This window comes from Amycolatopsis sp., from assembly GCF_025464955.1.
Classification (GTDB): domain Bacteria; phylum Actinomycetota; class Actinomycetes; order Mycobacteriales; family Pseudonocardiaceae; genus Amycolatopsis.
The window spans coordinates 1-41,815 of sequence record NZ_JAODNM010000120.1 but is presented as its reverse complement, the minus strand read 5'-3'; the positions used below and the strand labels follow the sequence as shown (position 1 = coordinate 41,815).

The 41,815-nt window shown below is 67.6% G+C and carries 42 protein-coding genes and 1 tRNA gene; 18 read left to right on the top strand and 25 right to left on the bottom strand.

Going from position 1 to position 41,815, the window contains the following annotated elements; genetic code table 11:
* Positions 1 to 706: 706 nt before the first annotated feature.
* Entirely contained in the window at positions 707 to 1,534 is an 828-nt protein-coding gene (locus JWQ81_RS29745) for a DUF1295 domain-containing protein (protein ID WP_297546786.1), read from the bottom strand.
* A 61-nt stretch (positions 1,535 to 1,595) separates the two neighbouring features.
* On the opposite strand from JWQ81_RS29745, the gene JWQ81_RS29740 reads away from it, so the two are divergent.
* The 4 genes from JWQ81_RS29740 (at position 1,596) to JWQ81_RS29725 (ending at position 5,205) form a co-directional block, all read left to right on the top strand.
* Positions 1,596 to 2,102, top strand: a complete 507-nt coding sequence (locus tag JWQ81_RS29740) for an emopamil-binding family protein (RefSeq protein ID WP_297546785.1) — start codon at positions 1,596 to 1,598, stop codon at positions 2,100 to 2,102.
* Positions 2,103 to 2,196: 94 nt separating this feature from the next.
* Positions 2,197 to 2,772, top strand: coding sequence for a hypothetical protein (locus JWQ81_RS29735; RefSeq protein WP_297546784.1), 576 nt, complete (start codon positions 2,197 to 2,199; stop codon positions 2,770 to 2,772).
* Between the two features lie 83 nt (positions 2,773 to 2,855).
* The gene (locus JWQ81_RS29730) at positions 2,856 to 3,251 is read left to right on the top strand and encodes a DUF1761 domain-containing protein (protein WP_297546783.1); all 396 of its coding nucleotides are present in this window, start codon (positions 2,856 to 2,858) and stop codon (positions 3,249 to 3,251) included.
* Between the two features lie 763 nt (positions 3,252 to 4,014).
* On the top strand, positions 4,015 to 5,205 hold the full coding sequence (locus tag JWQ81_RS29725) for an ROK family transcriptional regulator (RefSeq protein WP_297546782.1): 1,191 nt from the start codon (positions 4,015 to 4,017) through the stop codon (positions 5,203 to 5,205).
* Positions 5,206 to 5,232: 27 nt separating this feature from the next.
* Here JWQ81_RS29725 and JWQ81_RS29720 read toward each other — a convergent pair whose 3' ends face one another.
* The 5 genes from JWQ81_RS29720 to JWQ81_RS29700 form a co-directional block, all read right to left on the bottom strand.
* Complete coding sequence (locus tag JWQ81_RS29720) at positions 5,233 to 5,655, bottom strand: hypothetical protein (RefSeq protein ID WP_297546781.1); 423 nt, start codon at positions 5,653 to 5,655, stop codon at positions 5,233 to 5,235.
* Positions 5,656 to 5,741: 86 nt separating this feature from the next.
* Positions 5,742 to 6,284 carry a DoxX family membrane protein gene (locus tag JWQ81_RS29715; RefSeq protein ID WP_297546780.1) on the bottom strand — a complete coding sequence of 181 codons (543 nt, stop codon included), beginning with the start codon at positions 6,282 to 6,284 and terminating at the stop codon, positions 5,742 to 5,744.
* A gap of 140 nt (positions 6,285 to 6,424) precedes the next feature.
* Positions 6,425 to 6,625 (bottom strand): hypothetical protein, encoded by a 201-nt coding sequence (locus JWQ81_RS29710; RefSeq protein ID WP_297546779.1) that lies wholly within the window; start codon positions 6,623 to 6,625, stop codon positions 6,425 to 6,427.
* Between the two features lie 148 nt (positions 6,626 to 6,773).
* Positions 6,774 to 8,420, bottom strand: a complete 1,647-nt coding sequence (locus tag JWQ81_RS29705; protein WP_297546778.1) for an NAD-dependent malic enzyme — start codon at positions 8,418 to 8,420, stop codon at positions 6,774 to 6,776.
* A gap of 215 nt (positions 8,421 to 8,635) precedes the next feature.
* A complete protein-coding gene (locus JWQ81_RS29700; protein ID WP_297546777.1) occupies positions 8,636 to 9,229 on the bottom strand; it encodes a hypothetical protein in 594 nt (197 codons plus the stop codon).
* A 234-nt stretch (positions 9,230 to 9,463) separates the two neighbouring features.
* On the opposite strand from JWQ81_RS29700, the gene JWQ81_RS29695 reads away from it, so the two are divergent.
* From JWQ81_RS29695 to JWQ81_RS29685, 3 genes are all read left to right on the top strand, one after another.
* On the top strand, positions 9,464 to 10,153 hold the full coding sequence (locus JWQ81_RS29695; RefSeq protein WP_297546775.1) for a LuxR C-terminal-related transcriptional regulator: 690 nt from the start codon (positions 9,464 to 9,466) through the stop codon (positions 10,151 to 10,153).
* 187 nt (positions 10,154 to 10,340) lie between these two features.
* Positions 10,341 to 13,148, top strand: coding sequence for a BTAD domain-containing putative transcriptional regulator (locus JWQ81_RS29690; RefSeq protein WP_297546774.1), 2,808 nt, complete (start codon positions 10,341 to 10,343; stop codon positions 13,146 to 13,148).
* A gap of 203 nt (positions 13,149 to 13,351) precedes the next feature.
* Positions 13,352 to 13,750 carry a nuclear transport factor 2 family protein gene (locus JWQ81_RS29685; RefSeq protein WP_297546772.1) on the top strand — a complete coding sequence of 133 codons (399 nt, stop codon included), beginning with the start codon at positions 13,352 to 13,354 and terminating at the stop codon, positions 13,748 to 13,750.
* Positions 13,751 to 13,861: 111 nt separating this feature from the next.
* Here the strand turns inward: JWQ81_RS29685 and JWQ81_RS29680 are convergent, their stop codons facing one another.
* The 5 genes from JWQ81_RS29680 to orn form a co-directional block, all read right to left on the bottom strand.
* Positions 13,862 to 15,010, bottom strand: a complete 1,149-nt coding sequence (locus JWQ81_RS29680) for an AI-2E family transporter (protein WP_297546770.1) — start codon at positions 15,008 to 15,010, stop codon at positions 13,862 to 13,864.
* A 2-nt stretch (positions 15,011 to 15,012) separates the two neighbouring features.
* The gene (locus JWQ81_RS29675; protein WP_297546769.1) at positions 15,013 to 15,375 is read right to left on the bottom strand and encodes an STAS domain-containing protein; all 363 of its coding nucleotides are present in this window, start codon (positions 15,373 to 15,375) and stop codon (positions 15,013 to 15,015) included.
* Positions 15,376 to 15,446: 71 nt separating this feature from the next.
* Positions 15,447 to 15,569: a hypothetical protein gene (locus tag JWQ81_RS29670; protein ID WP_297546767.1), complete on the bottom strand. Its 123-nt coding sequence runs from the start codon at positions 15,567 to 15,569 to the stop codon at positions 15,447 to 15,449.
* Positions 15,570 to 16,049: 480 nt separating this feature from the next.
* A tRNA-His gene (locus tag JWQ81_RS29665) sits at positions 16,050 to 16,125 on the bottom strand.
* A gap of 85 nt (positions 16,126 to 16,210) precedes the next feature.
* Positions 16,211 to 16,819, bottom strand: a complete 609-nt coding sequence (gene orn / locus JWQ81_RS29660; protein ID WP_297546766.1) for an oligoribonuclease — start codon at positions 16,817 to 16,819, stop codon at positions 16,211 to 16,213.
* 114 nt (positions 16,820 to 16,933) lie between these two features.
* On the opposite strand from orn, the gene JWQ81_RS29655 reads away from it, so the two are divergent.
* Entirely contained in the window at positions 16,934 to 18,481 is a 1,548-nt protein-coding gene (locus JWQ81_RS29655) for a helicase HerA-like domain-containing protein (protein ID WP_297546764.1), read from the top strand.
* A 129-nt stretch (positions 18,482 to 18,610) separates the two neighbouring features.
* Here the strand turns inward: JWQ81_RS29655 and JWQ81_RS29650 are convergent, their stop codons facing one another.
* The 3 genes from JWQ81_RS29650 to JWQ81_RS29640 form a co-directional block, all read right to left on the bottom strand.
* Entirely contained in the window at positions 18,611 to 19,621 is a 1,011-nt protein-coding gene (locus JWQ81_RS29650) for a trypsin-like peptidase domain-containing protein (protein ID WP_297546762.1), read from the bottom strand.
* 80 nt (positions 19,622 to 19,701) lie between these two features.
* Positions 19,702 to 21,024, bottom strand: coding sequence for a M20 family metallopeptidase (locus tag JWQ81_RS29645; protein ID WP_297546761.1), 1,323 nt, complete (start codon positions 21,022 to 21,024; stop codon positions 19,702 to 19,704).
* Positions 21,021 to 21,800, bottom strand: a complete 780-nt coding sequence (locus JWQ81_RS29640) for a methyltransferase domain-containing protein (RefSeq protein ID WP_297546759.1) — start codon at positions 21,798 to 21,800, stop codon at positions 21,021 to 21,023. Before JWQ81_RS29640 ends, JWQ81_RS29645 begins: the two co-directional genes overlap by 4 nt.
* Positions 21,801 to 21,919: 119 nt before the next feature.
* Here JWQ81_RS29640 and JWQ81_RS29635 point away from each other — a divergent pair, with 119 nt between their 5' ends.
* Positions 21,920 to 22,834, top strand: coding sequence for a DNA-3-methyladenine glycosylase 2 family protein (locus JWQ81_RS29635; RefSeq protein WP_297546757.1), 915 nt, complete (start codon positions 21,920 to 21,922; stop codon positions 22,832 to 22,834).
* A 13-nt stretch (positions 22,835 to 22,847) separates the two neighbouring features.
* Here JWQ81_RS29635 and JWQ81_RS29630 read toward each other — a convergent pair whose 3' ends face one another.
* A complete protein-coding gene (locus JWQ81_RS29630) occupies positions 22,848 to 25,466 on the bottom strand; it encodes a hypothetical protein (RefSeq protein ID WP_297546756.1) in 2,619 nt (872 codons plus the stop codon).
* Between the two features lie 223 nt (positions 25,467 to 25,689).
* On the opposite strand from JWQ81_RS29630, the gene JWQ81_RS29625 reads away from it, so the two are divergent.
* Positions 25,690 to 26,409 carry a M50 family metallopeptidase gene (locus JWQ81_RS29625; RefSeq protein WP_297546754.1) on the top strand — a complete coding sequence of 240 codons (720 nt, stop codon included), beginning with the start codon at positions 25,690 to 25,692 and terminating at the stop codon, positions 26,407 to 26,409.
* A 55-nt stretch (positions 26,410 to 26,464) separates the two neighbouring features.
* A complete protein-coding gene (locus tag JWQ81_RS29620) occupies positions 26,465 to 27,703 on the top strand; it encodes an aldehyde dehydrogenase family protein (RefSeq protein ID WP_297546752.1) in 1,239 nt (412 codons plus the stop codon).
* A gap of 54 nt (positions 27,704 to 27,757) precedes the next feature.
* Here the strand turns inward: JWQ81_RS29620 and JWQ81_RS29615 are convergent, their stop codons facing one another.
* Positions 27,758 to 28,492 (bottom strand): tyrosine-type recombinase/integrase, encoded by a 735-nt coding sequence (locus JWQ81_RS29615; protein WP_297546750.1) that lies wholly within the window; start codon positions 28,490 to 28,492, stop codon positions 27,758 to 27,760.
* On the opposite strand from JWQ81_RS29615, the gene JWQ81_RS29610 reads away from it, so the two are divergent.
* Positions 28,478 to 28,888 carry a hypothetical protein gene (locus JWQ81_RS29610; protein ID WP_297546748.1) on the top strand — a complete coding sequence of 137 codons (411 nt, stop codon included), beginning with the start codon at positions 28,478 to 28,480 and terminating at the stop codon, positions 28,886 to 28,888. The genes JWQ81_RS29615 and JWQ81_RS29610 overlap by 15 nt on opposite strands.
* Positions 28,889 to 28,909: 21 nt before the next feature.
* Here JWQ81_RS29610 and JWQ81_RS29605 read toward each other — a convergent pair whose 3' ends face one another.
* From JWQ81_RS29605 to JWQ81_RS29595, 3 genes are all read right to left on the bottom strand, one after another.
* The gene (locus JWQ81_RS29605) at positions 28,910 to 29,599 is read right to left on the bottom strand and encodes a hypothetical protein (RefSeq protein ID WP_297546747.1); all 690 of its coding nucleotides are present in this window, start codon (positions 29,597 to 29,599) and stop codon (positions 28,910 to 28,912) included.
* Positions 29,600 to 30,071: 472 nt separating this feature from the next.
* On the bottom strand, positions 30,072 to 30,344 hold the full coding sequence (locus JWQ81_RS29600) for a hypothetical protein (RefSeq protein ID WP_297546745.1): 273 nt from the start codon (positions 30,342 to 30,344) through the stop codon (positions 30,072 to 30,074).
* The gene (locus JWQ81_RS29595; RefSeq protein ID WP_297546743.1) at positions 30,341 to 30,478 is read right to left on the bottom strand and encodes a hypothetical protein; all 138 of its coding nucleotides are present in this window, start codon (positions 30,476 to 30,478) and stop codon (positions 30,341 to 30,343) included. The genes JWQ81_RS29600 and JWQ81_RS29595 overlap by 4 nt, the downstream gene beginning before the upstream one ends.
* A gap of 110 nt (positions 30,479 to 30,588) precedes the next feature.
* Between JWQ81_RS29595 and JWQ81_RS29590 the strand changes: the two genes are divergently transcribed.
* The gene (locus JWQ81_RS29590) at positions 30,589 to 31,350 is read left to right on the top strand and encodes a GntR family transcriptional regulator (protein ID WP_297546741.1); all 762 of its coding nucleotides are present in this window, start codon (positions 30,589 to 30,591) and stop codon (positions 31,348 to 31,350) included.
* A gap of 547 nt (positions 31,351 to 31,897) precedes the next feature.
* Here the strand turns inward: JWQ81_RS29590 and JWQ81_RS29585 are convergent.
* Positions 31,898 to 32,467: a dihydrofolate reductase family protein gene (locus tag JWQ81_RS29585; protein ID WP_297546738.1), complete on the bottom strand. Its 570-nt coding sequence runs from the start codon at positions 32,465 to 32,467 to the stop codon at positions 31,898 to 31,900.
* Between JWQ81_RS29585 and JWQ81_RS29580 the strand changes: the two genes are divergently transcribed.
* Complete coding sequence (locus JWQ81_RS29580) at positions 32,442 to 32,747, top strand: Scr1 family TA system antitoxin-like transcriptional regulator (protein WP_297546736.1); 306 nt, start codon at positions 32,442 to 32,444, stop codon at positions 32,745 to 32,747. The two genes, JWQ81_RS29585 and JWQ81_RS29580, sit on opposite strands and share 26 nt — an antisense overlap.
* 506 nt (positions 32,748 to 33,253) lie before the next feature.
* On the opposite strand, the gene JWQ81_RS29575 is transcribed toward JWQ81_RS29580, so the two are convergent.
* From JWQ81_RS29575 to ccrA, 4 genes are all read right to left on the bottom strand, one after another.
* On the bottom strand, positions 33,254 to 34,333 hold the full coding sequence (locus JWQ81_RS29575; RefSeq protein WP_297546734.1) for an adenylate/guanylate cyclase domain-containing protein: 1,080 nt from the start codon (positions 34,331 to 34,333) through the stop codon (positions 33,254 to 33,256).
* A 4-nt stretch (positions 34,334 to 34,337) separates the two neighbouring features.
* Entirely contained in the window at positions 34,338 to 34,787 is a 450-nt protein-coding gene (locus JWQ81_RS29570) for a universal stress protein (protein ID WP_297546732.1), read from the bottom strand.
* A gap of 100 nt (positions 34,788 to 34,887) precedes the next feature.
* Complete coding sequence (locus JWQ81_RS29565; RefSeq protein ID WP_297546731.1) at positions 34,888 to 36,180, bottom strand: chromosome segregation protein; 1,293 nt, start codon at positions 36,178 to 36,180, stop codon at positions 34,888 to 34,890.
* A 92-nt stretch (positions 36,181 to 36,272) separates the two neighbouring features.
* On the bottom strand, positions 36,273 to 37,622 hold the full coding sequence (gene ccrA / locus JWQ81_RS29560; RefSeq protein WP_297546729.1) for a crotonyl-CoA carboxylase/reductase: 1,350 nt from the start codon (positions 37,620 to 37,622) through the stop codon (positions 36,273 to 36,275).
* A gap of 201 nt (positions 37,623 to 37,823) precedes the next feature.
* On the opposite strand from ccrA, the gene JWQ81_RS29555 reads away from it, so the two are divergent.
* On the top strand, positions 37,824 to 38,195 hold the full coding sequence (locus JWQ81_RS29555) for an SPW repeat protein (RefSeq protein ID WP_297546727.1): 372 nt from the start codon (positions 37,824 to 37,826) through the stop codon (positions 38,193 to 38,195).
* A 33-nt stretch (positions 38,196 to 38,228) separates the two neighbouring features.
* Positions 38,229 to 38,813, top strand: coding sequence for a TetR/AcrR family transcriptional regulator (locus JWQ81_RS29550; protein ID WP_297546725.1), 585 nt, complete (start codon positions 38,229 to 38,231; stop codon positions 38,811 to 38,813).
* Here JWQ81_RS29550 and mce read toward each other — a convergent pair.
* Positions 38,810 to 39,250, bottom strand: a complete 441-nt coding sequence (gene mce, locus JWQ81_RS29545) for a methylmalonyl-CoA epimerase (RefSeq protein ID WP_297546722.1) — start codon at positions 39,248 to 39,250, stop codon at positions 38,810 to 38,812. The genes JWQ81_RS29550 and mce overlap by 4 nt on opposite strands.
* 121 nt (positions 39,251 to 39,371) lie before the next feature.
* On the opposite strand from mce, the gene JWQ81_RS29540 reads away from it, so the two are divergent.
* The gene (locus JWQ81_RS29540; protein ID WP_297546720.1) at positions 39,372 to 40,559 is read left to right on the top strand and encodes an acetyl-CoA C-acetyltransferase; all 1,188 of its coding nucleotides are present in this window, start codon (positions 39,372 to 39,374) and stop codon (positions 40,557 to 40,559) included.
* The gene (meaB, locus tag JWQ81_RS29535; protein ID WP_297546718.1) at positions 40,559 to 41,524 is read left to right on the top strand and encodes a methylmalonyl Co-A mutase-associated GTPase MeaB; all 966 of its coding nucleotides are present in this window, start codon (positions 40,559 to 40,561) and stop codon (positions 41,522 to 41,524) included. Before JWQ81_RS29540 ends, meaB begins: the two co-directional genes overlap by 1 nt.
* Positions 41,525 to 41,815: the final 291 nt, after the last annotated feature.

Here is a 41,815-nt window from a genome sequence, read left to right as displayed (position 1 = left end):
TCAGCGGCATCACCGTCTTGTGCATTGTGGTGGTTGGGAAGTGCGGATGGGTGGTGACGGGAGACCGGACTTCATCCCGCCCGCTTATCTCGATCCGCTTCGAAGACCCAGGCGCAACACCATGCACGTGTAACAGAATATCCCGTACCAGGGCTCGTGAGTGCCGCGACCGGATCATCCGGCCGCGACACTGACGAGCCCTGACTGCATTCCCGGCTTTCGCAACTCGCCGTCGACTTGCGAAAGCCCGCAGCGGTACTGAATCGGGGGACCCCTGGTACGAATTCGTACCAGGGACCCCCCGATACGAATGGCAGTGGACGCGACGAGCCCCAGCAGCCTCAAGTGGTCACATCAGCGCCGGTGCTACTAACGCTTCACGGATGTGGCCCTCGGGTTCGTACCGAGCATCCCTCGCCGCCCCGGTCCTCGCCTCGGTAAACAAAAGCGCTCGAACCCGCGGCGCTAACCGCACTCCACCCAACAGCAACTCGCCGTCGACTTGCGTAGGACTCGGTCTTAAGATCCATTCAGTGTCTACTGTGGAACGACGCTGGCGAGGGCCCCAACAGTGGCGATCACGCCGATCACAGCCAGGCTTTCCCGTCGAGGTTGGAACCTGCGTGTCGCTTCCGCCGTCGAATCAAGGGAAGCGGTGTTGGTGACGACCGCCGTACTAGTCCGGCGGCTAAATGCGGCTAGGCGCTCATTCGGCCTGGGCTTGGGCGATGCCGCCAGAGCGTGGCCACCAGGGGACTACGGGCGAGGTGCGGCGCTGGTAGTCGGCGTACTCCGGGTACCGGCCGATGGTGATGCTTTCGGTGAACTTGGTCGAGCCGACGAACAGCAGCGTCAGGAGGAAGGCGCCGAGCACGGTCCACTGCCATAGCGAGCCTGCCGCGATCGCGCCGAAGACGAACACCATCCACCACTGTGCCTGCTCGAAGAAGAAATTGGGGTGTCGCGAGAAGCGGAACAGGCCGCTCTGGAGGAAGCGTCGTTCGGGCTCGCGGCCGGCGTCGACTTCGCCGCGCTTCCAGCCGTGGAAGTTCCACTGCTGCTGGTCCGCGACTGTCTCACCGACCAGGAACGCGAGGAAGACCACGGTGATGACGACGTCGAGCGGGCCATACGCCGATCGGTGCTGTAGCGCCGTGTACGCGGGCAAGGTGATCAGCAGCAGGATCGCGTTCTGGTAGATCGTGATGAAGAACAGGTTGAACACCTGGAACTGCCAGGGTGCCATTTTGGCCCGCAGTACTGCCCAGCGGTAATCCTCGCCGCCTCGCGCGTATCCGCCTTTGCGGGCGAAGTTGAACGTCAACCGCAGGCCCCACAGCGCGCCCAGGACGAAAATCGTGTCGAGCCGAGCGTCAGCGAACCCGGCCCCGCCGGCGAAGATCCCCAGGTACGCCACCGGCACGAGCGACCAGATCCGGTCGACCCAGGAGTACTCCCTCGTCACCAGCGACAGCAGCCACACGACCAGGCAGACACCGGCGAAGACCCACAAACTGACGTGCAACGCGTTCATGACCGCACTCTACTAATGGGTCTAGCGCTGATGCCCGGTCCTGCTAATAAGATCACTCACCATGGCTACTCCGGTCGCGAACCTGGAACTGCGCCGCCGCAAGGTCGACATCTTCTTCGCCATCATGTTCACGGTGTTCGCTGTCACCTCGATCATCAGCGATCTGTTGCCGACCGTCGGCGTGGACTTCTCGCACCCGTCCGACAACTTCTTCGTCCAGTCGAACTACTGGTACGCCCACGACACCGACGTGCTGTTCATGCACCCGCCGGACTGGATGCGGATCGTCACCGGGCTGTCCGCGTTCGTCTATCTGCCGTTCTATGTCGTGCTGGTGTTCGCGCTGGTCACCGGGCGCAACTGGATCCAGCTGCCGTCGGTGATCTACGCGACGATGATCGTCGTGCTCACCGGCATCGTCGTGTTCGGTGTCGAGTTCTTCGGCGACCCAGCGATGCGCACCGGCAACCCGGTCAAGTTCCTCCTGTTCAACCTGCCGTACGTGCTCGTGCCGCTGGCCTTACTGATCCGCATGCGCAAGCCACAGCCGTTCGCCCGCCGCTTCTGACCGGTCACCGACGTCGTTAAACACCGTTCTTGTACTCTCGGGTAACTGTTCTACACTGACGGTGAATTGCCATCAGTGCTTCGAGCGGAGGCAGATGTCCGGCGATGACCTGGAGCGCTCGTTCGCGGTGACCGACAAACGGCGCACCAACGGCTCCCACAGTTCCCCAGTCACCGAAGTCCAGGTGCGTGCCGCGGCGCCCGCGCCACCCGAAGCCAGCAGGGTCGACGCGGTCCAGCTGGCGCATGCCGGGATAGCCGCGCTCAACCGGCGCGACCCGGTGTTCGCCGTCCGCGCCGCTTCCATCCTGGGCGAAGACCGGCGGACCATGGTCGACGCGGTCACGACGCTGACGGACATCCTGCTCAGCGGTGTCCCGCGCGGCGCACTCAAGCCCGGCACCCGCATCGACGTCGGTTTCCGGCCGACTCCGGGCGATCCGGACTGCCCCAAAGCGCGTGACCGGGCCTGTGACCTGCTGACCGCGCTCGCGGCGGAAGATCAGAAGGCGGCCGAGGAGGTCCTGGGTGACCTGACCGAGCAGACCGCCGCGGACGTGCTGGTCGTGCTGCTGTTCAGCGCCGCCGCCCGGCTCGAGCACTTCGTCGGGCTCGACGGCGACACCGCGGACGCCTACTACGCGACGAACGCGGCCGCCAGCAGCGTCTGACACCGGTATGTCGAGATGGGCCGGCTTACTTCTACGTCCTTGGTGAAGGGTGCGATTCGCGCCTGTGGACGTGGGAGATGCTGATGATCGACGTGAACTACTGGGCCGTTGTGGTGGCCACCGTGGTGGCGTTCGTGGTGAGTTCGGTGTGGTACGTCGTGTTCGGCGGCCTGCGCGCGAAACTTCTCGGCGCGGACACCGCCGAGATGACACGGCCTGTCCCGTGGAAGATGCTCGTCGAGATCCTGCGGAGCCTGGTCGTCGTGGCCGTGTTCGCCGGATTCGCCGCGAAGCTGGGGATCACGGCGCTCCCGGGCGCATTGCTGCTCGCGGGGTCGCTCTGGATCGCCTTCCCCACGGTGATCCTCTCCGGCTCGGTGCTCTGGGAAAACGTGCCGATGAAGCTCGCCGCCATCCATGTCGGCGACTGGCTGGTCAAACTCCTCGTCATCGCGGTGGTCATCGGCCTGTGGCACTAACTCGTGAGTGTTCAGGCACGATGTGCATCGCCGCGCTGTCCGATCGGGCACTGCCGTCGCTGGGCAGCGTCACGTACTGCAGCGTCTTCCCGGCCTGAAGCGTGATCGCGCTGGAGTAGATGCCGAACGCCTTGCGACTCGGGTCGAGCGGGTGGTGGATGTAGGTCGTGGTGGCGACCAGGTCCCCGCCGGGCGGCGGGGTGTTGCCGTACCAGTCGGCCGTCGTGGCGGTGTACTGCTGGGTCGTCCCGTCGGTGTAGGTGATAGTGCCGGTGCCGCCGGCCGGGCCGTAGTGCGTGCCGAGGTAGATCGGCTTGGCGTGGCGGCCGAGGCGGCGGCGGGGCTCACGGCCGCCACCCCCGCGAGTCCCAGTGCATCGGCACGGTGGCCAGCAGCACGGCCAGCCGGCGGGGCCTTCTCGATTTCGGGCCTGACATCGCGCCTCCGTTGGAAGCCCCCGGCTACGCCGCCGGAGGAGGTTTCGCCCCGAGCTGGATCCCCATCGATCCGACTCGTGCCGGTGCGCCCCTCAGATACGTTGAAAGACAGACAAACTTGGGGGGCCGTCCGATGTAGGGCTGATTCTGTCCTCGACATTCTGCGTAAAGCACTGATCGATAGGGAGATTTGGCCACATATATTGCTCAAAGCTGGATAAACTTGCGACAGCGGACCAGCTTTGCAACCTGATGGCCGAATGGGTGCCGAGGGCCGGTACACGGCCCGTCGGGGAGACTGGCCAGTCGAGAGGGAGGTGCCCGCGATGACCGTTCCGCTGAACCTGCGCGGAGAGGGCCGTGCCAGGATCCTGCGCGCGCTGCATGGCAAGGGGCCGGCGAGCCGTCCGCAACTGGTGACGTTGACCGGCCTTTCGCGAGCCACGGTCGCTTCGCTGGTCGCCGACCTGATCGACGAAGGCGTGGTGCGCGAGGACGACACACCGTCCCCCGAGTCAGGCAGCCGCCCGAACGGACGGCCTGCGGTGACGGTGTCCGTGGTGCCGCAAGCCGCGTACGCGGCAGGTGCGGACATCGGACACACGCACGTCCACGTCATCCTGTGTGACCTCGCGGGCCAGCCGGTGTGGGACCGGCGGGTCGCCCACGACACCGACCTCGAACCTGTCCGGACCTTGCGGACGGTCGCGGACTTCGTCGCTGAGGCATTGGCGGAAACCGGCGTCAGCGCGCGTCAGGTGCTCGGGCTCGGTGTCGACATCGCGTGTCCGGTGGACAGCGGCGGCGACGGGCTCGACGCGGCGAGCATCATGCCCGGCTGGCTCGGCGTCCGGCCGGCCAGCGAGCTCACGAGGTTGACGGGACTGACGACGAGCCTGACGAACGACGCCAATGCGGGCGCGCTCGGCGAGCGGCTCTACGGCGCCGGGCGGGGCGTCGACGACCTCATCTACGTCCGGCTGTCCGCGGGCATCGGTGCCGGCGTGATCTCCGGCGGGCGGCTCATCACCGGTTCCGGCGGCTTGGCCGGCGAGGTCGGGCACCTCCCCGTCGCGCCGGGCGGGCTGGTGTGCCGCTGCGGCAACCGCGGCTGCCTCGAGACCGTCGCCAGCCCGGCCGCGTTGGCGGACCTGCTGTCCCGCAGTTGGCGGCAGCCGATCGAACCCGCCGATCTCCCCGAACTCTTCCGCGACGCCCGCGTCGGTGTCCGTGTCGCGCTGCAGGAAGCGGGGGAGGCTGTCGGGCGGGCGATCGCGACCATGGTGACCCTGCTGGACCCGCGGCTCGTGATCGTCGGCGGCGACCTCGCGTGCGCCGGGGAAGCACTGCTCGACCCCATCCGCCGCACCGTCGAGCGCTACGCCATGCCGACGGAACACCGCAAGCTCGACGTCGTCGCCGGTGAACTCTCCACCTGGGCCGAAGTCCGCGGCGCGGCCGGCGTGATCATCAACGACGCCCCCGACACCCTCGCCGTCAACTTCGGGAACCGCTGAGGAGGCTGTCCGTCAGCTGTCGGTCCGCTAGAAGTTGTCGCCTCCGATGAACTGCTGTTCGAGGCTGTCCGCGGCGGCGGCGACCAGCTGCAGCGGGTCGTCCAGCTCGTTGTACTGCAGGTTGCGCAGCGGCAGGGAGTGCCGCAGCACCAGCCATTCGCCCATGATCACTGCGCCGCCGACCACCGTGGTCAGGCCCATCTCCTCCAGCGTCACCTTGAGGTCGACGTCGGCGACCCTGGCGAACGGCGTGGCGAGCTGGACCCAGTCCTCTTTCTTGTCGAGCACCTCGCGGGCCAGGATCATCATCTGGGTGCGGCCCTGGGAGAGCTGGTCCTCGTCGTACTCGTCCGCGCCGAACCGGTAGAGGATCCTGATCTCGTCCTGATCCTCCCGGACCACCTCGTATCGGACCCTGACGTAACGCACCAGGTCGTTCCACGTAGCCACGGGGGATTCCCTCCAGGTTGTCCGCTCCACCGCCGCCGGTCAGGGGCGATGAACCGAAGATACCGCGCCGCGTGCGAGGTCCCGGCTCAGAACGGCCAGTGGGAGGTGAAACGCGCGGAAAGAACGCGGTCGAACCCGGCGACCCGGCCGGTCGGGACGATCGCGAGCAGCACGAGCGGCAGGACGTCCAGGGGGTACGTCCACAGGTACTGGTTCGTCCCGAGCAGCATCAGCCAGATCGGCGCCAGCAGCAGCACGCCGCCGACCGCGGCGAGCCTCGACGCGATGCCGAACAGCAGGCCCAGCCCGATCGCCAGTTCGGTGAACGTGAGGAACCACTGGAAGAACCCCCAGTTCGTCAGCACGACGTTCGAGTAGAAACCGCGCAGGGGCGCTATCCCGGTGCTGCTGACCGACTGCTGCAGAATTCCGTGCGCGACACCCCGGTCGACCAGGTTGAACGAAAACCAGCCGCCGCCGAAGTTCGTCTTCCCGATTATCTTGGCGATCGCGTTGCTGAGCCAGTTCACCCCGAACCCGATCCGCAGGGCCACCAGGGCACCGTTCAGCATTCGGGGCGAGACCAGGGAAGTGGTCGTCGAAGGGGACAGTTCGGCAGTCTCGGACATGGTCGCTCTTTCCCGGATTGTTTCGTTGTCGTCTCCGCAGAAACTAGCGAACGAACGCGGGAAAAATAACTACCGGAAGCCGCCCGTAGGCGGATGGTAATAATTGCCGAAAGGCAATCATTACCATCCGCTGAATAATGTCAGCGCGACTTGCCCGTCCAGTCGCCGTCCCGGCTGATGTGCGGGTCCAGACGGCTGGCGCGGAGGTTCTGCTGGTTCTCCTTCATGAGCTTCCAAGCGCCGCGACCCTGCAGCCTGTAGCCCTTCCGGCGGGCGTTGACGTCGAGCACGGCGGCGATGACGAGCACGACCCCGATCAATCCGACGAGCACACCCAACATCGTTCTCACCTTCCTCCGTTTCCCAGCCACGCTACCCCCTTTCCTGCAGGTCGGCGGTGGCTGTTGCGGCGTTCCCTCAGGGCCACCTTAGGTGCGTTGAACGCATTGCGAGGGTCGCCATCAGGATGGCCTTGAGGGGTACCAGGGGCTAGTAGTCGGGGGTCCAGCGGGTCGCCTTGATGACTTCGGTCATCTCCGCCTCGGTGCGCTTGGGTGCTACGCCGTCGGTGATCGCCTGCATGGCGACGGCGTGGGCGATGGACGTCGCGATTTCCGGGACGTCCTCCCAGCGCGGCAGCAGCGGCTCGTCCGGGTTCTTCAACGCGGGGGATGCCTCGCCGAGGGTCAGGGCCGCGACGCGCATCATCTCGTCGGTGACCCGGGTGGCGCCCGAGGCGGTGACGGCGAGGCCGATCGCGGGGAAGATGTAGACGTTGTTGCATTGTGCGACGCGGTGCTCGACGCCGTCGCGGTGCACCGGCGCGAAGGGCGAGCCGGTGGCGACCAGCGCGCGCCCGTCTGTCCACTCGTCGAGTTCCATCGGATGCGCTTCGGCTTTGCTGGTCGGGTTCGACAGCGGGAAGATGATCGGCCGATCGGTCTTGCCGGCCAGCTCGCGCACGATGGGCTCGGTGAACGCACCGGCCGCTGTGGACAGTCCAAGAAGGATTCCCACGTCGACGTTGTGCACCACGTCGGCGAGCTGTGCCCGGCCGGACAGGTTCCAGCCTTCGACCCGTTTCGCGGACTGGGCGAAGAAGCGCTGGCCGTCGGTGAGGTCGGTGCGGTCGTCGGTCAGCAGGCCCTCGATGTCGACGACCCAGATCCGTTCGGTGGCCTCGGTTTCGGACAGCCCCTGCGCCTGCATCTCCCGCCGGATCATGTCGAGCACTCCGATCCCGGCGGACCCCGCGCCGAGCATGACAACCTGCTGCTCGGCCAGCGGGCGGCCCGCGACCTTCGCGGCGCCGTGCAGCGCGCCGAGTGCGACCGCGGCCGTGCCCTGGATGTCGTCGTTGAACGTCAGCATCTTGTCGCGGTAGGTGTCCAGAATGGGCAGTGCGTGCGCGGTGGCGAAATCCTCCCACTGCAGCAGGACGTCCGGCATCTCCTCACGCACGGCGGCTACGAACTCGTCGACGAACTCGTAGTAGTCCTCGTCGCTGATCCGCCGATGCCGCCAGCCGAGGTACTGCGGGTCTTCGAGGCACTGCGCGTTGTCGGTGCCGACGTCGAGCACGATCGGCAGCGTCCTGGCCGGGTCGATCCCGCCGATCAGCGTGTACAGCGACAGCTTGCCGATCGGGATGCCCATCCCGCCGATGCCCTGGTCGCCTAGCCCGAGGATGCGCTGGCCGTCGGTCACCACGATCACGTCGACCTCGTTCCGCGGCCGGTTTCGCAGGATCTCCCGCAGGTCGGCGCGTTCGGGGTAGGAAACGAACAGTCCGCGCGGCCGTCGGTAGATCTCACTGAACCGCTGGCACGCCTCGCCCACGGTCGGGGTATAGATGATCGGCATGGCCGCTTCGATGTGCTCGCTGAGCACCCGGTAGAACAGCGTTTCGTTGCGGTCCTGGAGCGCGCGCAGGTAGATGTGCTTGTCGAGGTCGTTGTGGCGCGTGCCGAACTCGTCCCAGCAGTGTTCGACCTGTTGGTCGAGCGTCTTCTCCGCGATGGGCAACAGACCGAGCAGGCCGAGCGACCGGCGCTCGTCGTGGGTGTACGCGGTCCCTTTGGTGTGCAATGCGTCGAACAGGGTCGACTGTCCGGTCCTGCGCTCCGCCTTGTCCATACTGTGCCCCGTTTCGTCGAGTCCGGAGCTTCAGACTGACACGGCCCGGCGCTGGCCGCCCGTTGTAGTGATTCAGTCCATGCCCTTTTTTCCGGGGGGCCAGAACGGTTTCGTGATGACCGACCGCCGCGGTCGGCCGCGCTCGCCGGCCAGGCCGGTAAACCCAGCCGACGGATTCGGACGTGGGCACGCATCGTGCAGGCCGAAAACCCTAGTCAGGCAGCGGCGCGGTGCCACGTCGGCGGCGTCACGCCCGCGGCTGCCGGGAGCGCCACGCAGATCGCCAGTCCGCCGGCCACCATCAACGGCGTGATGCCGGTGGCGATGCAGAGGCTGCCGATCAGGAAGGTGAGCGCGGGCCACGCGGAGATCCGGCGCCGGACGGCGAGCGCCACCAGCAGGAATGCGGGCGCGGCCAGCGAAAGTGCGGGAATCAGGCCGTAGAAGAAGACACCGAAGCCCGGAATGGCGTGGATGGAGTCCGAAATCCCGCTCATCGCGGCCCGGCTACCGGCGCGGAAGCCGACGATCAGGTCGAGCACCATCTGCCCGGTCATCGCGACGAGCCCGATGGTCCCCACTACGGCGAGGACGTCGCCGAACACGCGCTCGACCCGGCCGCGGGCGACCTCATGCAGCCATGACCACAGTGTCGCCAGAACGACCCCGAGGCCCAGGTAACCGAGGATGTAGGCGAGATGCGCGCTGGTCCAGAGCGGCAGTGCCACGCCCCAGGTGAGGTCGGGCGAGGTCTTCCACCCGAATTTCATCGCGAGCACCCCGACCAGGAGCAGCGCCGGAGCTGCCACGAAAATCCTTCTGACCACTACAGGCCCCATGATTCGTCCCCATCTCGTCCGGTCCGCCAGGTAGAACGGGACAACCGTGTCAGGACCGGGCGCCGGAGACATCGGGGAAGTCCCCGCTCTTCCCCTTAAGGGGGGTCGCAACGCGAGGAGCACTCATGTTGATAATTCATCGACATCGCTCTGGTTTGCTGAACCGGCACCTGGGGGTGGACGAATAAACAGGTGGTGACAGGGATGCTCAGTATTGGCGAGGCCGTTTCGGTGGTGGCTCCGGCTATGCCCGAGGTGCGGACGGCCGAGGTTGCGGTATGGGTGCTGGCGGACGATCCGGTGTTGACCGGCGAGGTGATTCCGCGCCTGCGGGTGTCCTCCGAGCTGAGATTGGTGTCGGCCGGCCGACGTGAGGACGCCGATGTGGTTCTGGTCCTGACCTCCGTCGTCACCGATTCGCTGCTCGCGGTGATGGCCGAGATCGCCGAAAGCGCGGTGAACCGGGAGCAGTGCATGGTATTGGTGGCCGGGCCGATGCGCGAGCGGCAGCTGGCGAGGGCGGTCGGCTGCGGGGTGGTGAGCATCCTGCCCCGCCGCGACGCGACTCCGCGGTTGATCACCCGGGCGGTGGTCGCGAGCCACTGCGGCGGGGCGATGCTGCCGGAGACAGTCACCCGCTGGCTGGTCGACGAGTCCCGGATGCTCCGGCAGAACCTGCTGACCACGCAGGGGCTCAAGCCGGGCGGGCTGACGCTGCGGGAGGTCGACGTCCTCAAGCTGCTCGCCGAGGGGGAGGACACCGCGCGCATCGCCGAGCGGCTCCGTTATTCGGAACGGACTATCAAAAAGATCATCCAGGACCTGTTGACCCGGCTCAATCTGCGCAATCGCGCCCACGCTGTTTCCTACGCGCTGCGAGTAGGCGCCTTCTGACGGTCGCCACCGGCCCTCAGATGTCCCGGTGACCGGGAAAGACTCCCTGAGTTCGGAAGGTTCCTGTGCAAATGGAGATGCAACCGACAGGTTGGCTTGGGTGACGTAGACGACTTCTGGTGGGAAGCTGGTGGGAAAGCAACCACCGGACGGAAAACGTGAAAGCTATTCGTGGCAGGATCGGGTAATGGTCCCCGGGTTGAGGTTCGCCATGCTCGGCCCGATCCGTGCCTGGCGTGATGGCGCCGAACTGGATCTCGGTTCACCCCAGCAGCGCGCGCTGCTGGCTCTGTTGCTGCTGCGCCCGGGCGGGCTCGTAACCGTCGACGACATCGTGGAAGCGGTGTGGGGTGACGCCGCTCCCCGGACGGCCCGCGGCACGATCCGCACGTACGTCCACCGCCTGCGCCGGGTACTCGGCGCGACGGACCACGATCAGGTGATCAGGTCGTCCTCCGGGGGCTACCAGCTCCTGGTCGACGCCGAAGCTGTCGACCTCGGGCGGTTTCGCCTCGGCCTTGCCCTCGCGGACGCCGCCCGAGCCCGCGCGCAGTTCGTCGAAGCGGTCGCCCTCCTGCGTGACGCGTTGGCGTTGTGGGAGGACACCCCGCTCGCCGGGGTCCACGGGGCCTATTTGGACACTCAGCGGGATCTGTTGCGACAGAAGTGGATCGCGACCTGCGAACAGCTGTGGACCTGGGAACTCGAGATCGACGAGCCCGTCGGTGTGGTGGATGGCATCGCCCGGCTCCTCGACACCGAGCCGCTGCGGGAGCGACTGCACGAGTTGCTGATCCTCGCGCTCTACCAGGCGGGCCGCCGGGCTGACGCACTCGCGGCGTACGACAGCGTCCGGCGGCTGCTCGCCGAGGAACTCGGTGTCGACCCGGGGCCGCGGCTGCGTCGGCTGCAGCAATGCATCCTGGAGTCCGACGCCGGTCTGCTCGCGAAGCCGCGCGAGCCGCAACCGGCCGTGCCGCTCGTCCCTGCGCAGCTCCCCGCGGACCTGCCGGCCTACGTCGGGCGTGTCCAGGGCAAGGATTCGATGCTCGCGCTGCTGCCGGGCGGGCCGCGGTACCAGCCGGACCAGGTCGCGGTCACGCTGATCAAGGGCATGGCCGCGGTCGGCAAGACGACCTTCGCCGTCCACTGTGCACACGAGGTCGCCGACCGGTTCCCCGATGGCCAGCTCTACGTCAACCTGCGCGGCTTCGACGCCGAGATCGCGCCGCTCGAGCCCGCGGAGGTCATCCGCGCGTTCCTGGACGCGCTCGGGACCCCGCTGAAGGACATTCCGCCCGAATTGGACGCGTGCACCGCGCTGTACCGCAGCCTGCTGGCCGAACGGCGCTGCCTGATCCTGCTCGACAACGCCCGCGACACCAAGCAGGTGCTGCCGCTGCTGCCTGGGAAACCGGGTTGCCTGGTGCTGGTCACCAGCCGGCATGCCCTGCCTGGGCTGGTCGCGGCCACCGGGGCGAACACTGTCACGCTCGACCTGATGGAACCCGCGGAGGCCGAGGAGTTCCTGGTCAAACGGCTCGGTGCGGAGCGAGTGGCGGCCGAGCCCGACGCGGCGGCCGACATCATCGCCCGGTGCGACAGGTTGCCGCTGGCGCTCGCGGTGACCGCGGCCCGTGCGTTGTCGCAGCCGACGTTCCCGCTCGCCGCCATCGCGGCGGAGTTGTCCGAGGCGAAGGAAAGCCTCGATGCCTTCGCTGAAACCGACGGCGCTCCCGACCTGCGAGCAGTCCTTTCGTGGTCGTACCGCGCGCTCAGCTGTCAGGCGGCGCGGTTGTTCCGGCTGCTGTCCGTGCACCAGGGGACCGACGTCTCCGTCGCCACCGCGGCGAGCCTGGCCGCGCTGCCCGTGCGTGCGACCCGCACACTGCTGCGCGAGTTGTCCGACGCTCACCTGGTTTCCGAACACTTTCCCGGTTGGTACACCCGGCACGATCTGTTGCGCGCCTATTCGACGGAGTTGTTCCTCGAAGTGGAGTCGGCCGTGGAGCGACGGGCGGCGACCCGCCGCATGTTCGACCACTACCTGGCGACGGCGCACGCGGCGGACCAGCTCCTGTCCACCCACCAAGACCTGTTGGCGTTGCCGGTGCTGGCCGACGGGGTCACTCCGCAGCCACTGGCGGACTACCAGGCCGCCACGAAGTGGTTCGCGGACGAGTACCCGGTGCTGGTCGATCTCGCCGCGCGCGCGGTCGCGGTCTGGCTGCCCGGGCACACGCTGCATTTCGCCTGGGCCCTGCGGCATTACCAGGACCGGCACCGCCACTGGCGCGACATGGCCATCATCCAGCAAGCGGCGCTCGCGGTCGCGGAGGAGCTCGATGATCCGGTCGGGCTGGCGTACGCGCACCGCGGCGTTTCCCGGGTGTACTGCCAGCAGGGTCGAATAGGCGGTTCCGACCACGACTTCGACCTTGCCGAGCACCATCTCGAGCAGGCACTCGCGCTTTTCGAGCAGCTCGGTGACGACGTCGGCATGGCGTACACCTTGCGGCAGACCAACTGGGTGGCCGAACTGAAAGGGCAGTACGACAAGGCGCTGGCCTACGCCGAACAGGCGCTGCGGCTGTTCCGCTCCGCCAACTGGCGCCGGGGCGAAGCCGCCGCGCTGGAACTCATCGCCACCAGCCATGTCCGGCTCGGCCGAGCCGAGACGAGCCTTGTCTACTATCGCCAGGCATTGCTGATCTACCAGGAGCACGGCGAACAGTTCGGCCTGGCCAACGCCTTGCGCGACCTCGGCCGCGCTTATCACGACCTCGGCCGGTTCGACGACGCCACCTGTATCTACCAGCGGTCCGTCGCGATGTTCCGCGACCTCGGCAACGACTTCGACGCGGCCGATTCCCTTCTTCAGCTCAGCGAGACACATCAAGCGGCCGGGCGGGAAGAAGAGGCTCGTGTCGCGATGAAGGAAAGTCTCGAAATCGAAGAGCACGCCGAAACGCTGGGCTTCACCCACGCATCCTGAGTATTCCGGTATCGCTTCACTTGCTTAGCGTAACCGGCGCTTTCCTTGCTGTCGCGCGAAAATCCCGATGCAGCACGAACGGACACCCATTCCTGCCCCGGTCCGGACGGGCAGCCGATCGGGCGAACCTTGCCGCTCGCGGAATCCGGGCGTCGGCAGGCGGGTTGGACCGGGTGATCATCCACCGGTCCAAGGAGAAGGCGATGACGACGGCGAGCAACAAGGGACTGCTGGAATACGTCTATACCGAGGCTTCACGCGGCAACGCCGAACCGCTGATCAGTGCGCTGGCCGACGACATCCGCTGGACGATCATCGGGACGACTCCGTTGTCGGGCACGTTCGAAGGCAAACAGGACGTGATCGCCAAGCTGCTGGTGCCGTTGCGGGCGCGGTTGGAAAGTTCGGTCTCGTTTACCTTCGAGCGGTTCATCGCCGAGGGAGACCACGTGGTGATGCTCGCGAAAGGCAGTGCGACAGCCAAAACCGGCCGACCGTACGAGAATGTCTATGCCATTGTCGCGAAAATCGTGGACGGCCGCATCCAGGAGATGACCGACTACGTGGACACCGAACTCATCACGTCGGCGCTTTTCAGTTAGTACGCGTTCCGTCCGGGGCGTTGTGAAGGCCTAGTTGAGTGCCCCTTACGCCGTGAAGGTGGCCTTCACGACAGGTCACAACGCATCTCAGCCGCACCAGTCGCACCCTGCTCAGGAGTTGTCGAGCCGGGGGTAGAGGACTTCCTCCGCGAGTAGCAGGATCGCGGCGGCGATGGGGATCGCGACCAGCGCGCCGACGATGCCGAGCAGGGCACCGCCCAGCAGCACGGCCACCACGGTGACCATGGCCGGAACCTTCACCGCGCTGCCGATGATCCGCGGCACCAGCAGGTAGTCCTCGACGAAGCGGTAGACCAGGAAGAACCCGAGAGTGAGCAGGCAGACCGGGAGCGACACGGTCAGCGCGACCAGGCTCACGATGACCCCGCCAGAGATGGAGCCGATCACTGGGATCAGGTCGAGTACGGCGACGGTGATCGCCAGCAGTGCCGCGTACGGCACGCCGAAGCTCAGCAGCCAGATCAGCGTGAGCAACCCGGCGACGACCGAGATCAGCAGGTTGCCCAGCACGTACCCGCCGACCTTGACCGAGATCTGGTCGCCGATCAGGATCGCGCGTGGCCGGCGCGACCGGGGGACCAGCCGGTAGCCGGCGGCGCGGATCCGGGGCAGGTCGGCGACGAAGTACATGGTCAGCACGATCACGATCAGGAAGTTGGTCACCGCGCTGAACACCGCCTGGCCGGCGCCGAGCAGACCGCTGGTCAGCCCGGAACTCGAACTGGTCAGCGTTTTCTGGATCAGCGACTCGATGTGGAACCGGTCGTTGAGCTTGCCCAGCGTCGAACTGTGGTCCTGGATCTCGCCCAGATAGGTGGGCAGTTTCGCGACGAACTGGGTCGCCTGGTCGACGATGACCGGGATCGCGGCGGTGAGGAACCCGCTGATCGCGGCCAGCGCGACCACGAACACGGTGAGGACCGCGAGCCACCGTGGGAACCGGCGCTTCACCAGCCACATGACCGCGGGCTCGAGCCCGATGGCGAGGAACAGCGCCAGCCCGATCAGGATCAGGATGTCCTGCACGCCGATGACGACCTGCAACGCGCCGTAGGTCACCGCGACCCCGGCCGCCGCGGCCATTCCGATCAGGAAGGGGGAGCGGCGGTTGAGCGGTTTGCCCATCCTCCCCAGCGGCTGTTCCGGCGTGCTGATCTCCGCAGCCTCGGCTTCGGACTCGGCGATCGAGTCCTCCCCCTCGATGTGATGGGGATCGATCGGGCCATCGTCAGGACGCATGGTCATGAAGTGCCCAGCGCTTCGTCGAGTGAAGTGAAAAGCGTGAGTTGGCGGTCGAGCCCGGTGAGTTCGATCGGTCGCCGGGTCGGCCTGGTCGCCGACACGATCCGGAGTTCGCAGTGTGGGGCGGCCCGCTGGTGCGCCGTGAGCAGCACCGACAGCCCGGCCGAGCCGAGGAACAGGACCTGCGTCAGATCGAGGACCAGCACCGGGGGTTTGTCAGCCAGCGCAACCCGGACGGCCTCGTCGACAGCCGGCGCGGTCAGGATGTCCAGCTCGCCGACAACGGTCAGGATCAGCGTGTCCGTGTCGCAGCGTACCGAAACCGTCACCCCGCCGGTGGCGGGTTCCGTGTGTTCGCTCATCGGGCGTTCCTCCGGTTGGGCAGCACAACAACGTTCAGGCTGTGGACTCAACCGCCGTCATCGTAACGGGCCTAGTCCCGTCTCACGGCGACGGCTTGGGTGAACACCATGCTGACGACGAGCGCGGCGACCCCCACGCCGGTGTCCATCGCGGCGGGAGCGAGTCCACGCGCCGCGGCCGAAGTGCGGGACATTTTTGCACCTTTGTGCCCTCGTTGAGCGTTCAAGCAGGGCACTCTTGTCCAAAAGTGCCCGCTTGTGCCGTATCCGTGAGTGGTCGAATGGACCGTTCCACGGCAAGTCGCCGTCGAGTTGCGATGGTTGCGGATGCTAAGTACCGCAACTCGCCGTCGAGTTGCGATAGGCAACCATCCACACCTACGACCGAAGAGTCACCGAGGTGCCGCTGCCGCACGTCGCGAGCAGTGTCCTAAAAGGTCACCACTGGTTCTTGCGTTCCCCGTGCCCAAGTCCCCCACTGGCACCTTCGCCGCAGTTACGTACCGCACAATGGTGACCCCCCGTGCCACGGAGCCCACGCCGTAGGCACCTGCCCGAGAACGTCGCCGGCCGTCAACAGTTACGTACCGCACCGTGGGGGCTCGGCCCCAGAAACCAAAAATGCCCCACCTTGGGAAAGTTTGCCGCGAGGCAAACAACCAAGGTGGGGCCAGTGGGGTGAGCGACGGGGCTCGAACCCGCGACCTCCGGGACCACAACCAGGTGCTCTACCAGCTGAGCTACGCCCACCATGCGAGGAGATCGTTTCCGATCACCTCGGCTGACATACTGTAGCGTGCCGCTAATCGGTCATGCACGCGGGTTACCTGTGTTGTCAGGTGCTGTGTTTCTCCAGGACCTCGGCGGCTGCGGCTTTGGCTTCGTCCGAGGTGGGGCCGGGTTGGGGGACGAAGGCGATGCGGCGGTAGTAGTCGAGTTCGCCGATGGATTCCTTGATATCGGCGAGTGCGCGGTGGGCCAGTCCCTTCTCGGGTTTGGCGTAGTAGATGCGCGGATACCAGCGGCGGACGAGTTCCTTGATGGAGGAGACGTCGACCATGCGGTAGTGGAGGTGGTCGTCGAGTTCGTGCATGTCGCGGGTGATGAAGCCCCGGTCGGTGGCGATGGAGTTGCCTGCCAGTGGGGCGGTGTTGGGGTCGGGGACGTGCTCTCGGATGTAGGCGAGGACGCGTTGTTCGGCTTCGGCGAGCGTGGTTGTCGAAGCGCGCACTTCTTCGGTGAGTCCGGAGTGGGCGTGCATCTTCTGCACCACTTCGGGCATGTTGGCCAGCGCGTCTTCGTCGGCGTGGATGACGATGTCGACACCTTCGCCCAGTACGTTGAGCTCGGCGTCGGTCACCAGTGCGGCTATCTCGATCAGCGCGTCCTTGGCGAGGTCGAGCCCCGTCATCTCGCAGTCGATCCATACTAGGCGGTCAGTCACCCGGTAGACCCTAACCCGACCGGGGGAAGTGAGTCGCGCGACCTGCACATCCGGTCGGGTTACGCTCGATCGCGTCAAGGGATGTGATCGAGCTAACTACGGTGGGAGTGTCCTGTGACCCAGCAGACCTCGGGTGCGGCCGGTGAGATCGCGGCCGGTTATGTCAGTGAAGGTGCCGCGATCGAGCTGGGTGCGGTGGTGATCGACGGGCAGGTCGAAGCGGGTGCGGCGGTGCGGCTTCCGTTGGCGACGCTCAACCGGCACGGCCTGGTCGCCGGTGCGACGGGGACAGGTAAGACGAAGACGTTGCAGTTGATCGCCGAGCAGTTGTCGGCCGCGGGGGTGCCGGTGGTGCTCGCGGACGTCAAGGGTGACCTTTCCGGGCTGGCCGAGCAGGGCGCGGCGAACGACAAGGTGACCAAACGCGCGGCGGAGCTCGGTGACGACTGGCGGCCGGCGGGGTTCCCGGTGCAGTTCCTCTCGATCGGCACCGGTGGGACGGGCTCACCGATCCGTGCGACGATCACCAGCTTCGGGCCGATCCTGCTGTCGAAGGTGCTGGGGCTCAACGACACGCAGGAATCGACGCTGGGGCTGATCTTCCACTGGGCCGACCAGCGCGGTCTGGCGTTGCTGGACACGAAGGACCTCCGCTCGGTGATCACGCATCTCACCGGCGACGAGGGCAAGGAGGACCTCAAGGGCATCGGCGGGGTGTCGGCCGCGACGGCCGGGGTCATCCTGCGTGCGCTGTCCAACTTGGAGGCGCAGGGCGGGGAGGACTTCTTCGGTGAGCCGGAGCTGGACGTCAAGGATCTGATGCGCGAGGTCGACGGGAAAGCCGTCGTGACGTTACTGGAGCTGGACAACCTGCAGTCCAAGCCGGCGCTGTTCTCGACGTTCCTGATGTGGCTGCTGGCGGAGCTTTTCGAGGTGCTGCCTGAGGAGGGTGACCTCGACAAGCCGAAGCTGGTCTTCTTCTTCGACGAGGCGCACCTGCTGTTCAACGACGCGTCGAAGGCGTTCCTCGAGCGTATCGAGCAGACGGTGAAGCTCATCCGGTCCAAGGGCGTCGGCGTCTTCTTCTGCACGCAGCTGCCGACCGACATCCCGAACAACGTGCTCTCGCAGCTCGGCGCGCGGGTTCAGCATGCGTTGCGCGCGTTCACCCCGGAGGACCAGAAGGCGCTCGCGCGGACGGTCAAGACGTATCCGACGACGAAGAACTACAAACTGGACGAGGCGCTGACCTCGCTCGGTATCGGCGAGGCGATCGTCACCGTCCTTTCCGAACGCGGCGCGCCGACTCCGGTGGCGTGGACCAGATTGCGGGCTCCGCGCTCGAAGATGGGGTCGATCGGGCCGGCCGCGATCGCGGCCGCGACCACCGCGTCGGACCTGCATGCGAAGTACTCCGAAACCATCGACCGCGAGTCCGCGTACGAGAAGCTGATGGCCAAGGCCGCTCCCACTGCCCCCGATGCGCCCGCTGCTTCCGAAGCGCCGGCTGCTGAGGCTCCCGCGCCGAAGCAGGAGAAGGAAGAGCCCGGTTTCCTGCAGAAGGCGATGAAGGACCCGGCGGTGAAGTCATTCCTGCGCTCGACGGCGAGCAGCTTGGGCCGAGAGCTCACTCGCGGGCTCTTCGGCAACCGCAAACGCTAAGGCGTGCCGTGAACGGAATTTTCCTGGCGCCTTCCACCAGGAAAGTTCCGTTCACGACACGTCATTCACGGCCGGTCCCGAACCGGCCGACAGGATTGGGCTGCCCCGACCGCGACCCAATCCCGGGCTTCATCCCGCGACGATCTTGCTGACGATCGTCTTCGCGTCGTTGATCGGGATCGCGAACCCGATGCCGACGCTGCCTGCGGCACCGTTCGCCGACTGGGTGGGCGAGTAGATCGCGGAGTTGATACCGATGACCTGGCCTGCCGAGTTCACCAGTGCGCCACCGGAGTTGCCCTGGTTGATCGAGGCGTCGGTCTGGATCGCCTGGTAGCTCGGACTGGCGGCCTGGCTGTTGCTGGTGCTGTTGAACGGCGACTGCTGTTGCTGGCCGCCACCGACGTCGGACAGCGGGCGGTTGAGCGCGCTGACGATGCCGGACGTGACGGTGTTCTGCAGGCCACCCGGCGAGCCGATCGCCACGACCTGGTCGCCGACGGCCAGCTTGCTGGAGTCGCCGAGCGTGGCGGGGCTGAGGTTCTTGGCGTTCTTCGCCTGGATGACGGCGATGTCGCCCTTCGTGTCCGCGCCGACGACGCTGGCCTGGTACTTCGTGCCGTCCGACAGCGTCACCGTGACGTCGCCGACGGCGCCGTCCACGACGTGCGCGTTGGTCAGGATCCGGCCGGTGGAGTTCAGGATCACGCCGGAGCCGATCGCCTCACCCTGCTGGGTGGTCACGTTGATCTGCACGACGCTCGGCAGCACCTTCGCGGCGACCGTGCTGACGTCGGTCGGGCTGGAGTTCAGCGCCTGCTGGCCGGTGACCGCGCTCGCGGTGTTGGTGGAGGACGCGCTGGTGGGCGAGTCCACTCCGACGATCACGGCGCCGCTGACACCGCCGATGAGCGCCGCGGCGAGCGCGGTCGTCCCGACCAGCAGCCCGAGGCGGTTCTTCTTCGGCTTCGGCGCCGGTGGCTGCTGCTGGAACAGCGGGTTGACCGGTGGCGGGGGCGGTTGCTGCTGCTGGTACCCGTAGTACGGCGCGTAGGCCGCGTGAGGCTGCTGGTGTGGGGGCTGCTGCGGCTGGTGCCCACCGGTAGAGGCGGGGCCGGGCCGACTCTCGTTCTCGGTCATGAACAAAGCTTCGCGCCCGTAGTTATGAGCAGCCTGTGTATTGGCCTGGGCATTACCTGAGAAGAATTAGCTGAGAGAACTCAGTCGAAGAAGGACGGGACGTCGAGTGCTCCGCCCGCGGCCGCGAACTCCTCGTGCACCGCCTCCCGCAGTTTCGCGTCGCCGAGGTAGTCGGTGGCCGTGAGCGCAAGCCCGAGCGCACCGTCGAGGACCGCTCGGTCACCTGCCGCCGAGCCCGCCGCGGCGGCGAACTCCTTGGTGTGTAAGGCAACCGTGGCTTCGGACACGGCGATCATCGGGTGGATCGCGGGCAGGCGGTAACTCAGGTTCCCGAGGTCGGTCGAGCCGGTGAGGAACTCCGGGACGATGCCGGGCGGCAGCGGTTTGCGGCCGGTGGTGCGCTGGTTGACCGCCCAGCGTCCGGCCAACGTCGTGTTGAACCGGATCGGGAGGTACGGCGGCAGCTCGTCCCAAAGCAGTTCGACGCCGCAGTCGGTCAGCTCGGCGGCGCCGTGCGCGATCCGAGTGACCCTGGCGGCGAGGTCGCGCAGCGTTTCCGGATGCGCCGACCGCAGGTAGAACAGCAGCGCGGCGCGCTCGGGGATGACGTTCGGCCGCGCGCCGCCGTCGGTGAAGATCCCGTGCACCCGGTCGCTGGACGGCATCTGCTGGCGCAGCGCGGCAACGCCTTGGTACGCCGCGACGGCCGCGTCGAGCGCGTTGCGGCCCATGAACGGCTGAGCCGAGGCATGCGCGCCGACGCCGTGGAAGACCATCTCCAGCTGACGTCGGCCGAGGAATGGGTGCATCGCGATGTCGTGGCTGAACGGGTGCAGCATCACCACCGCGTCGACGTCGTCGAAAACCCCGGCCCGTGCCAGGGTTTCCTTGCCGCCACCGCCTTCTTCGGCCGGCGTGCCGATCAACGACACGCGCCCGCCGAGCTCCTCGGCGACCGCGGCGGCACCGAGGAAACCACCGGCGGCGCTGGTGCAGATGATGTTGTGCCCGCACGCGTGCCCGATACCCGGCAACGCGTCGTACTCGGCGAGCACCGCGATGTGTGGGCCGCTGGTGCCCGCGGTCGCGAGCAGCGCGGTGTCCAGGCCGCCGAGACCGACGCGGGCGTCGTGGCCGTGCCGCTTGAGCAGCTCCGCGAGTACCTGGACGGACCGGTGCTCCGCGAAGCCTTCCTCGGGGTGGGCGTGCAGGTCGCGGCTCAGCGCGACGAGGTCGTCCGCCCGTTCGTCCACAGTCGACGCGACCCGTTGCCGCGCCTGCTCGGGTGCGCCGTCGTGCGGCGACGTCATCGGTTCGGCTTGTTCGACGGCTTCCGCGGTGTCCTCGGTGAGGGCGCGCAGGAAGCTGTCGTCGGGCGGGACGGGCGAAGAACTAGTGGTCACTGCGCGATGGTAGCGCCGCGGGTGCCCCCGACGATCTGTGTCACGCCCGCGTACCGCTCACTGATCTCGGTGAATCCGCGGTCGCGGAGCTTGTCGGCGATCTCGCCGCGGTCGAACATCCGCTGTCCGCTGAAGGCTCCGCCGAACGTGTCCACTGTGTGCGCCGGCTGCCAGGTGCGCCGGGCGCTGGTGAGCAGCGCGACGCGTCCGCCGGGTTTGAGGACGGAGGTGAACGAGTCGAGGGCGGCGTCGGGGTCGGCGAACATGTGCAGCGCGGCGAAGCAGCACACGGCGTCCATCGTGGACGTCCGGAACGGCAGCGAAACGGCGTCGGCCCGCAGGTAGGCGACCGAGACGGGGCCGGTGGTGGCGACCGCTTTGGTCAGCATCGTGCGTGAGCCGTCGAGCCCGGCGGAGAGGCCGTCCGGGCCGACGACCTCGCCGAACGCGCGGGTGAACCGGCCGGTGCCGCAGGCGACGTCGAGCGAGGAACCGCCGGGCTTGAGACCGAGCAGGTTCACGGCGATGTCGACCTCGCCGGCCATGCTCGGCCCGCTGAGGCCCTTGGCGATGCGGCCGAGGGCCGGCCGCCAGTAGTGCTCGTAGATCGTCGGCACCACCGAGGTGCGCATGAGCCGCTGTGCCAGGCCGGTCGGCGGCCCGGCCTGGGCGGACTCGCCGAGCAGGTCGACGAAGTCACGGCTCTGACCTGGCTCTTTGCCGGCCTCGAGCAGGTCGAGAAGGCGGTCCTGGGCGGTCGGGCGGCTCGTCGACATGGACAGCTCCCTCGGTCAGGTTCAGATACCGGCAGTATGCCGCAGGAACCCAGAGTCGCGGAAACTGTCGGTGCTCCGGTTTAGTGTCGTTCGCGTCACATCATTTGGGGAGGAGTGCCATGAGCGCGACAACGGGCGCGGTTTCGCGGATTCCGGTGCTGGGCCGGTTCGATCTCGACGAGTCGATCAGGTTCCTGGAGGGGTTCACCCCGGCGGCTCGCAGCGATGCGGCGGAGGAGACAGGGGTGCTGCGCCTCGCGTTCCCGGTCGAGGGCACCTGGGACCACGTCGGCGTCCTGATCCGACAGCGCGCGCCAGCGGTTGTCGAGGCGGAGGTCTTCGCTGCCGAAGATGTGGTGCCCGCTGTGGTCGCGCAGGTCGGCCGGATTCTCTCGCTCGATGTCGACGGCACCGGGTTCGGCGGGATCGGCGCGTCGGACGAGGTCGCCGGGCGGCTGATCGGCCGGTACCCGGGACTGCGCCCGGTGCTGTTCCATTCACCCTATGAAGCCGCTTGCTGGGCGGTGATCGGGCACCGGATCAGGATTCCGCAGGCGGCAGGCATCAAGCAGCGGACCGCCGAGCGGTTCGGGCGGGCCGTGCCAGTAGGCGGGCGTTCGCTGGTCTCGTTCCCCGGCCCGGAGGAGCTGCTCATCGCCGGTGACGAGCTGGGCGTCCCCGAGGTCAAGATCGACCGGTTGCGAGGCCTCGCCGAAGCCGCCCGTGATGGCCTTCTCGACGCGAACCTGTTGCGCGGCATGGAAGCCGACGAGGCACTGGCCCACCTGCAGACGCTGCGCGGCATCGGCCCGTTCTCCGCGCAGCTGATCCTGATCAGAGGAGCCGGCCACCCGGACGTCTTCCCGCGCGACGAGCGCCGCCTGCACGCCGAGATCGAGCACGCCTACGGCCTGAAGGACGCCACCCCCGCCCAACTCGAGCAAATAGCCGAGGGCTGGCGCCCCTTCCGCAGCTGGATGGCCCTACTGCTCCGCAGCGACCGAGAGCGCCGCACCCACGAGATCTCCGGCTGAACGCGCGTGCATTTCACGACCGTCCGTCTGCACCCGGCGACCGCCCGCGGCCGGACAATGCTGCCCAGCTCAGCGTCGGCGGCCGCAGCCGCTTGCGGAATTCCGCCGCGCGCACCGCAGCCGGCTCGTCGGCTCCTTCGTCGTCGAACCACGTGCTCAGTCGTTCCCACAGTTCCGCGCGTGCCTGGCAGAACCGAGCCTGGTCCTTCAGGCTCCTCCCCGGTAGGTGCAGGAGCGGGGTCAACGACATCTGGGCCACGGCCGAAGACGCGTTGCGGCAGTCATCGGCCGGGTCGCGGTCGTCGCTGAGCCGGTGGAGCTCGGCAGCCAACTCGCGCATCCGGTGTTCGCAGCGGTCGAGGTAGCGCTTGGCGGTGTCGTTGATGTCCCCGATCTTTCGCGCGCCGCGGATCACGGTCTTGTTGCCCTCCTCCTCGGGGCCGAGGAGCCGGGCGTGCCGCACGTAGAGCGCCTCTTCGGAGTACTCGGTCGGCAGCAGGTGGTCCTCGTTTCGGCCGCTCTCATCCCACCAGCGCCGCAGCTCCTTGATCACGCGACGCCGGATGTGCCAATCGCGATGACCGACCGCGAGCAGGGTGACCTGACGCCAGGCCTGCTCCTCTCGGGCATGCCAGCCGCGGAGGCGGGACGGGTCGGCCTCGGCCGTCAGTTCGGCACCGTGGGCGCGCCACACCCCGGCCATCAGCTCGCCCAGCGCGGCAACCAGCTTGGCCTGGTAGAACACCAGCTCCAACGACGTCGAACCAGCGGGCCGCAACGAGGCGGGCCGCTCCGGCGCGAAGACCAGGGTTTCGAAGTTGCGAAACGCGTCGGTGCCGCGAAGCGAGGCGAGGTCGGGGTCTTCGTACATCAGCCAGCGACGGCGCTCCGCGAGATACCCGCTGTGACTGGCGGCCGCCGCCTTGTGCAGCTGCAGGATGGCGAGCCGGGCGAGTGTCCGCTCCTGGTCGGCGTCCGGGCGGGCTGTGTCAGCGGCCGCGCTGAGCAGAGCGACGGCGAAGATGCAGGTGGCGCTGTAATGCTCGTGCCACCCCGCTTTCTTCGGGAGCAGTGCCTCGATGACCTCCTGCAGCCGGCTGGGCTCAGGTGGCCAAGAGTCCGACCCGAACAGCTTCCTCAGCCCGGGGCTCAGCGTCACGTTCCGGTAGACCGTGCTGCTCTGTTCCTCGGCACCGGGAAGCGCGGCCTGGGACATCGTCCGGCGCAAGGTCGTCCATACCAGTCCCAGCCGGACTGAAGCAGGCGAGAGGAGTTCCCGCATTTCCCGCGTGCGGTAGACCGACCCGCGCCGCGTGGTGTCCTCGACGAGGCGTTCGAACTCGTACTGCGCCACGGTGCAGAGGTAGTGCCGAAGCAGGGCCGCGCGCTCCTGGCGATCGGCCGCGTGGAGACCGGCCGGCAGTTCGTCGGACAGGATCTTGCCGAGCGTGAGCCGCTTCTCACCGGGTGGAAGCCAAGCGGTGTCCGGGATGTCGTCGTACCGGTCGAACCGGTGTGCCAACATCGCCCGCACGGCGGAGCGCTGTCCGCGGCGAGGGTCCCAGTGGTCCTCGTGCGGGCATTCCCAGTCCGGTAGCCACCATTGTCCGGCGATTCGGTCGCCCAGCCCCATCAGGAGGGCGTGGCGATACCTGGCCAGCAGTAGCGCGCCGCCGCGACTTCTGAGCCGACGTCCCTTCTCGAGCGCGAATTCGGTCGAGTTCCACCATCTCGCCAACCGCTCGTCCTCTCGGTTGCAGATGACGATCACGTCGTCGTAGATGGCGAGCGCTTCGAGGAACAGTTCCAGGCGTTCCAGCAGCTGTGCGGTTTCCAGCCGGATGTAGACGTTGCCGGGGTCGTGGCTGAGCGCCCGGTAGAACTCGTGGAGCGCCTCGTCGTACCGGCGGGCGAGCTGGAACTGGTGCGCGCGCTGGTAGGCGTCGAACAGCTCGGTCGGCATCGCGCAGTTGCGCCACGCGACCCACTGGGGGTGCTTGCAGTGCCGCGTCACCGGGAACATCAGGGCGGCGACCGAATTCGCCGCCTGTTCCACCAGCCTGTCCTCGTCGACGTCGGAGATGATCAGCGGTGCGGCCAGGAACCGCGGCAACCGGATCAGTTCCACGACGATCTTGTGCTCACCCGGCGTCGAGCCGTCCAGCAGGGTGGCCGAAACCCGGAACGCCGACGGCGGCCTGACCAGCCGCATCAGTCGCGACACGGCCTTCCACCAGCCTTGAGGCGCGGCGTCGGCGGCGTTTTCGACGATCTGGATGAAGTCGTTGATCCGCCCGGTGTCCGGCACCGCCGCCGTCCGGTAGATGCGCGACTCGGTGAGCTTGCGCTCGAACCGCGCGGTCAACTCGACCGAGGCCATCGTCCCCGGTCCGGTATCGCTGCGTCGATCGACGAACTCGGCGACATCGAACTGGCTGGCGTGCCAGGCGTTCCACTCGAGTCTCGCGCGGCCGACCGCGTACAGACACGCGACACCCAGCACCGCAGGGCCGGTCACCTGCAGAAAGGTCCACATCACCTTGATCGACACCGGCGAGTTCTGCGCGGGGAACGCGAGCACGCTCGGAATGATGATCAGCGCCAGCGCGGCCGCGAGCATCGTGACGGCCATGGCCCAATACTGGACGCGGCGTGGTCTGGGCAGGTCGGCTGGCAAGGCGGACGCGGACCCGCGGATCTTGCGCACAGGAGTCCCCTTTCCGACGCTGACGGCCAACCCATGAGGTCGTCCGCCGGACGATGCACGTTACGGGGTGTGGGGGGTCGTGTTCATCCGGCAACCGGGTGTTCGGGTCCTAACCGGGACCCGACCGGGCGTGTGGTGAGCTGACCGGGTGAACGCGGCTGACCCAAGCGGGCTATCAGGACTGTTCGACTCCCAGCCGAATCCGGCGGGCTCGGTGGCGCTGATCACCGGCGGGGTGGCGCTGCTGCTGGTGCTGTCCGGCTCGCCGTGGCGCCTGGCACGCAACGTCATCACCATCGTGCACGAGGCCGGACACGCGCTGGTCGCGGTGCTCGTCGGCCGCCGGTTGCAGGGTATCCAGCTGCACTCGGACACCTCGGGTGTCACGTTGTCGCGTGGGAAGCCGCACGGACCAGGCATGGTGCTGACGTCGTTGGCGGGCTACTCCGCCGCGTCGATTCTCGGGTTCGCGTTCGCCGGGCTGCTCGCGGCGAACCGGATCACGGCGTTGCTCGTCGTGGCCGCCGTGCTGCTGCTCGCGGTGCTGGTCATGGTTCGCAACGCCTACGGCGTGTTCGCCGTGGTGGTGACGGCGGCCGTGCTGGCGGCGGTCGCGTTCCTCGCGCCGCCCGGGGTGCAGTCGGTGTTCGTCTACCTGATGACGTGGTTCCTGCTGTTCGGCGGTGTGCGCCCGGTGATCGAGCTGCAGGTGAAACGCCGTCGCGGTTCGGCTCGTGATTCCGACGCCGATCAGTTGGCCCGGCTCACCGGGTTGCCCGGGGTGCTGTGGGTGCTGATCTTCGGGGTCATCGCGGTGAGTTGCCTGATCGCCGGTGGCGCGCTCGTACTCGAGCCCGCGCTCAAGTAGCTCTCCGGCAGTGCGGCACACTGGTCACCAGGGTGTTTCGCTTAAGGAGCTGACGATGGACGAGGTCGCCAAGGCTGTCGAGGAATGCGCGCGGGCGGCGAAGCGCGCCGCGCCGTCGTTGGCCACCGCGTCCGAGGCGGCCATCGACGCTGCGCTCAGCTCGATGGCGCAGCGGCTGCTCGACCACCGCGAGGAAGTGCTCGACGCCAACCGCGCGGACGTCGCGAAGTCCCGTGAAGAGGGGATGAGCGCCGGCCTGCTCGACAGGCTGACCATCACCGAGGAGCGGCTGACCGGCATGTCCGAGCAGCTGAGGCTGCTCGCCGGCGTCCCGCACCCGGAGCGTTCCCGCGAAGTGTCCAAGTTGGACGGTGGGCTGCGGCTGGTCGAACGCCATCGGCCGGTCGGGGTCATCGGTGCCAACTACGAGGCACGGCCGAACGTCACCGTCGACATCGCGTCGCAGCTGGTGAAGTCGCGCAACGGTGGCGTGCTGCGCACCGGCTCGGCCGCGCTCGGTTCCGCGCAACGCCTGCTGGACACCGTGGTCGCACCCGCGCTGGCCGAGGCGGGTATCGACCCGGACGTCATCCAGCTCGTTCCGCGCGTCGAGCGGGAGGCCGCGAGCGCCCTGGTCAGTTTCCCCGACCTCGTGCCGCTGGTGATCCTGCGCGGCAGCGGCGACAGCACCCGCGCACTCGCGCGTGAGGCGGCGCTGCACGGCGTCGGCACGCTCGCGCACGCTGACGGCGGTGGCGTGCTGTACGTCGACGCGGCCGCGGAGCCCGCGAAGGTGCGCACGCTCGTCTCGGACAGCCTCGACCGTCTCGGCGTCTGCAACCGGCTGAACCTGTTGCTGATCAACGACGACGTCCACGACGCAGTCTGGCCGTTCATCCAGGAAGCACTGGCCGAGCGCGGTGTCGAACCTTCGCTGGCTCCGCACGAGCACGCGATCGGCTACGAGTGGGCCCTGGACTCGGCGCACGAAGCAACTGTGACCGTCGCGAAGGTCGCGTCGCTCCTCGAAGCCGTCTCGATCGCCAACGACCAGACCTCAGGCCTCGCCGCCGGCATCGCCACCGAAGACCCCGACGCCGCCGAAGCCTTCTTCGACGCCTACACCGGCACAGGCGTCTTCTGGAACGCCCCCACCCGCCTTCTCGACGGCTTCAAGCTCCTCGCCGTCCCCGAAACCGGCATCAACCTCGACCGCACCCCCGGCCCCCGCGGCCCGGTCACCTACACCGACCTCTACCTGCGGCAGTACGCCGTGCTACCTGACCTGGGCTGAGCTGGAGGAACGTAGATCGGGGCGTGTGGGACTCGGTGGGTGTTTCTAGGGTTGTTATCGCAGGTCACCCGCGTTTGTTTCATCCTCGTTGGTAACGGTTGAGGGCGGCTGGTTGGTCGAGTCCGTCCCACGTTGTCCCACGCTCTCGTCTACGGCGGCCAACTGGGGCCGCTCACCGAGCGAGGCAAGCATCCGGGCGCGGGCGGCCGGCGTCTCCTGGACGTAGCCCTCTAGCTCTTCGAGGTCGCTGTGGCCCATGATCCGCTTCGCCGAGAAGCTGTCCATGCCGCCCTCGATCGCGCGCGTCGCGAAGCCACGGCGCAACGCGTAGCCGCTCTTCGGCGTGAGGTTGGCGGCGATGCCGCTCTGCCGGATGTGGCTGCTGAGGAGATCTTGGTGAAGCACACCGCCCCACACGTTGCGGAAGATCAGCTCGTTGGTGCACACAGTGCCGTCGGTGTGCACCACGCCACAGCCCTTCGTCATGTCCCTACCCTCGATCCGGCGCTTGATGATCTCGATGGCCTTCGAGCTGAGCGGAATCACCCGCTCGTCGCCGTCCTTCGGGTGGGCGCGGATCGTCCCCTTACGCCGGACGTACGTCTCGGCCACCGTCAACCATCCGCGCTTGAGGTCTGCCCGGTGGATGTGGAGCGCGGCCAGCTCGCCCGGACGGATGCCGACTTCGAGCCCGAAGTCGATCGCGTCCGCGTAGATGGGGTTGAGGTGTTCGCGGAGCTTGGGTGCTTCCTCGATCGGGCGGCCGGCGCCGAGATGGGCGTCAGCCACACCACGATCCAGAACTGGACCAAGCAGGAAGCCGACGAGCGGGTGCTGCCGCTCGCCGACGAGCTGCGCAAGGTCACGCTCGAACGCCTCGGCGAGATGCGGCAGTCCGCCCTCGAGGTGCTCGAACGGATCCACCTGACTGTGAGCCAGGGCAAGGTCATCAAGCACGACTTCGGCATCCCGCTGGAAGACTCCGCGCCCCGGCTCGCCGCCATTGACCGGCTGCTCCGCGTCGAGGAACGCATCGCGAAGCTGATGGGCCTCGACGCCCCGACCCGCTCGGAGATCGAAGCCCGCGTCGAGCAGAAGCCGGCCGAACTGCTGGCTCTGATCGCCAAGGCGCGCGCCGAGCAGGACGCCACCGAAGCTGAGCTGACCGGGGGCGCCAGCGGATGAGCCTCTGCAGTACGGCGGGCCTCATCGTGGATCTGCCGGAACAAGTTCGCCTCCAGGCAGACGGGTCCAGCGCTTCCCGTTTCCGTCAGTAAAGTTCAGCTCTATTTCCGCTAAATGGATATACGACCGCTCCTTATGGTCCTGACTCTCGCCGGTCCTCTTGGCCTCAGCGGTCATAAGCGTTCTCAACGCTCCGTTGAATGCGCCAGGGTACTTCCCGAAGACGCGGGCTCCCGTTGTTGGCCCTAGTTGCGGTTCAGTGTCCGTAAATTTTGACTCAAAGTCCTTTCTGGCTGCAAAGAAGCGAATGACAAGCACGACGCGGTACACGGGTTGACTGCCGCTGTTGCTGTACATGACGCGGTACTCTTCAGGGCTTGTCTCGACGCCAACGAAATTCTTAGCGACCGTGTCGAGTTCAACGGTTTGCTTGTCGATCCACACGCCGAACTTCGACGCCAGTTCTCGCGACTCCTGGTCGTCGAGGCGTGCAGCTTGCTCGCGGGCCAATCGGTCGGACCTTCGCCAGCCCTCGACAGCAACCCAGACGGCGGTGACTGCCGCCGCGGTGCTGCCGAGACCGCCGATCCACCCACCCCACGCTGCCCACCAGCCTGAGTCCGCGTGGTCAGCGAGGCCGAAGGTGAGCAGCACCAGGAAACCCATGGTCAGCAGGAACGACCAAAACATCACGCGGTCCTTGCGAATCATGCCCGGATAGTCGCGCTTTGCAGCCCGATCGTTTCCAGGGCGTGGGGCGGCAACAGCTGCGACTTTCCGACGATGCCTCTGCGTCGGAGTGGCCGGCGGACACACGGTTGACCAGGGGCCGGTAGGCGAGGGACGCCTACCGGCTCCTGAACTTGTCCCGCGGCCGGTGACCTGCAGGCGGGAGCGCTGCCGGCCGCGAGGTGGAAGTGCGCCGCGGGGGGATTCGGCGCACCGTTTGAGGGAAGCGCACGGGGCCCGGGTGCGTGCAGCACAACCGGGCCCCGCTCCTCCGCGCCGCTTAAAGGCCAGTGCGGAGGCCTCCCCGTGCCCACCGATACAGCGTTCGGGCACGGAGCCAAGGCCCAACCGGTCCGGGCTCTGTCGGGGGATGAGAGCCGCCCGGAACGGTTGGGGGTTGGGGGCCCAGTCGGTGCGGCGCACATTGCGGGAACGGGCGCACCGACCGGGCAGATCAGGGGCGGTCGCCGCGGGCTCGACGGTCCGCGTTGGCGCACCCGACACAGGCCCGGACGTGCGCGGCCACCGGGTCAGCGTTGACCTCGACCTTGGGGTGCCGCGCCGGGTACATGTCGTCGGCCTGGCACCACGGCACGAGCCACTGGATCGTGGGGTCGGCGAGCTCGGACTTGTTGTAGAAGTGCAGCCGGTTGCCCTCGATGTACTCACGGATCACCCAGTCCACGTACGGCTTCACCGACGGCCCGATGGCGATGCGGGCGATCACTGGTCACTCTCCGAAGTACTCACAATCTGGGTACCCTTCTCGGCCTCTTCCGCCTCGACCTCGACCTTGACCCGCTCGGCTGGGTCGACGGGATCACCGGCCGACCCAGAACCCGAGTTGCTGAAGAAGCTCACGGCTGTTCACCTGCGTCCTAGTCGGAACTGGTCAAGATGTCATTACCACTCTACGATGACACGACCCAGGCAACTGGTCAAGACGAGAGAATGTGAGGGAGGATGACCCGATGGTGGATCGAACGAGCGGCGTACCAGCCTTCCGTCAGGTGGCCGCCGACCTGCGAGAAAAGATCTCCGCCGGCCACTACCCGGCAGGAGAACGGCTCCCAAGCGAACGCGAACTAGTCGAGTCCTACGGTGTGTCGAGACCGACCATCCGCGAAGCCGTGAACGTCCTTCGCACCGAGGGCATAGTCACGGCCGAACACGGTCGAGGCATCTTTGTGCGGCCGCCGTCGGCGATCCATCGCCTGTCGCGGTCCCGCCTGTCGAGGGAAGCGCGAGGCCGCAACCAGGGCGCGTTCCTGGCTGACGCAGCGGCGCGTGGATTCGCCCCGTCGTCCTCAGTGAAGATCCGTTTCGAGGAGGCTGACCAGCGCGTCGCCGACTACCTCAGGATCGACCCCGGCGCCGAAGTCACCGTGAGGGACCGGGTGATGCGAGCCAACGGGCTGGTAGTCCAACTCGCGGTGTCGCAGCTCCCGCGCGCCTTCACGCGTGACACCGCGATCGAACAGGTCGATACCGGGCCTGGTGGCGCGTACGCACGCCTTGAGGACGCCGGTCACCCCATCGGCTCGTTCGTCGAGCATGTCGGCGCGCGGATGCCGACCCCCGACGAAGCGACCGCGCTGCAACTCACCGGCGGTACCCCGGTCGTCACCATCACCCGCGTGGCCTACCAGGACGACGGCACCCCGCTCGAGGTCAACGACATGGTGCTGCCCGCCGACCGATACGAGGTCAGCTACGAGTGGGCAGCTGACTGACGACGCAAGAACCTCGAAGCCCCGGTGCCCACGAGAGCACCGGGGCTTCGTCGCGTCACCGGTAGGTGAGCAGGTGCTCGACCTCGTCCGCGTCTGCCTGTGTGACGATCGGCGCCGAGCAGTTGCCGATCAGTTGCCGGACAGCCCGGACCGCCTGCACAGGTCCACGTGGTAGCCAGCGTCCCGGCCCAGCATGATCGCGGTGGTGTCGGCGACAAGATTGCCGAGCTCACCGGATTCGACGCCACCGATAAACCATGGCTGGACCTGCCCCCGACGCTGTGATCACACATGTCCCCACCAGTTGAACACCAACGCGACAACGCGAACACCACCGCCCCGCCGGCGTTGCCGGCGGGGCCTCCTTATGCCCGAGAACATCGTCACGATTAACGACGCCGTCGTCCTCATCTCCAGCGGGTCGGTCAACAGCTCGCGCGGAACGCAAGGAAGGGGCCGGGGAAGGCTTCCTCGTAGCCGAGTGTCACGGTGAGCATGCCGGGAAGGATTTCGACCTGGCCTCACGAGCCGAGCATTTGGCCCGTGCTCACCGCTTCATTTCGTATCGGGTCAGCACCACGCCGCCGGGAAACGTCCGCGTCTCCACGAGGTTCAGGTTCACCCAGCTGTCCAGCGCCGTGAAGAACGGTGTGCCGCTGCCCACCAGGACCGGGTAGGTGGCCAGGGCGTACTCGTCGATCAGCCCGGCTCGCATGGCAGCCCCGGCGAGCGTTGCGCCGCCGATGCCCATCGGGCCGCCGTCCTCGGCCTTGAGCCGGGTGATCTCGGCGACCGCGTCGCCGGTGACCAGGCGGGTGTTCCAGTCGACCTTGTCGATCGTCGAGGAGAACACCACCTTCGGCGTATCCCGCCAGTTCCGCGCGAACTCGATCTCCGCCCGGGTAGCGTTGGGCTGCTGGTCGCCGGTCGGCCAGTGGGAGCTCATCGTCTCCCACAGGTTGCGCCCGTACAGCGACAGTTCGCTCGCCCGCTCCTGGTCGAGCCACCACTGGAACAGCTCGTCGCTCGGCGGCCCGCTCCAGCCGATGTCGAGGCCGGTCGCGGCGATGTAGCCGTCGAGGGTCACGTTCATGCCGAAGATCAGTTTCCGCGTCATGCCAGCCTCCCGTGAGTCGATCTCAGAAGTACAGACGGGCGCGGCGCGAAAACCCAATCTGTGCATCGAGACGCCAGTCATCCCCATGCACGGCTTCTGGATCATGGACGACACGTCAGTGGTCGTCGAGACGATCGATTCCGAGAGCACCGCCGAGAACCCGGCCGACATCGCGCTCTACCAGCGCGTGATGGACGAACTTTGGACTGTCGCAGTGGAGGGCGACGACGCTCGCGCGATGGTCGCCCGCCTAGCTACCGAGACCGCCGCCAGCCGCTGAGCGACGAGGACTCCTCGTTCCAGGGGTCGTAGGTCACGGTTCGTCCGGGTCTGACCTGCCGGACGTCGGTGCCTAGCGATTCGTTGTGAAAACGCAGAATGCCCCGGCGCCGGTGCCAGGGCATTCTGGGCTTTGAGCTTCTGTGTGGAGAGTGCTGGCTAGCCGCACGCTCCGCAGCAGCCGCAGCCCTTACCTGTGCAGGCCGAGCAGCAGCCGTGACGAAGGACAACGCTGAGCAGACGCTTGATCATGAAGCCTCCCGAGTTGGACCGCACACATGCGCATATAACGCTAGGTGCGCGGTGACCAGCGAGGACACCGCTGTCCGCGTGCGACTGCTCGCACTATCGGCTGAACCTAGGGCAGCTTGAGGGTTTCCCGGGCGAGTTCGTTGGTTTCGGCGCCGTTGGTGACGGAGTGCAGGATCCCGTTGTCCCCTGCTGTCAGCCGCGACTCAACTCGACAAGAGTGCCACTGAAGTGCAAGCAGGTGGTCGTGAAGTGCACTTAGCGGCGTCGGCGGGGGCGGGGGTCGTCGAGGCCCAGCATTTCGGCGGCGAGTTGCTGGGAGTTGGCGAACATGCCGGTGGGCTGGTCGCGGGCGCGGCGGAGGGCGGAGGGGCGTAGGCGGTTGTAGCCGCGGACGGAGACCGGGCGCCGGGTGCGAAGTTCGAACGCGGGCTCGTTTTCGAGGTCGGCGGCTAGCTCCTTGTCGACGAGGATGGTGCCGGGGCGGGCGACGGACGTGAGCCGGCTTGCGAGGTTGACCACCGAGCCGTAGACGTCGCCGAATCGGCTGAGGATCCGGCCTGACGCCATCCCGGCGCGGACGGCGGGAAGGCGCTCGTCGGCATTCGTCCGCTCGGTCAGGGTGAGCGCGATTTCCGCCGCGTCGACAGCCGAGTCGGCGACGAACAGGACCTCGTCACCGATCATCTTCACCACCCGGCCTCGGTGCTCGGCGATGACGTCGGTGGTCAGCGCCTCGAACCGGTCGAGCACGTCGCTCAGTTCGCCCTCGTCGACGCGCCTGGTCAGCCGCGTGTAGCCGACCATGTCGACAAACCCGACAACCTGGGTGAGCGTCTCGAGATCTTCCTCGGGGCTGGCCAGCGCGCGCCCCGCGTACGCGGCCAGATGCCGACGCCAGACAAAGTTCTGCACGCGTTCGAGCTCCGGCAGCAGGCGGTCGACCACGCGGGCGATCTGCCGCTCGTTCTTGCCCAGCTCCTGGTTTTCGGTGATCAGCGTCCACAGCATGTGGACCTGCCACTCCGCCAGCCGCGACAGGTGCAGCCCCAGCGCGCGGGTGACCGAAACCTCGATGCTCGGGTCGACCAACCCGGACCGCACCAGACCGTCAGTGATCCGGAGCGCTTCGACGTCGGCGTCGGTGAAGACAACCTCGTCGTCCTCGACGGTGGCGAAGCCGAGCGCGCGCCATAGCCTGCTAACGCGCTCGGGCTCAACCCCGGCCTTCTCGAAGACGTCGAGCCGGGTGTACTTGCGTTTGCCGCCGAGCAGGATGCGCTCGAGCCGTTGCTGCAGGTCTTCGCTCGACGCCGAATCGCCGGGATCCTGGCTCATCCGCTCAGGTGGTGTGCACGATCAGGACGTCGACCCCGGACTTGCGCGCGACCTCCGAGGGCACTGAGCCCAGAATCCGGCCGGTGAGCGTGTTCAGCCCCCGGTTTCCGACGACGAGCAGGTCCGCGGAGTGGTCGTCGACGACCTTGCGCAGCGATTCGACCGGGTCGCCCACCACAGGCACGGTCTCGATCTTCGACGCGCCGAGCTTGACGGCCCGGTCACGGGCGCTCTGCAGCGTGTCCTCCGCCGGTGCCGAGCCGACGACCTGGTACGACTCGTCGCGCAGCGCGTCCTGCGCCTTGTCGACGTCGTGCTTGCTGGCGGGGTAGTAGGCGCAGGCGATCACCAGGGTGGCGCCGGAGTCCGCGGCGACGCTCGCCGCCCGGTCCACCGCGGCGAACGACGATTCCGAGCCATCGGTACCTACGACCACGGTTTGATAGGCGGCCATTCACATCCTCCAGCGACAGACGAGTTATGCAGCTCGACCAGGCATCGAGGGCCCGGCGAACGCCGTTCGACGCCGCTGGATCCTCGGTTGCCTGAAGAGGCTACTCGCCAGTCGGTTTGCGCGCGCCCGCTGGTGGGCCGGTCGGTCTGGGGGCGGGTTTGGCCAGCGGGTTGGGCCGGGCGACCAGCGGGTTCGCGGGCCGCTGACCCGGCTGAACCGCCTGCGCACGCACGGGCTGCGCAGGCTGGGCCTTGGGCGCGGCTTGCGGCGCGGTCTTCGGCACGGACGACGCCTTGATCTGCACGGTGGTCTCTACGTCGTCAGCGGCACTGCCGCCGCCACTGCTACTACCGCCACCGTTGTCCGCCGGCTTGGGCGCGGCCTTCGCTTCGGGCTTCTGCTCCGACTCGCCCAGGACCTTGCTCGCCTCGGCGAGCACGCTCCGGGCCGAGTGGACCTGGTCGAGCAGCGACCCTCGCACCTTGCGCAGCTCTTCGACCTGGGCGGCGGCCTGCGAGATCCGCCGGTTCGAGTCGTCGGTGGCCGCGCGGACCCGGCGGTGCGCCTCGTCGGACGCCTCCGCGAGGCGAGCGTTCGCCTCGGTCGTCGAATCCTGCTTGCGCTTGTTGGCATCCGCGACGGACTCGCGCTGGCGGCGCTCGATCTCGGCCGTGGCGGCCGTCTCCTCCTCGAGGACCTTCGCGCGGATGGTCGCGGCGTCCTCGGTGGCCTCGCGGACCCGGCGCGCGGCCTCGGCCTTGCTGGCCGCTTCCTGCTCGGCCAGTACTCGCATCGCCTCGTTGCGGCGGGCGGCCATCGCGATCTCGAAGTCCTCTTCGACCTGCGTCCGGTGCTGCTCGGACTCGGCGTCGAGGCGGTCCCGCTCGGCCTTGGCCTCGTCGGTGATGGTGTCGGCTTCCGCGCGTGCGGTGACCAGCACACCACGGTGCTCGGCTTCCATCTCCTTGCGACGCTCGTCGAGCTCGTTGAGGAGCTGCTCGTAGCGCGCACGCATGGCGCTCGCGTCTGTTTCCGCCTTGGCCCGGATATGCCCGGCCTCGGCCTCCGCGCGTGCCTTCGTGTCCGCGGACTCGTCTTGCGCGAGCCGCAACATCCGTTGCAGCCGCTCGGAAAGTCCCTCGATGCTCGTCGGCGGCTGGGCCAGGCGCTCGACCTGTCCACGCAGATCCCCGATGTCGTTCCGCGCGCCTTCGAGCTGCCGGGCCAAGTCGCCCGCCTGCGAGATCGCCGCATCGCGATCCGAGGTCAGCATCTTCAGATCGGCGTCCAGCCGCTCGAGATGTTCGTCGACCTGGCCCCGGTTATAACCGCGCTTCATGACATCGAAGCCAGCTCCCAGCGGCACAAGCTCCCGTTCTTCGCCAAGGCTCATAGCCCTACCGTAGTCGGTTGTCGTCTTACTCCGGTGTGGTGGATGCGGTGAACGGGAGCTTTGTCTCGCCGAGCGTACTCAGAGCAACCTTTTCAGGCGCCGCGGAACGCATTGATCGCGTCGAGATGCTTTTCGCGGAGTTCGGTGTCATGCACGCCGAGTCCTTCTTCCGGCGCGAGTGCGAGCACCCCGACCTTTCCCTGGTGCGCGTTGCGATGCACGTCCAGCGCGGCCTGCCCGGTGTCCGCCAACGCGTAGGTCCTGGACAGGGTCGGGTGGATCAAACCTTTGGCGATCAAACGGTTCGCCTCCCACGACTCTCGGTAGTTGGCGAAATGCGAGCCGACGATCCGCTTGAGGTTCATCCACAGGTACCGGTTGTCGTACTGGTGCATGTAACCGGACGTCGATGCGCACGTGACGATCGTGCCGCCGCGCCGGGCGGCGTAGACGGAAGCGCCGAACGTCTCGCGCCCCGGATGTTCGAACACGATGTCCGGGTCCTCATTGCCGGTGAGTTCGCGGATCTTCGAACCGAAGCGCTGCCATTCCTTCGGGTCCTGTTCGTGCTCGTCCTTCCAGAACCGATAGCCCTCGGCACTGCGGTCGATCACCAGCTCCGCGCCCAGTTTGCGGCAGATCTCCGCCTTCTCCGGGCTGGACACCACGCACACCGGGATCGCGCCGCCGTTGAGCGCGTACTGCGTCGCGTACGAGCCGAGCCCGCCCGACGCGCCCCAGATCAACACGACGTCGCCCTGCTTCATGTCGGCGCCGTTGCGGGAGACGAGCTGCCGGTACGCGGTGGAGTTCACCAGCCCGGGCGAGGCGGCTTCCTCCCAGGTGAGGTGCTTGGACTTCGGCATCAGCTGGTTGGCCTTGACCAGCGCGATCTCGGCCAGCCCGCCGAAGTTCGTCTCGAAGCCCCAGATGCGCTGCTCGGTGTCGAGCATCGTGTCGTTGTGGCCTTCCGGGCCTTCGAGCTCGACGTTGAGGCAGTGCGCGACGACCTCGTCGCCCGGCTTCCAGTTGTGCACGCCGACGCCGGTGCGCAGCACGACGCCGGACAGGTCGGAGCCGACCACGTGGTACGGCAGGTCGTGGCGCTTCGACAGCGGCGACATCTTGCCGTAGCGCTTGAGGAACTTGAAGGTGGACACCGGCTCGAAGATCGAGGTCCACACGGTGTTGTAGTTGATCGCGCTCGCCATCACCGCGACCAGAGCCTCCCCAGGGCCGAGCTCGGGCGTCGGCACCTCGTCGAGGTGCAGCGACTTGCGCGGGTCCTTGTCCTTGCTCTCGAGGCCGTCGAACATCTCGACCTCGTCGGCCCGCACGGTGATCCCGCGGTAGCTCTCCGGGACCGGCAGCGAGCCGAGGGCGTCGAGGTTGCCGGACAGGATGGCTTGCTGGATCTCGCTCAACTGCGTCGTCGGGGCCATGAGTTGATCCTCCGCGGGAGTGGGGCTGCGTGGCCAACAAATTACTCATGAGTAACTCGTCGACACAACCGTACGAGAGCAGCGGCACTTTCTCATCTCGAACCGGCACCGGTTTCTTGACCGGCTGGCCAACCAAGAGGAAGATCGACCTCAGGAGATCGCGACCGGCGGCCTCCGCAGCAGTTTTCGGAGGTGATCACGATGGTCGAATCCGCGGTACGTCCCTGGACCCGTCCCTACGATTGGGCAGAGGTCGTGTTGGGCGCGGTCGCGCTGCTCTCGCCTTTCTGGACGGACACGAGCAACACGTCGAAGTGGTCGGTCATGGTGCTGGGCGCGTTGGTCCTGCTCGACGGCCTGGCTTCGCTCGCCCGGCCGGGCATGGTCTACGGCGAGGGCGTGCAGATCGTCCTCGGCGTGCTGCTCGTCATCGCGCCTTGGGTGATGGGCTACACCGCGTTGACCGGGGCAAGCTGGGCGTCGTGGATCGTCGGCGTGCTGACCGTCCTCGCGGGCGCGGCGGCGCTTCCTGTCGCCAATGCCGCACACGGCCGCATGGCCGGGTCACACTAGAAGTTCACCCGTACGCGCAAGGTGGGAGTGGTTGTGGGCGTCGCATCGGACGAGGACTCGGCGCGCGAGCGGATCCTGCTCGCGGCTGAAGAGCTGTTCGCCGAGTCGGGTTTCGACGCGACCCCCACCTCGCGGATCGCCGAGCGCGCCGGGGTCCCGAAAGGGTTGGTCCACTATTACTTCCGGCGTAAGCCAGACCTGCTGGAGGCGCTCGTCGAGCGGTTGCCCGACGAGCGCGTCGAGCCGGGCCGGGTCGTGGTGCCCGGCGACATCGCCGGCAGCCTGCGCCGCCTGGTGGCGGAGCTGGACATAAGGCTGAGCGCGTCGAGGATGCTTTCGCACCTGCTCTGGCGTGAGGCCGACACCCACCACGCGGTGCGTGACGCGCTGCACGAGCGGTTCCGCTCGCTGGTTCGGCAGGTGCGGGCCGTCATCGTCGCGGCGGGCGGGCCGCTGCTTGCCACCGCCGACGTCGACAGCGCGTCCGGCCTGCTCGCGCGCTCGATGAGCTACCGGCACTCGGTCGCGCGCCACGGCGGCCCCGAGGCGATCGCCGCCGACGGTGAGCTGGAGCGAGAACTGACGTTCATCGCGGCCGCGCTCACTACGCGAAGTTAGCTCGCGGGCTCGACGAGTTCGACGAGAACGCCGCCGGCGTCCTTCGGGTGCACGAAGTTGACGCGGCTGTTCGACGTCCCGCGCTTGGCCTTCTCGTACAGCAGCCGGAGGCCCTTGGCCCGCAGGATCTCCGCCGCGGCGTCCACATCGGACACCCGGTAGGCCAGCTGCTGCAGGCCGGCGCCGCTCTTGTCGAGGAACTTGCCGATCGCCGAGTCCGGGCGGAGCGGAGCGAGGAGCTGGATCGCGGTACCGGTGCCACCGTCGTTCTTGGCGTGGAGCATCGCTTCGCGGACGCCCTGCTCCTCGTTCTCCTCGGTGTGGGTCACCTCGAGGCCGAAGTGCTCGACGTAGAACTCGATCGCCACGTCCAGATCGGGCACCGCGATGCCGACGTGGTCGATGGCCGTTACGAGCAGCTTCAAGTCCTCGTCCATGAACGAAGAATAGGGCGTCCGGCAAGACGGGCGGGGTGCGACGGCTCACACTGTCTCAATCCAGCAGACGGTACTGGCGGTAAGGTCGGAGTACTGCCTGCATCGACGCTTGGAGGACGCTGTGTCCGGTTCTGTGATCCTGGGGGCCGCTCGGACCCCGATCGGGCGACTGCTCGGCTCGCTCAAGGACTTCTCGGGAGCGCAGCTCGGCGGAGTGGCCATCAAGGCCGCGCTCGAGCGTGCCGGGGTCGCGCCCGAAGCGGTGCAGTACACGATCATGGGCCAGGTGCTCACCGCCGGCGCCGGGCAGATCCCCGCGCGCCAGGCCGCTGTGGCCGGCGGCATCCCGATGTCCGTGCCCGCGCTGACGATCAACAAGGTCTGCCTGTCCGGCCTCGACGCCATCGCGCTGGCCGACCAGCTGATCCGGGCGGGCGAGTTCGACATCATCGTGGCCGGCGGCCAGGAGTCGATGACCCAGGCCCCGCACCTGCTGCCGAAGTCCCGTGCCGGGTTCAAGTACGGCGACACGACGTTGGTCGACCACATGGCCTACGACGGCCTGTTCTGCGCGTTCGACCAGGTCGCGATGGGCGCGTCGACCGAGAAGCACAACTCGCGCTACGGCGTCACGCGTGAGCAGCAGGACGAGTTCTCCGCCCGGTCGCACCAGCGCGCCGCCGCCGCGATCGCCGCCGGCAGGTTCGCCGACGAGATCACCCCGGTCGCGATCCCGCAGCGCAAGGGCGATCCGGTGGTCTTCGACACCGACGAGGGTGTCCGCGCGGACACCACGGCCGCCGGGCTCTCGAAGCTGAGGCCGGCCTTCGCCTCCGACGGCACGATCACCGCCGGGTCGTCCTCGCAGATTTCCGACGGCGCCGCGGCGGTTGTCGTCTGCAGTAAGGCCAAGGCCGAGGAGCTGGGCCTGTCCTGGATCGCCGAGATCGGCGCGCACGGCGTGGTCGCCGGGCCGGACGCGAGCCTGCACGAGCAGCCGTCGAACGCCATCCGCGCTGCGCTCGCCAAGGCGAAGCTGGACGTCGGCGACCTTGACCTCGTCGAGATCAACGAGGCGTTCGCCGCGGTCGGCGTCGTCTCCAGCGACAAGCTCGGCCTCGACCCGGAGAAGGTCAACGTCAATGGCGGGGCCATCGCGCTCGGTCACCCGATCGGCGCGTCCGGCGCCCGGCTCGCCGTCCACCTCATCTACGAGCTCGCCCGCCGGGGTGGTGGCCTCGGTGCCGCCGCGCTGTGCGGTGGCGGCGGGCAGGGCGACGCGTTGCTGATCAAGGTGCCGAAGGCCTAGTGCCGGTCACCACCGACGTCGGCGAGCTGGTCGATCGCGCGCGGGACGGGCAGCCGCGCGCGATCGCCCGGCTGATTTCGCTGGTCGAGGACGCGCATCCGCAGCTGCGCGAAGTCGCCCGCGCGCTGACGCCGTACACCGGGAACGCCCAGATCATCGGGCTGACCGGGCCGCCGGGCGCGGGCAAGTCGACGTCCACTTCGGCGCTGCTGTCCGTGCTGCGCGAGCAGGGCAAACGTGTCGGGGTACTGGCCATCGACCCGTCGTCGCCGTTCTCCGGCGGCGCGCTGCTCGGCGATCGGATCAGGATGTCCGAGCACGCCACGGACACCGGGGTGTTCATTCGCTCGATGGCGACCCGCGGGCATCTCGGCGGCCTCGCGTGGGCGACGCCGCAGGCAGTGCGGGTGCTCGACGCGTCCGGGTTCGACGTGGTGCTGATCGAAACCGTCGGCGTCGGGCAGTCCGAAGTGGACGTCGTGACGCTCGCCGACACGACGGTCGTCCTGCTCGCGCCGGGGATGGGCGACGGCGTCCAGGCGGCCAAGGCTGGGGTGCTGGAGATCGCCGACGTGTTCGTGGTCAACAAGGCCGACCGCGAGGGCGCCGACACCACCATCCACGACCTCAAGCAGATGATTTCGTTCGGCCGCAAGGAACTGCGCGGGCCGAGCTGGCGTCAGCCCATCGTGCGCACGGTCGCGTCCAAGGGCGAGGGCGCCGCCGACGTCGCGCAGGCGCTCGAGGACCACCGAAGGTGGCTGGCCGCCAGCGGGGAGTTGACGCGGCGGCGGGTGGCTCGCGCGGTCAGCGAGGTCGAGGCGATCGCGCTGCGCCGGCTGCGGGCCGAGATCGGAGACCTGCGCGGCGGCGAGGAGCTGTCGGCGCTGGCCCGCCAGGTCGTCGACCGTGAACTCGATCCCTACGCCGCGGCGGACAAACTGATCCACGACCTCACCCGCTGACCCCATCCGCCAGGTCGCACGCAACTCGCCGTCGAGTTGCGATACTTAGCGTCCGCAACGATCGCAACTCGACGGCGAGTTTGCGGTTGTTGCGGACGCTGGTAGGCCGCGTGTGTAAGGAGGGCACTCTTGTACAAAAGTGCCTCTTGTGTCGTGTGTGTGGGTCCGCGACGCCTCAGTGGGTGCCGGGTGATGTGGACTGGCTCCGTTTTACCGCGGCAGGGACGGGTGGTGTGGGGGAAGGGATTCTGAAGGCCGGTTGGGGTGGCTGGGTGGTGTCGGTGTGGCTGG

What these genes read in the sequence shown, in the direction of transcription:
- JWQ81_RS29745 (WP_297546786.1), bottom strand. Translation starts at nt 1,534, where the DNA reads ATGAACGCGTTGCACGTCAGTTTGTGGGTCTTCGCCGGTGTCTGCCTG.
- JWQ81_RS29740 (WP_297546785.1), top strand. Translation starts at nt 1,596, where the DNA reads ATGGCTACTCCGGTCGCGAACCTGGAACTGCGCCGCCGCAAGGTCGAC.
- JWQ81_RS29735 (WP_297546784.1), top strand. Translation starts at nt 2,197, where the DNA reads ATGTCCGGCGATGACCTGGAGCGCTCGTTCGCGGTGACCGACAAACGG.
- JWQ81_RS29730 (WP_297546783.1), top strand. Translation starts at nt 2,856, where the DNA reads ATGATCGACGTGAACTACTGGGCCGTTGTGGTGGCCACCGTGGTGGCG.
- JWQ81_RS29725 (WP_297546782.1), top strand. Translation starts at nt 4,015, where the DNA reads ATGACCGTTCCGCTGAACCTGCGCGGAGAGGGCCGTGCCAGGATCCTG.
- JWQ81_RS29715 (WP_297546780.1), bottom strand. Translation starts at nt 6,284, where the DNA reads ATGTCCGAGACTGCCGAACTGTCCCCTTCGACGACCACTTCCCTGGTC.
- JWQ81_RS29710 (WP_297546779.1), bottom strand. Translation starts at nt 6,625, where the DNA reads ATGTTGGGTGTGCTCGTCGGATTGATCGGGGTCGTGCTCGTCATCGCC.
- JWQ81_RS29705 (WP_297546778.1), bottom strand. Translation starts at nt 8,420, where the DNA reads ATGGACAAGGCGGAGCGCAGGACCGGACAGTCGACCCTGTTCGACGCA.
- JWQ81_RS29695 (WP_297546775.1), top strand. Translation starts at nt 9,464, where the DNA reads ATGCTCAGTATTGGCGAGGCCGTTTCGGTGGTGGCTCCGGCTATGCCC.
- JWQ81_RS29690 (WP_297546774.1), top strand. Translation starts at nt 10,341, where the DNA reads ATGGTCCCCGGGTTGAGGTTCGCCATGCTCGGCCCGATCCGTGCCTGG.
- JWQ81_RS29685 (WP_297546772.1), top strand. Translation starts at nt 13,352, where the DNA reads ATGACGACGGCGAGCAACAAGGGACTGCTGGAATACGTCTATACCGAG.
- JWQ81_RS29680 (WP_297546770.1), bottom strand. Translation starts at nt 15,010, where the DNA reads ATGCGTCCTGACGATGGCCCGATCGATCCCCATCACATCGAGGGGGAG.
- JWQ81_RS29675 (WP_297546769.1), bottom strand. Translation starts at nt 15,375, where the DNA reads ATGAGCGAACACACGGAACCCGCCACCGGCGGGGTGACGGTTTCGGTA.
- JWQ81_RS29670 (WP_297546767.1), bottom strand. Translation starts at nt 15,569, where the DNA reads ATGTCCCGCACTTCGGCCGCGGCGCGTGGACTCGCTCCCGCCGCGATG.
- JWQ81_RS29650 (WP_297546762.1), bottom strand. Translation starts at nt 19,621, where the DNA reads ATGACCGAGAACGAGAGTCGGCCCGGCCCCGCCTCTACCGGTGGGCAC.
- JWQ81_RS29640 (WP_297546759.1), bottom strand. Translation starts at nt 21,800, where the DNA reads ATGTCGACGAGCCGCCCGACCGCCCAGGACCGCCTTCTCGACCTGCTC.
- JWQ81_RS29635 (WP_297546757.1), top strand. Translation starts at nt 21,920, where the DNA reads ATGAGCGCGACAACGGGCGCGGTTTCGCGGATTCCGGTGCTGGGCCGG.
- JWQ81_RS29630 (WP_297546756.1), bottom strand. Translation starts at nt 25,466, where the DNA reads ATGGCCGTCACGATGCTCGCGGCCGCGCTGGCGCTGATCATCATTCCG.
- JWQ81_RS29620 (WP_297546752.1), top strand. Translation starts at nt 26,465, where the DNA reads ATGGACGAGGTCGCCAAGGCTGTCGAGGAATGCGCGCGGGCGGCGAAG.
- JWQ81_RS29610 (WP_297546748.1), top strand. Translation starts at nt 28,478, where the DNA reads ATGGGCGTCAGCCACACCACGATCCAGAACTGGACCAAGCAGGAAGCC.
- JWQ81_RS29605 (WP_297546747.1), bottom strand. Translation starts at nt 29,599, where the DNA reads ATGATTCGCAAGGACCGCGTGATGTTTTGGTCGTTCCTGCTGACCATG.
- JWQ81_RS29590 (WP_297546741.1), top strand. Translation starts at nt 30,589, where the DNA reads ATGGTGGATCGAACGAGCGGCGTACCAGCCTTCCGTCAGGTGGCCGCC.
- JWQ81_RS29580 (WP_297546736.1), top strand. Translation starts at nt 32,442, where the DNA reads ATGCCGAAGATCAGTTTCCGCGTCATGCCAGCCTCCCGTGAGTCGATC.
- JWQ81_RS29585 (WP_297546738.1), bottom strand. Translation starts at nt 32,467, where the DNA reads ATGACGCGGAAACTGATCTTCGGCATGAACGTGACCCTCGACGGCTAC.
- JWQ81_RS29575 (WP_297546734.1), bottom strand. Translation starts at nt 34,333, where the DNA reads ATGAGCCAGGATCCCGGCGATTCGGCGTCGAGCGAAGACCTGCAGCAA.
- JWQ81_RS29570 (WP_297546732.1), bottom strand. Translation starts at nt 34,787, where the DNA reads ATGGCCGCCTATCAAACCGTGGTCGTAGGTACCGATGGCTCGGAATCG.
- JWQ81_RS29565 (WP_297546731.1), bottom strand. Translation starts at nt 36,180, where the DNA reads ATGAGCCTTGGCGAAGAACGGGAGCTTGTGCCGCTGGGAGCTGGCTTC.
- ccrA (WP_297546729.1), bottom strand. Translation starts at nt 37,622, where the DNA reads ATGGCCCCGACGACGCAGTTGAGCGAGATCCAGCAAGCCATCCTGTCC.
- JWQ81_RS29555 (WP_297546727.1), top strand. Translation starts at nt 37,824, where the DNA reads ATGGTCGAATCCGCGGTACGTCCCTGGACCCGTCCCTACGATTGGGCA.
- mce (WP_297546722.1), bottom strand. Translation starts at nt 39,250, where the DNA reads ATGGACGAGGACTTGAAGCTGCTCGTAACGGCCATCGACCACGTCGGC.